The 56,116-nt window shown below is 71.5% G+C and carries 53 protein-coding genes and 3 pseudogenes (2 of these 56 only partly in view); 22 read left to right on the top strand and 34 right to left on the bottom strand.

Annotated features, from left to right (window positions below; all coding sequences use genetic code 11):
• The 6 genes in view from ABT114_RS12035 to ABT114_RS12010 are tightly spaced (at most 54 nt apart) and all read right to left on the bottom strand, a layout consistent with a single transcriptional unit that may run on beyond the window.
• Nucleotides 1-369 carry the start of a SpoIIE family protein phosphatase gene (locus ABT114_RS12035; protein WP_502988307.1) on the bottom strand. It extends 1,473 nt beyond the left edge of the window, so 369 of the gene's 1,842 nt are visible here — the first part of the coding sequence; its start codon is at nt 367-369; its stop codon lies beyond the left edge, outside the window.
• A 54-nt stretch (nt 370-423) separates the two neighbouring features.
• Complete coding sequence (locus ABT114_RS12030) at nt 424-1,104, bottom strand: class I SAM-dependent DNA methyltransferase (RefSeq protein ID WP_351141329.1); 681 nt, start codon at nt 1,102-1,104, stop codon at nt 424-426.
• A 21-nt stretch (nt 1,105-1,125) separates the two neighbouring features.
• Nucleotides 1,126-2,316 carry an XdhC family protein gene (locus ABT114_RS12025; RefSeq protein ID WP_351141327.1) on the bottom strand — a complete coding sequence of 397 codons (1,191 nt, stop codon included), beginning with the start codon at nt 2,314-2,316 and terminating at the stop codon, nt 1,126-1,128.
• Nucleotides 2,309-4,474 carry a xanthine dehydrogenase family protein molybdopterin-binding subunit gene (locus ABT114_RS12020; protein ID WP_351141325.1) on the bottom strand — a complete coding sequence of 722 codons (2,166 nt, stop codon included), beginning with the start codon at nt 4,472-4,474 and terminating at the stop codon, nt 2,309-2,311. The genes ABT114_RS12025 and ABT114_RS12020 overlap by 8 nt, the downstream gene beginning before the upstream one ends.
• Nucleotides 4,471-5,463, bottom strand: coding sequence for an FAD binding domain-containing protein (locus ABT114_RS12015; protein WP_351141323.1), 993 nt, complete (start codon nt 5,461-5,463; stop codon nt 4,471-4,473). The genes ABT114_RS12020 and ABT114_RS12015 overlap by 4 nt, the downstream gene beginning before the upstream one ends.
• Nucleotides 5,460-6,032: a (2Fe-2S)-binding protein gene (locus tag ABT114_RS12010; RefSeq protein WP_351141321.1), complete on the bottom strand. Its 573-nt coding sequence runs from the start codon at nt 6,030-6,032 to the stop codon at nt 5,460-5,462. The genes ABT114_RS12015 and ABT114_RS12010 overlap by 4 nt, the downstream gene beginning before the upstream one ends.
• Nucleotides 6,033-6,295: 263 nt before the next feature.
• Between ABT114_RS12010 and ABT114_RS12005 the strand changes: the two genes are divergently transcribed.
• A complete protein-coding gene (locus tag ABT114_RS12005) occupies nt 6,296-6,886 on the top strand; it encodes a TetR/AcrR family transcriptional regulator (RefSeq protein ID WP_351141319.1) in 591 nt (196 codons plus the stop codon).
• Nucleotides 6,887-7,032: 146 nt separating this feature from the next.
• On the opposite strand, the gene ABT114_RS12000 is transcribed toward ABT114_RS12005, so the two are convergent.
• On the bottom strand, nt 7,033-7,437 hold the full coding sequence (locus ABT114_RS12000; RefSeq protein WP_351141317.1) for a DUF5997 family protein: 405 nt from the start codon (nt 7,435-7,437) through the stop codon (nt 7,033-7,035).
• Nucleotides 7,438-7,495: 58 nt separating this feature from the next.
• On the opposite strand from ABT114_RS12000, the gene ABT114_RS11995 reads away from it, so the two are divergent.
• Nucleotides 7,496-8,296, top strand: coding sequence for a LysR substrate-binding domain-containing protein (locus tag ABT114_RS11995; RefSeq protein ID WP_351141315.1), 801 nt, complete (start codon nt 7,496-7,498; stop codon nt 8,294-8,296).
• Nucleotides 8,297-8,328: 32 nt separating this feature from the next.
• Here the strand turns inward: ABT114_RS11995 and ABT114_RS11990 are convergent, their stop codons facing one another.
• From ABT114_RS11990 to ABT114_RS11980, 3 genes are all read right to left on the bottom strand, one after another.
• A complete protein-coding gene (locus tag ABT114_RS11990; RefSeq protein WP_351141313.1) occupies nt 8,329-11,133 on the bottom strand; it encodes a beta-L-arabinofuranosidase domain-containing protein in 2,805 nt (934 codons plus the stop codon).
• Between the two features lie 106 nt (nt 11,134-11,239).
• Nucleotides 11,240-11,944, bottom strand: coding sequence for an HAD family hydrolase (locus ABT114_RS11985; RefSeq protein ID WP_351141311.1), 705 nt, complete (start codon nt 11,942-11,944; stop codon nt 11,240-11,242).
• Between the two features lie 9 nt (nt 11,945-11,953).
• Nucleotides 11,954-12,430: an Lrp/AsnC family transcriptional regulator gene (locus tag ABT114_RS11980; RefSeq protein WP_351141309.1), complete on the bottom strand. Its 477-nt coding sequence runs from the start codon at nt 12,428-12,430 to the stop codon at nt 11,954-11,956.
• Nucleotides 12,431-12,692: 262 nt separating this feature from the next.
• On the opposite strand from ABT114_RS11980, the gene ABT114_RS11975 reads away from it, so the two are divergent.
• The gene (locus tag ABT114_RS11975) at nt 12,693-14,195 is read left to right on the top strand and encodes an FUSC family protein (RefSeq protein ID WP_351141307.1); all 1,503 of its coding nucleotides are present in this window, start codon (nt 12,693-12,695) and stop codon (nt 14,193-14,195) included.
• Nucleotides 14,196-14,314: 119 nt separating this feature from the next.
• Nucleotides 14,315-15,349 carry a lactonase family protein gene (locus tag ABT114_RS11970; RefSeq protein WP_351141305.1) on the top strand — a complete coding sequence of 345 codons (1,035 nt, stop codon included), beginning with the start codon at nt 14,315-14,317 and terminating at the stop codon, nt 15,347-15,349.
• 89 nt (nt 15,350-15,438) lie between these two features.
• On the opposite strand, the gene ABT114_RS11965 is transcribed toward ABT114_RS11970, so the two are convergent.
• Nucleotides 15,439-16,362: a sirohydrochlorin chelatase gene (locus tag ABT114_RS11965; protein ID WP_351141303.1), complete on the bottom strand. Its 924-nt coding sequence runs from the start codon at nt 16,360-16,362 to the stop codon at nt 15,439-15,441.
• A gap of 95 nt (nt 16,363-16,457) precedes the next feature.
• Nucleotides 16,458-17,504, bottom strand: a complete 1,047-nt coding sequence (locus tag ABT114_RS11960; protein ID WP_351141301.1) for an N-acetylglucosamine kinase — start codon at nt 17,502-17,504, stop codon at nt 16,458-16,460.
• Nucleotides 17,505-17,661: 157 nt separating this feature from the next.
• On the opposite strand from ABT114_RS11960, the gene ABT114_RS11955 reads away from it, so the two are divergent.
• On the top strand, nt 17,662-18,339 hold the full coding sequence (locus ABT114_RS11955; RefSeq protein WP_351141378.1) for a uracil-DNA glycosylase: 678 nt from the start codon (nt 17,662-17,664) through the stop codon (nt 18,337-18,339).
• Between the two features lie 372 nt (nt 18,340-18,711).
• On the opposite strand, the pseudogene ABT114_RS11950 reads toward ABT114_RS11955, so the two are convergent.
• From ABT114_RS11950 to ABT114_RS11915, 8 genes and pseudogenes are all read right to left on the bottom strand, one after another.
• A pseudogene (locus tag ABT114_RS11950) lies at nt 18,712-20,001 on the bottom strand (phytoene desaturase family protein); the annotation flags it as partial.
• Nucleotides 20,002-20,357: 356 nt separating this feature from the next.
• Nucleotides 20,358-21,608, bottom strand: coding sequence for an MFS transporter (locus ABT114_RS11945; RefSeq protein ID WP_351141299.1), 1,251 nt, complete (start codon nt 21,606-21,608; stop codon nt 20,358-20,360).
• Between the two features lie 65 nt (nt 21,609-21,673).
• The gene (locus tag ABT114_RS11940; RefSeq protein WP_351141297.1) at nt 21,674-22,027 is read right to left on the bottom strand and encodes a hypothetical protein; all 354 of its coding nucleotides are present in this window, start codon (nt 22,025-22,027) and stop codon (nt 21,674-21,676) included.
• Nucleotides 22,024-22,716, bottom strand: a complete 693-nt coding sequence (locus ABT114_RS11935; RefSeq protein WP_351141295.1) for a QcrA and Rieske domain-containing protein — start codon at nt 22,714-22,716, stop codon at nt 22,024-22,026. Before ABT114_RS11935 ends, ABT114_RS11940 begins: the two co-directional genes overlap by 4 nt.
• Nucleotides 22,713-23,339 carry a 4Fe-4S dicluster domain-containing protein gene (locus ABT114_RS11930; RefSeq protein WP_351141293.1) on the bottom strand — a complete coding sequence of 209 codons (627 nt, stop codon included), beginning with the start codon at nt 23,337-23,339 and terminating at the stop codon, nt 22,713-22,715. Before ABT114_RS11930 ends, ABT114_RS11935 begins: the two co-directional genes overlap by 4 nt.
• 9 nt (nt 23,340-23,348) lie before the next feature.
• Entirely contained in the window at nt 23,349-25,688 is a 2,340-nt protein-coding gene (locus ABT114_RS11925) for a molybdopterin oxidoreductase family protein (RefSeq protein ID WP_351141291.1), read from the bottom strand.
• Nucleotides 25,685-26,788, bottom strand: a complete 1,104-nt coding sequence (locus tag ABT114_RS11920; RefSeq protein ID WP_502988306.1) for an MFS transporter — start codon at nt 26,786-26,788, stop codon at nt 25,685-25,687. Before ABT114_RS11920 ends, ABT114_RS11925 begins: the two co-directional genes overlap by 4 nt.
• Nucleotides 26,789-26,929: 141 nt before the next feature.
• The gene (locus tag ABT114_RS11915; protein ID WP_351141374.1) at nt 26,930-28,015 is read right to left on the bottom strand and encodes a WD40/YVTN/BNR-like repeat-containing protein; all 1,086 of its coding nucleotides are present in this window, start codon (nt 28,013-28,015) and stop codon (nt 26,930-26,932) included.
• Nucleotides 28,016-28,310: 295 nt separating this feature from the next.
• Between ABT114_RS11915 and ABT114_RS11910 the strand changes: the two genes are divergently transcribed.
• Complete coding sequence (locus tag ABT114_RS11910) at nt 28,311-28,895, top strand: Rv1733c family protein (RefSeq protein ID WP_351141289.1); 585 nt, start codon at nt 28,311-28,313, stop codon at nt 28,893-28,895.
• Between the two features lie 357 nt (nt 28,896-29,252).
• On the opposite strand, the gene ABT114_RS11905 is transcribed toward ABT114_RS11910, so the two are convergent.
• Nucleotides 29,253-30,923, bottom strand: coding sequence for an acyl-CoA dehydrogenase family protein (locus tag ABT114_RS11905; protein WP_351141287.1), 1,671 nt, complete (start codon nt 30,921-30,923; stop codon nt 29,253-29,255).
• A gap of 76 nt (nt 30,924-30,999) precedes the next feature.
• Between ABT114_RS11905 and ABT114_RS11900 the strand changes: the two genes are divergently transcribed.
• Nucleotides 31,000-31,767: a PaaX family transcriptional regulator C-terminal domain-containing protein gene (locus ABT114_RS11900; protein WP_351141372.1), complete on the top strand. Its 768-nt coding sequence runs from the start codon at nt 31,000-31,002 to the stop codon at nt 31,765-31,767.
• A gap of 61 nt (nt 31,768-31,828) precedes the next feature.
• Here the strand turns inward: ABT114_RS11900 and ABT114_RS11895 are convergent, their stop codons facing one another.
• Nucleotides 31,829-32,635: a pectate lyase gene (locus ABT114_RS11895; RefSeq protein ID WP_351141286.1), complete on the bottom strand. Its 807-nt coding sequence runs from the start codon at nt 32,633-32,635 to the stop codon at nt 31,829-31,831.
• Nucleotides 32,636-33,072: 437 nt separating this feature from the next.
• On the opposite strand from ABT114_RS11895, the gene ABT114_RS11890 reads away from it, so the two are divergent.
• The 3 genes and pseudogenes from ABT114_RS11890 to ABT114_RS11880 all read left to right on the top strand — a co-directional run.
• Nucleotides 33,073-33,255, top strand: coding sequence for a hypothetical protein (locus ABT114_RS11890; RefSeq protein WP_351141284.1), 183 nt, complete (start codon nt 33,073-33,075; stop codon nt 33,253-33,255).
• Between the two features lie 446 nt (nt 33,256-33,701).
• Nucleotides 33,702-34,007: a hypothetical protein gene (locus ABT114_RS11885; protein ID WP_351141282.1), complete on the top strand. Its 306-nt coding sequence runs from the start codon at nt 33,702-33,704 to the stop codon at nt 34,005-34,007.
• Nucleotides 33,938-34,272, top strand: a pseudogene (locus tag ABT114_RS11880) (cellulose binding domain-containing protein); the annotation flags it as partial. The gene ABT114_RS11885 and the pseudogene ABT114_RS11880, both read left to right, overlap by 70 nt.
• 168 nt (nt 34,273-34,440) lie before the next feature.
• Here the strand turns inward: ABT114_RS11880 and ABT114_RS11875 are convergent.
• The 3 genes and pseudogenes from ABT114_RS11875 to ABT114_RS11860 all read right to left on the bottom strand — a co-directional run.
• A pseudogene (locus ABT114_RS11875) lies at nt 34,441-34,689 on the bottom strand (oxidoreductase); the annotation flags it as partial.
• 78 nt (nt 34,690-34,767) lie between these two features.
• Nucleotides 34,768-36,156: a nucleobase:cation symporter-2 family protein gene (locus ABT114_RS11865; RefSeq protein ID WP_351141280.1), complete on the bottom strand. Its 1,389-nt coding sequence runs from the start codon at nt 36,154-36,156 to the stop codon at nt 34,768-34,770.
• Nucleotides 36,157-36,288: 132 nt separating this feature from the next.
• Complete coding sequence (locus tag ABT114_RS11860) at nt 36,289-37,683, bottom strand: FAD-dependent oxidoreductase (protein ID WP_351141278.1); 1,395 nt, start codon at nt 37,681-37,683, stop codon at nt 36,289-36,291.
• A 155-nt stretch (nt 37,684-37,838) separates the two neighbouring features.
• On the opposite strand from ABT114_RS11860, the gene ABT114_RS11855 reads away from it, so the two are divergent.
• Nucleotides 37,839-38,552 carry a DUF6214 family protein gene (locus ABT114_RS11855; protein ID WP_351141276.1) on the top strand — a complete coding sequence of 238 codons (714 nt, stop codon included), beginning with the start codon at nt 37,839-37,841 and terminating at the stop codon, nt 38,550-38,552.
• 8 nt (nt 38,553-38,560) lie between these two features.
• Here ABT114_RS11855 and ABT114_RS11850 read toward each other — a convergent pair whose 3' ends face one another.
• Complete coding sequence (locus ABT114_RS11850; protein ID WP_351141274.1) at nt 38,561-39,220, bottom strand: DUF305 domain-containing protein; 660 nt, start codon at nt 39,218-39,220, stop codon at nt 38,561-38,563.
• Between the two features lie 203 nt (nt 39,221-39,423).
• On the opposite strand from ABT114_RS11850, the gene ABT114_RS11845 reads away from it, so the two are divergent.
• Nucleotides 39,424-40,926 (top strand): LVIVD repeat-containing protein, encoded by a 1,503-nt coding sequence (locus tag ABT114_RS11845; RefSeq protein ID WP_351141272.1) that lies wholly within the window; start codon nt 39,424-39,426, stop codon nt 40,924-40,926.
• Here ABT114_RS11845 and ABT114_RS11840 read toward each other — a convergent pair.
• From ABT114_RS11840 to ABT114_RS11820, 5 genes are all read right to left on the bottom strand, one after another.
• Entirely contained in the window at nt 40,914-41,588 is a 675-nt protein-coding gene (locus ABT114_RS11840) for a TetR/AcrR family transcriptional regulator (RefSeq protein ID WP_351141270.1), read from the bottom strand. The genes ABT114_RS11845 and ABT114_RS11840 overlap by 13 nt on opposite strands.
• 199 nt (nt 41,589-41,787) lie before the next feature.
• On the bottom strand, nt 41,788-42,477 hold the full coding sequence (locus tag ABT114_RS11835; RefSeq protein WP_351141268.1) for an HAD family hydrolase: 690 nt from the start codon (nt 42,475-42,477) through the stop codon (nt 41,788-41,790).
• Nucleotides 42,478-42,674: 197 nt separating this feature from the next.
• The gene (locus ABT114_RS11830) at nt 42,675-43,367 is read right to left on the bottom strand and encodes a phosphatase PAP2 family protein (protein WP_351141266.1); all 693 of its coding nucleotides are present in this window, start codon (nt 43,365-43,367) and stop codon (nt 42,675-42,677) included.
• Between the two features lie 52 nt (nt 43,368-43,419).
• Complete coding sequence (locus tag ABT114_RS11825; protein ID WP_351141264.1) at nt 43,420-44,355, bottom strand: M56 family metallopeptidase; 936 nt, start codon at nt 44,353-44,355, stop codon at nt 43,420-43,422.
• A gap of 130 nt (nt 44,356-44,485) precedes the next feature.
• Entirely contained in the window at nt 44,486-45,025 is a 540-nt protein-coding gene (locus tag ABT114_RS11820) for a DUF5134 domain-containing protein (RefSeq protein ID WP_351141262.1), read from the bottom strand.
• A 181-nt stretch (nt 45,026-45,206) separates the two neighbouring features.
• Here ABT114_RS11820 and ABT114_RS11815 point away from each other — a divergent pair, with 181 nt between their 5' ends.
• Both ABT114_RS11815 and ABT114_RS11810 read left to right on the top strand, forming a co-directional pair.
• Nucleotides 45,207-46,865, top strand: a complete 1,659-nt coding sequence (locus tag ABT114_RS11815) for an FUSC family protein (protein ID WP_351141260.1) — start codon at nt 45,207-45,209, stop codon at nt 46,863-46,865.
• Nucleotides 46,866-46,881: 16 nt separating this feature from the next.
• Nucleotides 46,882-47,487: a MarR family winged helix-turn-helix transcriptional regulator gene (locus tag ABT114_RS11810; protein WP_351141258.1), complete on the top strand. Its 606-nt coding sequence runs from the start codon at nt 46,882-46,884 to the stop codon at nt 47,485-47,487.
• A 21-nt stretch (nt 47,488-47,508) separates the two neighbouring features.
• Here the strand turns inward: ABT114_RS11810 and ABT114_RS11805 are convergent, their stop codons facing one another.
• Together ABT114_RS11805 and ABT114_RS11800 are read right to left on the bottom strand one after the other, a co-directional pair.
• Nucleotides 47,509-48,273, bottom strand: coding sequence for a VOC family protein (locus ABT114_RS11805; RefSeq protein WP_351141256.1), 765 nt, complete (start codon nt 48,271-48,273; stop codon nt 47,509-47,511).
• A 92-nt stretch (nt 48,274-48,365) separates the two neighbouring features.
• Nucleotides 48,366-48,758, bottom strand: a complete 393-nt coding sequence (locus ABT114_RS11800) for a VOC family protein (RefSeq protein ID WP_351141255.1) — start codon at nt 48,756-48,758, stop codon at nt 48,366-48,368.
• 71 nt (nt 48,759-48,829) lie between these two features.
• Between ABT114_RS11800 and ABT114_RS11795 the strand changes: the two genes are divergently transcribed.
• Entirely contained in the window at nt 48,830-49,369 is a 540-nt protein-coding gene (locus ABT114_RS11795) for a GNAT family N-acetyltransferase (RefSeq protein WP_351141253.1), read from the top strand.
• A gap of 30 nt (nt 49,370-49,399) precedes the next feature.
• Here the strand turns inward: ABT114_RS11795 and ABT114_RS11790 are convergent, their stop codons facing one another.
• Nucleotides 49,400-50,083, bottom strand: coding sequence for a glycerophosphodiester phosphodiesterase (locus tag ABT114_RS11790; protein ID WP_351141251.1), 684 nt, complete (start codon nt 50,081-50,083; stop codon nt 49,400-49,402).
• 429 nt (nt 50,084-50,512) lie between these two features.
• On the opposite strand from ABT114_RS11790, the gene ABT114_RS11785 reads away from it, so the two are divergent.
• The 7 genes from ABT114_RS11785 to ABT114_RS11755 all read left to right on the top strand — a co-directional run.
• Nucleotides 50,513-51,910, top strand: a complete 1,398-nt coding sequence (locus ABT114_RS11785; RefSeq protein ID WP_351141249.1) for a DUF6421 family protein — start codon at nt 50,513-50,515, stop codon at nt 51,908-51,910.
• A gap of 41 nt (nt 51,911-51,951) precedes the next feature.
• The gene (locus ABT114_RS11780) at nt 51,952-52,701 is read left to right on the top strand and encodes an SDR family oxidoreductase (protein WP_351141247.1); all 750 of its coding nucleotides are present in this window, start codon (nt 51,952-51,954) and stop codon (nt 52,699-52,701) included.
• Complete coding sequence (locus tag ABT114_RS11775) at nt 52,698-53,768, top strand: threonine aldolase family protein (protein ID WP_351141245.1); 1,071 nt, start codon at nt 52,698-52,700, stop codon at nt 53,766-53,768. The genes ABT114_RS11780 and ABT114_RS11775 overlap by 4 nt, the downstream gene beginning before the upstream one ends.
• A 75-nt stretch (nt 53,769-53,843) precedes the next feature.
• Nucleotides 53,844-54,416 carry a transglutaminase domain-containing protein gene (locus ABT114_RS11770; protein ID WP_351141243.1) on the top strand — a complete coding sequence of 191 codons (573 nt, stop codon included), beginning with the start codon at nt 53,844-53,846 and terminating at the stop codon, nt 54,414-54,416.
• An 8-nt stretch (nt 54,417-54,424) separates the two neighbouring features.
• Nucleotides 54,425-55,120 carry a B3/B4 domain-containing protein gene (locus ABT114_RS11765; RefSeq protein WP_351141241.1) on the top strand — a complete coding sequence of 232 codons (696 nt, stop codon included), beginning with the start codon at nt 54,425-54,427 and terminating at the stop codon, nt 55,118-55,120.
• A 94-nt stretch (nt 55,121-55,214) separates the two neighbouring features.
• Nucleotides 55,215-55,487 (top strand): hypothetical protein, encoded by a 273-nt coding sequence (locus tag ABT114_RS11760; protein WP_351141239.1) that lies wholly within the window; start codon nt 55,215-55,217, stop codon nt 55,485-55,487.
• Nucleotides 55,488-55,504: 17 nt separating this feature from the next.
• On the top strand, nt 55,505-56,116 hold the 5' portion of the coding sequence (locus tag ABT114_RS11755; RefSeq protein WP_351141237.1) for an ATP-grasp domain-containing protein. 300 nt of this gene lie beyond the right edge of the window; 612 of the gene's 912 nt are visible here — the first part of the coding sequence; the start codon lies at nt 55,505-55,507; its stop codon lies off the right edge, out of view.

The following is a 56,116-nucleotide window of genomic DNA, read 5'->3' as shown; positions in this document are numbered from 1 at the left end:
GGACCGTTCGGTGTTCTTCGGCGGCTCCGGTGCCCGGTCCGTGCTGTGCAGTCGCAGAACGTCGGGGACGGCCGACTTCTCGTCCCCGACCGGCAACGGGTCATCCAGATGGATGAAGATGACGTCCGCGAACGCGGGAACGGCCGCCCGGCGCAGTTCCCGGAGAGTCTCGTCCAGGTCCATCCCGCCGGCGATCCGCCGGGTCGCCACGTCGAGATACCGAAGCCGGTCGGTCTGTGGTTCGGTGCCGACCGGCAGCGGGGCCGGGGGGTGTGCCGCCACGGCGCGCTCCTCCGTCCCGCCCAGCAGGCCGCCGGACCGCCGGCCGGCCTGGGCGGGGCCTTCATGAGAAGTGCGGTGCTTCGTCACGCGTTTCGTCCCGTTCAGGGGGTGCCGCGGTCCGTGGTGACGGCTCGTGCGTGGTCAGTCATGGCGTCGGCAGCAGAGGAACACCTGTTCCTCGGGTGGGACGTCGGTGACCGCCGGGGCATAGGTGTAGGACGACTCCTTGACGATGTCGAAGCCTCCGGTCTCGATGATCTGGTTCAGCTCCTCCCGCAGGTAACCGGAGACCCGGATCGTGTTTCCGAGGAACGGGATGGAGAAGTCGTCCACATCGGCTTCCACCATCGACAGGGCGAACAGGCCGCCCGGAACCAGCAGGTGGTGGACCGTGCGCAGCGCGAGAGGGATCTCGGCGCGCGGCAGCATCAGTAGGGAGAAGAAGGCCGCGACGGCGTCGAAGCGGCCCAGGTCGCCGGGGCCGCCCGGCCTGAGGTCGGCGAGGTCCAGTCGGTGGAACGTGGCGGCCGGGACGTTCTCCCGGGCGAGTTCCACCATGCCGGGGGACAGGTCGACGCCGACGACCTCGAAGCCGGCGTCCGTCATCTGGCGCATGGTCGGCAGCCCGGTGCCGCAGCCCAGGTCCAGCACGCGGGATCCGCTCGGCAAGGATGCGATCAGCCATTCGCCGGCGGAAACCTGGCCCTCCTTGTGCGGGAAGGCCTCGTCGTAGCGGTCGCCGATCGCGTCGAAGGCCTCGGCCTGACCTGTGCGGTCGATCCGAATGCTCTCGTAATCAGTCCCGCTTTTTCCCTTGGTCACGAAAGTAACCTTTCATCGGGCCTATCGGATTATTTCACAATCGCGAGAATGTGGGTCGCGGGTGTCCGAGAATGGATCACAGCCATCCGTGCACAGGCTGCTGCCCCGGTGGATCGGCATCGCGGAGCCCGTCAGGGGCACACCGGAGCCGCCGTGACGTGCCGCGACGATCTCGGCGGCGATGGACAGGGCAGTCTCCTCGGGCGTACGGGCGCCGAGGTCGAGGCCGATCGGAGAGCGCAGCCGGGCCACCTCCCGCTCGGTGAGGCCGGCCTCCCGCAGTCTCCGGTCGCGGTCCTCGTGGGTGCGGCGCGAGCCCATCGCGCCGACGAAGGCGACCGGCAGGCGCAGGGCCACCTCCAGCAGGGGGATATCGAACTTGGCGTCGTGGGTGAGCACGCACAGGACCGTGCGGCCGTCGGTCGCGGTCTGCCGGAGGTAGCGGTGCGGCCAGTCGACGACGATGTCGTCGGCCTCGGGGAAGCGGGCCCGGGTGGCGAAGACCGGTCGGGCGTCGCACACGGTCACGTGGTAGCCGAGGAACTTGCCCGTGCGCGCCAGCGCCGCCGCGAAGTCGACGGCACCGAAGACGATCATCCGGGGCGGCGGCACGCTCGACTCGACGAGCAGGGTCAGGCCGCCGGGGCAGTGCGATCCGTCCTCCGAGAGCCCGGTCGTGCCGCTGCGGCCGACCTCGAGCATGGCCCGGGCCTCGGCCGCCGCCGTCCGGTCCAGCTGCGCGTGGCCGCCGAGACCGCCTTCGTACGATCCGTCGGGGTGTACGAGCAGGGCGCTGCCGAGGAGTTCGACCGGGCCCCGTGCGACGCGGGCGAGGGCCACCGCCTCGCTCCGGGCGGCGGCCGACAGCACCGCCTCGAACACCTTCCTGTCCGGCGTGCTCGCAGTGACGGGCGTGACCAGGACCTCGATGACCCCGCCGCAGGTCAGCCCCACCGCGAAGGCGTCCTCGTCGCTGTAGCCGAACCGTTCGCGGACCGTCTCGCCGTCCCGCAGAGCCTGCACGCACAGGTCGTACACCGCCCCTTCCACGCAGCCGCCGGAGACCGAGCCGATGGCCGTGCCCTCGCTGTCGACGGCGAGGGCGGCGCCGGGTCCGCGCGGTGCGCTGCCGCCCACGGCCACGACAGTGGCGACGGCGAAGTCCCGGCCCTGGTCGGCCCAGCGGTTCAGCTCGTCGGCGATGTCAAGCATCGCCCCGGCCCCACTCCCGTTCGCCCTCCGCCGCGGCGCCCGCCGACAGGACCCGGTCGGGCCGGATGGGGAGGTGCCGGTGGCGTACGCCGGTCGCGTGCCAGACCGCGTTGGCGACGGCGGCAGCGCTGCCCACGACGCCGATCTCGCCGATGCCCTTGATCCCGACGGGGTCGTCCGGGTCCGGGTCGTCGACCCAGTGCGCCTCGATATCCGGTACGTCGGCGTTCGCGGCGAAGTGGTAGCCCGCGAAGTCGGCGCCGACCTGGCCGCCCGACGCCGGGTCGCGGTAGCCCTCCTCGTGCAGGGCCATGGACAGTCCCCAGATCATCCCGCCGACGAACTGGCTGCGCGCGGTCAGCGGGTTGACGATCCGGCCGGCGGCGAAGACGCCGAGCATCCGCCGTACGCGTACCTCGCCGGTGGTCACGTCCACGGCGACCTCGGCGAACTGCGCCCCGAAGGAGTGCCGTTCCTTCGCCGCGAGGGCGCTGACGGACGCGGAGGTGTCCGATCGCACGGTGATCCCCTCGGGCGGAATGCCGTCGCTCAGGGCCAGCCGCTCCCGCAGTTCGCCCGCCGCCTGCAGCACGGCCCACGCCCAGGAGCGGGTGCCCATCGAGCCGCCGGCGAACATCGCCGGGCCGAGGTCGCTGTCCCCGATGTGCACGCGGACCTGCTCCGGCGCCACCGCCAGCGCGTCCGCGGCGATCAGGGTCAGCGCGGTCCGCGCCCCGGTCCCGATGTCCGCCGCGTTGATGCGGACGGTGAAGGTGCCGTCCGCCTCGGCGGTCACCGCGCCGGTGGACGGGCCGACCCCCGCGCCGTACGTGGCCGCCGCGGTTCCCGTCCCGAGCAGCCAGCGCCCCTCGCGGCGCACACCGGGACGCGGATCCCGCTCCGCCCAGCCGAACCTGCGGGCGCCCTCCTCGAGGCAGGCGAGCACATTGCGGCTGCTGAACGGCAGCCCGGACACCGGGCCCACTTCGGGTTCGTTGCGTGCGCGCAGCGCGATCGGGTCGAGGCCGCACTTCTCGGCGAGTTCGTCGAGCGCGGACTCCAGCGCGAACGAGCCGGGCGCCTCGCCGGGCGCGCGCATCCAGGTCGGGGTCGGCACGTCGAGGCGTACCAGCCGATGGGTGGTGCGGTGCGCGGCGGCGTCGTACAGCACCCGCCCCGGCATCGCGCTCCCCTCGACGAACTCGTGCACGGTCGAGGTGACGCTCTGCGCCTGGTGGTCCAGCGCGCGCAGCCGCCCGTCGGGGTCGGCGCCCAGCCTGACCCGCTGCGCCGTGGGGCTTCGGTAGCCGACGAGCGAGAACATCTGACGGCGGGTCAGTACCACGCGGACCGGGCGGTGCAGGACGGTCGCGGCCAGCACGGCGGCCACCTGGTGCGGGCGGACCCCCTTGGAGCCGAAGCCGCCGCCGATGTGTTCGGACCGCACCCGGACCGAGGCCGGGTCGAGGGAGAACAGCTTGGCGAGCTCGTCGGCCACCCAGACGGTGCTCTGGTTGGAGTCGACGACGTCGAGTCGCCCGCCGTCCCAGTGAGCCGTCGCAGCGTGCGGCTCCAGCGGGCTGTGGTACTCCTCCGGCGTGGTGTACTCCGCGTCCACGACGAAGGCGGACGCGGCCAGTTCGGCATCCACATCGCCCTTCACCGCCTTCGCCTGTACGAAGCGGGAATCCTCCGGCGTGTACAGACCCGGGCGCCCGGCGAAGAACGCGACGTCGTGCGGCTCCTCGTCGTACTGGATCACCAGCGCCTCGGCGGCCTCCCTGGCCTGCTCGGACGTCTCGGCCACGACCAGCGCCACCGGCCAGCCCACGTACGGCACGCGGTCGTGCTGGAAGATCCCGAGGGCCGGGTCCGGACGTCCGACGACGCCCTCGTAGTCGGTGGTGATGCGGGGCGCGTTCCCATGGCGCAGCACGGCGAGGACGCCGGGCATCGCGAGGACGGGCTCGGCCTCCACCGAGCGGATGCGGCCGCGGGCAACGGTGGACGCCACCAGCCAGCCGTGGGCCAGTCCGTCGAAGGGGATCTCTCCGGCGTAGCGGGCCGCTCCGGTGACCTTGTCCCGGCCCTCCACGCGGGTGTGCGCGGTTCCGACGGCGCCCGCCGGCCGGGTGGTGGCCTGGGGCGTCGTGGTCATCGGGCGGTCTCCTCGGTGAGCTCGGTCAGTACGGCCACGACCAGGTTGCGCATCAGCGTCACCTTGTACGTGTTGTGGGGCAGCGGCCTGGCGGCCGCCAGCTCGGCGTCCGCGGCGGCCGCGAAGGACTCGGCCGTCGCCGGCCTCCCGGTGAGGGCACGCTCGGCCTCCCGGGCCCGCCACGGTCGGGACGCGACCGCCCCGAAGGCGAGGCGCACCTCTCGTACGACCCCGTCCTGGACGTCGAGCGCGGCGGCGATCGAGCCGATCGCGAACGCGTACGACGCGCGCTCGCGCACCTTCCGGTACCGCGAGACGGCGGCCACCGGCGCGGGCGGCAGAGTGATGCCGGTGATCAGCGCGCCGGGCGGCAGGGCGGTCTCCAGGTGCGGGGTGTCGCCCACCGGCAGATAGAACTCCGCGAGCGGCAACTCGCCCGGCCCGTCCGCCGTTTCGTACGAGACGACCGCGTCGAACGCGGCCAGCGCCACCGCCATGTCGGAGGGGTGGGTGGCCGCGCAATGCTCGGAGGCGCCGAGGACGGCGTGATTGTGGTGTTCGCCCGTGAGGGCGGGGCAACCGCTGCCGGGCAGCCGCTTGTTGCACGGCTTGGTGACGTCCGTGAAGTAACCGCAGCGGGTGCGCTGGAGCAGATTCCCGCCGACCGTGGCCATGTTGCGCAGCTGCCCCGAGGCACCGGCCAGCACGGCCTGCGTCAACGCCGGGTAGCGGCGCCGCACTTCGGGGTGGGCGGCGAGGTCGCTGTTGGTGACGGTCGCGCCGATGAGCAGACTGCCGTCCGCCGCCGACTCGACACGGTCCAGGGGAAGTTCACGTACGTCGACGAGCCGCGCGGGCCGTTCCACGCCGGTCTTCATCAGGTCGACGAGATTGGTGCCACCGCCGAGGAAGCGCGCGTCGGGGTCGGCGCCGAGCAGCGCGACCGCGCCGGACACGTCGAAGACGCGCTGATAGCCGAACTCCCTCATGCTGCCGCCTCCTCGGACTTGGCCGTACGAGCCTCGCCGGCCTGTGCCTCGGCCGCCCGGGCGACCGCCTGGACGATCGACACGTAGGCGCCGCACCGGCACAGGTTGCCGCTCATCCGCTCCCGGATCTCGTCGGCGCTCAGCGGTGGCGCACCCGCTTCGGGGCGCACGTCGGCGGTGACTGCGCTGGGCCAGCCCGCCGCGTGCTCCTCGATCACCCCGAGGGCCGAACAGATCTGCCCCGGTGTGCAGTAGCCGCACTGGTAGCCGTCGAGGTCGAGGAACGCCTGCTGCACGGGGTGCAGCCGGTCACCGTCCGCCACTCCCTCGATGGTGGTGATCTCGCGTCCCTCGGCGGCCACCGCGAGCTGGAGGCAGGAGACGGCCCGGCGGCCGTCGAGCAGCACCGTGCAGGCGCCGCACTGGCCCTGGTCGCAGCCCTTCTTGGAGCCGGTGAGATCGAGACGCTCGCGCAGCGCGTCGAGCAGGGTGGTGCGGTGGTCGACGGGCAGCGTGTACTTCTCGCCGTTGATGTGCAGGGTGATGACGCTGGACGTCGATGGGGCCATGATCAGCCTTCTTTCGCGTGGGTGGTGCGCGTCGAAGTCGAACGAGATGGCGCTGTACGTGGCGACGGATGGGGCTGGGAATCCTGCGGGTGTGCACGGTGCGCGACAATGCCGGTCGGCGAACGGTCGGTTCCGGCCATCCGCGCAGGCGTGTCCGGCGCTATGGTGAACCTAAACGGACAGCTGTCCGGTAGCTGTGAACCTAGCGGACAGCTGTCCGCTTAGCAAGGCGGGCCATGCCGTGATTCCCGGAAGGGGGACGGGTGCAGGACAAGAGCCAGGACAAGAAGGACGCGCCTCTGCGCTCGGACGCGCAACGGAATCGCGAGCGCATCCTGCATGTGGCGCTGGCGGAGCTGACCTGCTCGGCAGATGTTCCGCTGAGCTCGATCGCGAAGAAGGCGGGCGTCGGGCAGGGGACGTTCTACCGCAACTTCCCCAGTCGAGATGCCCTCGTCCTCGAGGTCTACCGCTACGAGATGCAACAGGTCGCCGACGCGGCGCCCCAGCTGCTGGAGACCCGCGCACCTGAGCAGGCGCTGCGGGAGTGGATGGACCGCCTGGCCCGGTTCGCCATGGCCAAGGCCGGCCTGGCCGACGCGATGCGCAGGGCGACCAGCGCGCCCGGCGGCGCGGCCAAGCCGGGGCACGGCCCGCTGAGCGAGGCCGTCGCGCTGCTGCTCAAGGCGAACGAGGAAGCCGGCACCATCCGCCCCGGGATGACCCCCGAGGACTTCATCCTCGCCATCGCCGGCCTCTGGCAGATCGACCCCGACAGCGACTGGCAGGCGCGCGCCGGACGCCTCCTGGACCTCGTCATGGACGGACTGCGCGCCGGCGCTCCGGGAAGCTGAGCGGGGCGCCCGCGTAAAGGACGTTGACGCCGGCGAGTTCGCGAGGAGTGGCAGGGACCGCGCGTCCGGCTTCGAGCCGGACGGCAACTACTGGACGAACGTCACGGTTGAGAACGTCGTCGGGGGCGAGCCACACTCAACTCCGTTCAGGAACGAGGTCCCTGCTCCTGCTCGGCGCGTTCCGCGTTCCGCTTCTTGAGGCGGGCCGTCTCCTTGCGGACCTCGGCCTGGGTGGAGCGCTCCTTCTCCAGCCACTCCGGCCGGCTGTCCTTGAGCGCGTCGATCTGCTCGGTGGTGAGGGCCTCCGTGACCCCGCCGCGCGCGAGGCCCGCGATGGACACGCCCAGCTTCGCCGCGACCACCGGACGGGGGTGCGGGCCGTTGCGCCGCAGTTCCTGGAGCCACTCGGGCGGGTTGGTCTGGAGCTCGCTCAGCTCGGCGCGCGTGACGACACCCTCCTGGAACGCGGCGGGGGTGGCGGGGAGGTACACACCCAGCTTCTTCGCCGCCGTGGCGGGCTTCATCGTCTGGGTGGTCTGGTGCGACTTCATACTGTCCAGACTATCGGCCCGGGACGAGACATCCGACCACAGCCGGTAGCCTGGCGGGGTGACAGGCACGGAAGAATCCCCATCGTTCCGGCTCGCGTACGTCCCCGGGGTGACACCCGCCAAGTGGGTGCGGATCTGGAACGAGCGCCTGCCCGACATCCCCCTGGTCCTCCTCCAGGTACCGGCCGCCGAGGCATCCGATGTGTTGCGCGGCGGCGACGCCGACGCGGGCGTCGTGCGGCTCCCGGTCGACCGTACGGTGTTCAGCGCGATCCCCCTCTACACCGAGGCGACCGTGGTCGTGGTCCCCAAGGACCACCTCCTCACGGCGGCGGACGAGGTGACCTTGGAGGACCTCGCGGACGAGGTCGTCTTCCACCCCCTCGACGACGTCCTCGGCTGGGAGCGGCCACCGGGACAGCCCGCCTTCGAGCGCCCCGCGACCACGGAGGACGCCGTGGAGCTGGTGGCGGCGGGCGTGGGCGTCCTGGTCGTGCCACAGTCGCTGGCTCGCCTCCACCACCGCCGGGACCTCACCTTCCGGCCGGTGGCCGACGCTCCTCAGTCGAGTGTCGTCCTGTCCTGGCCGGAGGACACCACCACCGAGCTCGTCGAGGACTTCATCGGCATCGTCCGCGGCCGGACGGTCAACAGCACCCGCGGCCGCACCCAGCCACCGCCGGAGCCGAAGCGCGAGCGCGGCGAGACGGGCGGCGCACGGCGCAAGCCGACGACGGGGAAGTCGACCGGCGGCACCGGTAAGAAGACCGGCGGCAGCGCGCGCGGCAGCCGCTCCGGCAGCCCGAAGGCCGGCGGCAGCGGCGGCGCCAAGCGGGGCCGGCCCCGCCGCCGGTCGTAGCCCCGGCCTCGTCCTCGGCCCGAGCCCGGACGTCAGTGCGCGTACGACGCCGTCCGCGCCGTACGCACCACCGTCTCCCCGTCGGCCTGCCCGAGCAGGCCGGCGGACACCCACGCGTCCACCGTCGACCGCACCCGCGCCACCAGCGCACCCTTGCCGTGGAACGGCGCCCCGGCCCAGATCTCGTCCAGCAGGCTCGTGCCGTCGGCCTTCACGGGGTTCGCGACGCCGGAGTCGGCGGTGCCGAAGACCACGCGTGGTTCCGAGCGCCGGAAGTACGCATGGGTCGGATCCTCGGTCCCCTCGAAGAAGGGGGCGAACTCGGTGCCGTCGAGCGTGAAGTGGAGCGGGGCGCCGGTCACGGGGGTGAGTGAGGGCAGCAGGTCGCCCGAGAGGGCGGCGTTGCCGTACAGGCCGAACTCCAGGTAGCCGGTGGCCGGGTCGCGGGCGACCAGGTTGACCGGGCCGTAGAACAGGGTCTGCAGGGACGGGTCGTCCAGGGCCTTTTCGACCCGCAGCCGGAAGGGCAGGGACACGCGCACGGTGTCGCCGTCGCGCCACGTCCGGGACACCGTGAAGTAGCTCCCGGGCGTCGGAGTGCCGTCGACGGTACGGCCGTTGACCGTCACCCGGAATCCGGCCGTCGCCCAGGACGGCACCCGCAGCCGCAGCTCGAAGGCGGCGGTACGGCCCTTCACGGTGAGCTTGCTGCCCTGCTCCCGGGGGAAGCCGGTCGTCTGCGTGACGGTGACGCCCTTCTCCGCCCAGGTCAGCGTGGACGGGCTGTAGAGGTTGACGTACAGGGCGCTGTCGTCGGCCTTCTTGAAGTACACGGAGTCCTGGTACTTGGTGGCGCTCTCCATGCCCGTGCCCTCGCAGCAGGTGGTGCCCTGCTTGGGCGTGTAGTCGCGGACATGGCCGGGCGTGAGGCCGATGAAGTACGTGACGAGCGGCTTCTCCGCGTCCGCCCTGTCCTGCTTCGAGCCGAGCACCTGGTTGAACAGGGCCCGCTCGTAGTAGTCCATGTACGCCGGGTCCTGCTCGTGGAAGAACAGCATCCGGCTCAGCTTGAGCATGTTGTACGCGCAGCACGTCTCGGCAGTGGTGGTGCTGATCGTCCCCGCGATGACGTCCCGTGCCTTCCAGAACTCACCGGTGCTGGTGCCGCCGATGCCGTACGTCCGGTGCGGTACGACCATGGCCCAGAAGTTCTTCGCCGCGGTGAGGTAGCGCGCCTCGCCCGTCGCGTCGTACAGCCGGACGAGTCCGGTGAAGATCGGGATGTGCTGGTTGGCGTGCAGTCCGCCGAGCGTGTCGGTGTCGGCGGCGCAGGCGTCGATGAGCCGGTCGAGGTCGAACAGCCGGGCCAGCGTGAGGTGTTCGGGCCGGCCGGTGAGGGCGTGCAGATCGCAGATCGCCTCGACGATGCCGCCGAACTCGCCGCTGGAGAAGAGGCCCCACATCCGCTGGAGCGTGGCCTCGGGCAGCCTGGACAGCCGTGCGTACATCCAGTCGCCCATGCCGGACGCCAGGTCGAGCGCGCGCTCGTCGTCGGTGGCGAGGTAGGCGTCCAGCAGTCCTCTGAGGATCTTGTGCGCGGTGTAGTACGGCGCCCACACCCTCGTGTAGTCGCTGCCGGTCATCGACTCCAGCAGGATGAACTGCGTCTCCGGGTACGCGGCGAGGAACCCGGGGTGACTGGGCCCGCCCCAGGTGCGGCGCAGGGTGGCGGCGAGGTCCCGGCCGGAGGAGTCCGCGAAGGTGCCACCCGTGGTCTCGTCGAAGTCGTACGACGCCAGGTCACCGCGCCCCGCAGCCGTCTCGGCGGCCCGCGCGTCCTGCAACTCCGTGATCTCGGCGGCGGTCAGGGCGCGTGACCAGGCGTTGAACTCGTCGTAGGCGCCCGCGAAGACGGGGTCGGCGGAGTAGTTCGAGCGGCCGAGCCAGTTGTTGGTGAGGGTGCCGAGGGCGGCCGGGGTGAGGGTCATCGCCGTGTTGCGGGCCACGGCGGTGCCGTTGACGTAGAGGGTGCCGGTGCCGTCCGCGATCGTCACCGCGAGATGGCTCCACTCGTTCAGCGGCAGCGCGGCGGTGCCGTTGAGCCCCTGCTCGCCGCCCGCTCCGCCGGTCGTGATGGCGAAGCGCGGCACACCGCTGCCGTTGCGTGCGGCCAGGTACAGATACCGGGTGGTGTCGTTGCCGAAGTCGAAGACCCGGCCCCAGGCGCCGTCGTGTGTGGGCTTCACCCAGGCGGACAGGGTGATCGACGGGGCGCCGCCGAGTACGGTGGCGGGCAGGTCGACGTACTGGTAGGAGCCGCGCACGTGCTCCGCGCCCGTCCCGAACCTCCCGGCCACGCTCAGCACGGCCGGGTCGCGGCGCAGCGCCTCGCGCACCTCGGTCAGCGCCCCCACCATCGACCGTATCTTCTCCGTGAACACCTGCTCCCCGGTGCCCGCCGACGCCTGCGCCAGCATGGTCAGGAAGTGGCCGGTGTAGTGACCGCGAAGGTTGCCGTTGGCCTCACCGTCCAGGCCCTCCCAGCCCCCGGGCGCCACCGCGCCGAGCGTGGAGAGGCCGGCGTTGGCGCGGAAGACCTGGAGCAGCCGGTTCACGTCGTAGCCGCGGGCGTGATCGAGCATCAGCTCCCGCTTGTCGGTGAAGATGCCGGGGCCGAGTGCCACGTCCTCGAGCGCGAAGGGCTGGAGCGCCCACGAGGACGGTGCGGGGAGCGTGGCCGCCGATGCCTGGGCGGCCGCGGTGGCGGTGACGCCGGGTACGGCGGCGGCGAGCACCGCGCTTTGGAGCAGGGTTCGTCTGGAGAGGGGCGGTGCCATGTGTGCTCCTCCATGAATCCGTATCGTTCGATATTACGAACGCCGTTCGGGTGTCCGCCCGAGACGATAGGTACGGGGCGGGGGAGCGTCAACGGGGCTGACGAGTTCAGAAAGTGTCGGAACTCGCTGCCGACCGCACCAGCCAGTCGTACGCCCCCCGAGCCGTGAACTCTCCCTGCCCACCCCGCACGAGCAGGTCCGCCGCGGCGAACCCGGGGTCGTCGGCCTGGGCGGCGATGTACGGGACAGCGATGCAGCGCATCCCGGCCGCGTGCGCGGCGGCGGCGCCGGGGGCGGCGTCCTCCACGACCACGCAGTCGGCCGGGGCCGCGCCCAGGCGGCGGACCGCCTCCAGGAAGACGTCGGGGGCGGGCTTGCCGTGCGCGACCTCGTCGGCCGACACCACGGTGTGGAGAAAGGCGTCCAGGCCGGTCCCCGCGAGGATCGCCTCGATGGCCTCCGGCGAGGAGCCCGAGGCCACGGCCAGCGGGACGCGGTCGGCGGCGAGCAGTTCGACGAACGCGCGCATCTGCGGGTACGCGGGAGTGGAGGCGCGGGCGAGTTCGAGGTAGCGGCGGTTCGTGGCGGCGAGGAGCGCGTCGACCGGGGCCGTCAGGTCGTACCGCTCCTGCCAGAGGGCGACCGTCTCCCGCGTGCTGATGCCGACGTACCGCTCGTGGTCCGCCCAGGTGAAGTCCCGGATGCCGTGTTCTGCCAGGGTCCGCCGGCTCGCCTCGTAGTAGTTCGGCTCGCTGTCCACGAGCGTTCCGTCGAGGTCGAAGACGACGGCGATGGTGTCGAGTCCGCTCATGGCGTGGCGTCACCTCCTGGCCGTGCGGCCGATCGACTCCACCAACGGCAGCAACCGGTGCGGCACGCGCTCGCGCAGCGCTACCTCCGTGCGGGTGCGGACGACACCGGGCAGGCTGATCAGCTTCTGGATCACGTCCTCCAGGTGGGCGTTGTCGCGTGCCACGACCCGGGTGATGAGGTCTCCGCCGCCCGTGATCGAGAAGGCTTCGACGATCTCCGGTACGGCTGCAAGGGCCTCGCCGACGTCGTTCAGATGGCCCTGGGTGACCTCGATGTGCACGAACGCGAGGACCGGGTGGCCCAGTGCGGCGGGGGAGAGTGCCGGGGCCGTGCCGGTGATCACGCCGTCGCGTTCCAGCCGGTCGAGGCGGGCCTGGAGCGTGCCACGTGCGACCCCGAGGATGCGGGCGTACTCGCGCACACTGGTGCGCGGCTGTTCGAGCAGCAGCCGCAGGATGCGGGTGTCGAGCTCGTCCACGGCCATGACGCCCGGCCTCCTCGTCCGTATTCGTTGATCATCACCGACTGTACCAATGGCCCAGAAAGACGCAGCTGGGGTGGACCGGATGACATGGTCCGTTGGCTCTGCCGGGGACCGGCCGCGGCTGCTGTGACTGCACCAATGGCCCAGTCGAACAGAGGTCGCTTGAGCCAGTGGCGGCAGCGATGCTGTTATGGACACGTCGATGGCGCTGCGGATCCCGCGGCGCCTTTTTCATGCCGATGTCCGACGGGGCGGGGAAACAGTGCTGAAGAAGGTGTTCACGGCTCCGGACCCGGGGCGGGTGCGGCTGCGCTTCGCCGCGCGGGCGGTCCTCGGCATCGGTCTCGCGGTCGTCGGCTGCGGACTGGCCGGGCACTCCCTCGCGGGTACCGTCACCGGGGGGCTCGCCGCGCTCCTCGCCCTGTTCACCGTCGCGGACGCGACGGTCCGCGGACAGGCGGTCACCACCGCGCTGCTGCCCGCCGTCGGCCTGCCCGTCCTGGCCGCGGCGGCCGTCCTGCACGACCATCCCGTGGCCCGCGACCTCACTTTCCTCGCCGTGGTCGGCGCGGGCGTGTACGCGCGCCGCTGGGGGCCGCGCGGTCACAGCCTGGGCGTGTTCGCGTTCATGACCTTCTTCATCGCCCAGTTCCTGCACGCGACCACCGGACAGCTGCCCCGGCTGTACGCCGCCGTCGTCCTGTCCGTCCTCGTCGCGGCCGCGGTGCGCTTCGGACTCTGGTGCTATGAGCGCCGCCTCCCGGCGGCCGCCGTGCCGGCCCCGCCCGGCGGCACCGGGCTGGCCCGCGTCACCACGCGCCAGGCGATCCAGGCCACCGCCGGCGCGGGCTTCGCGCTGGTCGTGGGCCAGCTGGTGTCCGGGCAGCGCTGGTACTGGGCCGTCGGCGCCACCTGGTGGATCTTCGTCAACACCGCCTCGCGCGGCGAGACGCTGGTACGCGGCTTCCGGCGCGTCCTCGGCACGGTGATCGGCATCGGCCTCGGCCTGCTCGTCGCCGTCCCGGTGAGCGGGGCCGCGGTGCCCACGGCCGCACTCGTCGCCGTCTGCGTCTTCGGCGTCTTCTACACGGCCGCCGTCTCCTACACCTGGATGATGCTCTGGGTCACGCTCCTCGCCGAGCTGCTCTACGGGCTGCTCGGCGTACTCACCCCCGGCCTGCTCGCGCTGCGGCTCGCGGAGACCGGCGTCGGCGCACTCGGTGCCGTCCTGGCCGTGCTCTTCGTCCTGCCCGTCACCACCCACACCGTCACCGACGCCTGGATCCAGCGCGCCCTGCGCTGCGTCCACGCGTGCACCGCGGAAGCCGCCGCCCGTCTCTCCGGTGCCGACCACGCCGACCCGGGCCGGCGCGTCGCCGAACTGGACCAGCTGCTCGGCCGGGTACGGCTCTCGGTGGCCCCGCTCGTGCACCCGCTGAACCCGATGCTCGGCCGCAAGCGGCGCGCCCGCCAGGTGCTCGCCCTGCTCGACGAGTGCGCCCGCGAGACACGCGGCCTGGTCGCCGTCGCCGCCGACCCGGAGGCCTCCCACGACGCCCGACTGGCTGCCGCGTGCTGGCGCGTGGAGGCCGCGGTGGAGGCGCTCACACAGCGCGGCGCCGACGACGCGGAGCCGCTCTCCGCCACCGCCCACCCGCCCGTTGCAGAGCCCGCGCTGGCCCACCTGCACGGCTTGGAACGCGCCCTCGCCGAACTCGCCGCGCCCTTGCGCGCGCCGTCGGGCTCGCCGCTGGTCGGGGCCTGAGAGGCCCGCCTCGATCTCCCCGCGCCCAGCCGCGACATGACCGGCGTTCTGGTCTAGACCGCTGGTGATCGACTGCTACCGTCGCGTCCGACAGGTGCGCGCGACGAGAGGGGACAGCGGTGGCAGACGGCGGCAGGCGGCAGCGGCGGGCGTTCATCGGGTCGTTCACGGCGGCCGGAGGCCGCGGGCTCGTGACAGCGGCCGTGGACGCGGACAGCGGCGCGCTGACGGTCCTGAGCAGCGTGGACGGCGTACCCGACCCCTCCTACCTGGCCCTGTCGCACGACGGGGCCACCCTGTACGCGGTCAGCGAGACGGCCGAGGGCGCGGTGGCCGCGTACCGCGTGGACGGTGACAAGGTGACGCAGACCGGGCCGCCGGTCCTGGTCGGCGGCAGCGGCCCCACGCACCTCAGCGTCTTCGACGGACACGTCCTGACCGCCAACTACGGCTCGGGCAGTATCACCGCCGTACCCGTCAGTCCCGACGGAACCCTCGCCTCCGCCGCGTCCGGGGTCCTGCAGCACACCGGTTCCGGTCCGCACACGCGCCGCCAGCAGGGCCCGCACGCGCATCAGGTGCAGCCCGACCCGAGCGGGCGGTGGGCCGTCAGCGTCGACCTCGGCACGGACTCGGTGCGAGTGTGCACGCTGACCGACGGCGCGCCCGTACTGCACCGGGAGACCGCGCTGCGCCCCGGCTCCGGACCGAGGCACCTCGCCTTCCACCCGGACGGCTCGTACGCCTACGTACTCAACGAACTCACGCCGACCGTCACCGTCTGCCAGTGGGACGCCGCGAGCGGCGTGCTGAAGCCGCTGGCCGAGACCCCGGTGCTGCCCGGCGCCCCGGTCGGGGACGCCTACCCGTCAGGCATCGCCGTCTCGCCCGACGGCCGTTTCGTGTGGACCGCCACGCGCGGTGAGGACGTACTCTCCGTGCTCGCCGTCGAGGGGGAGGGGATGCGGCTGGTCGGCACGGTTCCCTGCGGCGGGCACTGGCCCCGCGCCATCGCGGCGTCGGACGGCTTCCTGTACGCGGCGAACGAGCGCTCCGGCGACGTCACCTGGTTCGCCGTCGACCCGGGGACGGGGCTGCCGCGGCGCGGCGGCGCCATCGAGGTGCCGGCGGCGTCCTGCGTGGTCCTCGGCTGAGTTTCGGAGGGGCACCCCGCATACGCCGAGAGGGCCTGCTCCGGCGTGCGGAGCGGGCCCTCTCGGCGTATCGCCGTCCTGTGTCCGTCTCAGCGGACCGGCGTGCCCTGCGGCTGCTGCGGGGCGATGCCCAGGGCCGTCGTGTACTTGGCCAGGGCCAGCTTGCCGATGGCCGGGTAGGGGCCGAGCGCCTCGGCGGCGGAGCAGTCCGCCTCCCTGGCCGCGTCCTCGACCAGGGAGGCGTCGATCTCCGGACCGATCAGGTACGGCGCCAGCGCCAGCTGCTGCGAGCCCGAGGAGCGCAGCTGCTCGGCGACGGACGCGATCGAACCCTCCTGGTCCAGGGCCGCCGCCATCACGGGCACGGCCAGACGCGCGGCGAGCAGCATGCCGGTGATCCCGGCCGCCTGCACGGCCTCCTCGCCACCGACCGAGGCCAGGATGATGCCGTCCGCGGCGGTCGCCACGGTGAACAGGCGGGCGCGGTCCGCGCGGGCCAGACCCGCCTCGGACAGGCGTACGTGCAGCGCCTCCGCGAGCAGCGGGTGCGGGCCGAGGACGTCGGTCAGTTCGGCCGCGACCCGGCTTTCCATCACGGCCTGGCGGACCTGGCGCAGCAGGGCGCTGTCCGGACCGGCCAGCAGCGGCACGACCACGGCCACCGGGCCGTCGGGCTCCTTGACCTCAAGGCCGGCGGCGAGGGCCTGCTCATAGCGGGCGGTGCGCTCGTCGGCGGCGCGCGCGAGCACGGACTGCAGGGTCGGGAACTCCGCGTCGTCCCCGTCGAGATACCCGATCCGGGCGTCGAGGCCGGGGAGCTCGGAGCGGGCGATGCTCACGACCTCCTCGGCGAGGCCGCGCGTGGCGGTGCCGGGCGTGCCCGGCACCGCCAGGACAAGCGCGGGCGCGCCCTCGGGGGCCGCCAACGGCTCGGGTCGGCGGTGCCGCCCGGGCTGGCGGGGGCGCGGCATTCGTACAGGCAGGCCGGACGCGGGCCCAGTGGGGGAGCTCATGGCGCCGCATGTTACTGGCTTACTGGGCTCCCTTGTTCGGGGAGGGTGCAGGTGAGCGGTTTCCGTCCGCTTTTGTCTGATGAGTTACGTACGCATCAGAAGTGATCAGCGTGTTTTCCGGGCGACTTGTCCTCGAACGGAGTAATCCCCTTTTTGGTGACCACGTACAGCATTGTCCCGTCACTCGGCAGGGTGAGCGCGTCTGTTGCCAGGTCAATGGCCATACGGACCGAGCCGTGCAGTGGATCGCCGTCGGCCGGCACCCGCCGTGCGTGCGGCAGCTTTTGTGCCAGTTCGTTCTCCAGGGGTACGAGGAGGGGGTCGCCCATCTTGAACAGGCCGCCGGTGAGGGCGACTCGGGGCTTGCCCGAAGCCGGGCACACGGCGGCCGCGGACTCGGCCATGTGCCGAGCGGCCGCGCGCAGAATGTCCACGGCGACGGGGTCGCCGTCGTGCGCGCAGGCGGCCACCCGGGGTGTGAAGGACGCCAGGACGGCGGCCCGGTCGGTGCGCGGATAGAGCTTGCCCGGCAGTCCAGGTAGCGGCCCGAACTCCTCCTCGGCACGGGCCAGCAGTCGCGCCGATCCGCCCGGCCGGCCGTCGTGCGCGCGCAGCGCGGCCTCCAGGCCGGCCCGCCCGATCCAGGCGCCGCCGCCGCAGTCGCCCAGCAGGTGTCCCCAGCCGTCCGCGCGACGCCAGCCCGTGAGATCCGTGCCGACCGCGATCAGCCCCGTCCCGGCGGCGATCACGGCGCCCGGCCGCGGCCCGAGCGCGCCGACGTAGGCGGTGATGGCGTCGGCGGCCAGGGCGACCTTGCGCACCCCGAACTCCCGCGCCAGCGCACCCGGGAGCTCGGCCCGCAGCGCATCGCCCAGCGTGCTCAGCCCGGCCGCCCCGACGACGGCCGCGCCCAGCCCCGTGACGCCGGTCTCGGCAGTCAACGCCCGCACCATGGGCACCAGTTGCTCCATCAGGTGCTCCGGGTCGATGCCCCGTGCGCCGGTGCGCACCGGCTCCGCGGACGCCCGCTGGGCCAGGGCGCCCCGCGCCACGGTCCCGACGGCCACGCGCAGCCCGGAACCCCCGGAGTCCACGGCGAGCAGGCCGGGCGAGGCGCCCCCCGGCGTGACCACTGGACGCAACGGGTTCCCCTCCTGTCCGGTGGCCGGCTGTGCGAGCTGCCTGACCGTCTCGAGAAACTTCGACGAGGAGGGAGACTAGCGCCGGGCGCGGCGTCCATACGTGGGGACCCCCTCTGTTTGTGTCGGGGGTTGGCCCGTACCAGTAGAGTGACGTGCCGTGGCACCAAGACCGTTGCATGAACTTGTCGAAGCAGGCTGGGCGAAGGCTCTCGAACCTGTGGCCGAACGCGTTGCTTCCATGGGGGACTTCCTCCGAGCCGAGATAGCGGCCGGCCGGACCTACCTTCCGGCCGGGGCGAACGTCCTACGAGCCTTCCAGCAGCCGTTCGACGACGTTCGGGTCCTGATCGTCGGCCAAGATCCTTACCCGACGCCGGGGATGGCCGTCGGATTGAGTTTCGCGGTCTCGCCCGAGGTGCGTTCCCTGCCGGGCAGTCTGGAGAACATCTTCCGTGAGATGCACTCCGACCTGGGGCTGTCCAGGCCGTCGAACGGGGATCTGACGCCGTGGACGGAGCAGGGTGTGCTGTTGCTCAACAGGGCGTTGACGACGGCCCCGCGCAAACCGGGTGCGCACCGGGGCAAGGGGTGGGAGGAGGTCACGGAGCAGGCCATCCGGGCGTTGGCCGCGCGCGGCAAGCCGCTGGTGTCGGTCCTTTGGGGGCGTGACGCACGCAATCTGCGGCCGTTGCTCGGTGATCTTCCGGCGATCGAGTCCGCGCATCCCTCTCCGATGTCGGCGGACCGTGGTTTCTTCGGCTCCCGTCCGTTCAGCCGGGCCAACGACCTGCTCGTGCAGCAGGGTGCCCAGCCGGTGGCCTGGGGCCTGCCGTAGCAGGTTCGAATCCTGCGGGGGTACCAGGCAAAGCCCCGGACCGATCAGGGACGGGGCAGTCAGCGGCGGCGGCCGCTCCGGCGCCTGGCACGGATGAGCTGTTGCGCCACGATGTGGCCCGAGCCGCCACCGAGACCAGGGCCGGGATGTGTTGAGGCGCCGATGTGCCACAGACCTCGCACCGGTGTGGCGTGCCGGGGGGGCGCCGGGCAGCGGACGCCACAGCAGATTCTGGTCGAGTTCCGCGGAACCCCCATAAGGGTCGCCGTTCACCGCGTTGGGATTGTAGGAAGCCAGGTCGGTCGGGGTCACGGCGTCCCAGCCGAGCACCTTGCCCGACAGATCGGGGGCGTGCCGGGCCACGCGGGCAAGGATCCGGCGGACGTAGCCTTCGGTCAGCTCTCTCGTCCAGCCTTCCGCGACGTTCAGTTCGCCTGCCGCGTCGCCGACGGGCACGTAGGGCAGTTCCTGCAGTTGCAGCCAGAGCGCGGCGGCGCCTTCGGGCACCCGCGTCCGGTCGAGAACGTATTGCTGCCCCACGACGACCGTGGGCCTGCGTGGCAGTAGGCCCGCCTCGGCCTCCGCGCATGCGATGGCGGTACTTGCCGACCCGTCGCTGAGGTGCAGCAGCGGTACGGCTGCCAAGCGTCCGTCCTCCCACGTGAGCGGGGCGGAGAGAGCGACGTGGATCTGCATCGCGGCGCGCCCGTACCGGAATCGCCGTGCCTGGTCGCGGACTGCGGGTGGGACCGGGGCCTCCGGCGGCAGCAGTTCCCCGTACAGCGCGCTCGGGGTCACCGAGGCGAGGACAGCGTGGCCGGCCCGGACGGTCTCGCCGCCGCAGACGACACCCGTGACCTTCCCGTCCGTCAGGAGGAGCCGCTCCACCGGTTGCCCCGTGCGGATGTCAACGCCCAGTTCCCTCAGCAGTTCCTCGAAGGCCCGGACGAAGTTCACGGCGCCGCCTGCCACCACGGGCAGGCCGAAGCCATGAATCGTGGCGGCGAGGATGGGCAGCATCAACCCGCCCGAGGCGTGGTCAGGCGAGAGCCCGGCGTGCAGCAGCCACGGTGCCCACAACAGGTCCGGCTCGTCGCCGCGGAACTGGCTACGGCAGTGCGACCGGGCACTGGTGACCGTGGCCCGTAGCCACGCTTCCGTGCCCGTCAGTCGTTCCCGGCGCAGCAGTTGTCCGACGTACTTCAGCGTCCGGGCCGAGCGTGGGTCGCCGCCCAGGAAACCGCCGATGGTGTCGGCGTTGTCGAGGAATCGCTGCAGCATGGCGAGGTAGCTGTCGCGATCCGAGGCGTGGGTGAAGCCTTCCACCGTCGTACGTGCGTCACGGTGGGCGAGGACCGCACGGCCGGCGTCGGTGACGGTGCCGGTGACGAAGCCGTCGGTGTTGCGATACTCCAGGCCGTGGCGGTGCAGGGCTTCACCGAGGGTGGCATAGGCGCCGCCGGACACGAACAGCGGATGCCACGACGAATAGGTGTCGTGCAGATATCCGGGCAGGGTCCGCTGCTCGGTGGCAATGAACCCGCCCAACCGTTCGTTGCGTTCGACCAGGGCCACCGACCAGCCTTCCGCGGCCAGTTCGGCTGCGGCGACCAGGCCGTTGACACCGGACCCGACGACGATGGCGTCCACCGAACGTGACATGGGTGCTCCTCGGGGAGATCGGTCGTGGACCACGACTCCATCAGATCGACCGGGCAAAGGCCCTCAGCGCCGCGCTGAGCTGCGACATGATGCGGCCGGCTCGCGGTGAGGGGGGAGCTGCCCCGGTGACCAGGCGGTGCGGCCGGGCGCGTGGGGGTCAGGCCCGGTGGCCACCGCGGGGCTCAGACGGCCGTCGCTTTGCTGGAGGAGCCCCCGGGCGGCGATCTGTGGGCCCTGCGCCCTGCGGCAGAGCAACTGGACTCCATCGCGGGCTGACCAGTACACCGCCAAGGGCACCTGACGGGCAGTTGTCCTGGTCAGGCGCCCTTTCTCCGGCGCGTCCTGCTGAGCCGTGGTCAGCTGCCGAAGGCGTTGGGGCTGTCCCTGCGGTCGCGGCCCAGGAGCCTGGCGACGCAGTAGACCAGGGCGGCGAAGGCGCAGTCGGAGAGAAGCATCAGCCCGATGGAGTAGGAGCCGGTGCCGCCGTAGACGGAGCCCATGACCAGGGGCGGGAAGTAGCCGCCGAGGCCGCCGGCGGCGCCGACCAGGCCGGTGACCGTGCCGACCTTGGCCTTCGGGGTGACGACGGCGACCAGCTGGAACACCCCGCCGCAGCCCATACCCACGCACGCTGCCATGACCAGGAAGGCGATGGTCGACCAGGGGCTGAGGGCAGGCTGGAAGGCCTGCCACACCGCCATGACGCCCAGCGTGCCGAACGAGAAGATGAGGACCTTGGCCGCGCCGATCCGGTCCGAGAGGGTTCCGCCGAGGGGGCGGAAGAGGACCGCGACCACGGTGAAGCCGGCTGCCCTGGTGGAGGCGCCGTCCTGGGTCAGGTGGTAGGCCTCCTTGAGGTAGGTCGGCAGGTAGACGCCCATGGCGACGAAGGCGCCGAAGGCCACGGCGTAGAGCAGTGACAGCGGAAGGGTTGCCGGGTGCTTGAGTGCTTCGAGGAACCGGCTGCCGAAGAGCTGCTCGGGGATCTGACGTCCTGGCGCGTCCCTGGCCACCAGCACAACGATCACGCCGTAGACCGCCAGGACCGCCGCGACCAGATAGAACATGGTGTTGGTGTTGTCGTACCAGCGCAGGAAGCGCGCGGTGAAGAAGGCCGCGATCGCGGTGCCGCCCGTGCCGATGCCGAAGATGCCGATGGCCATGCCGCGGTGCTCGGGCGGGAACCAGGCGTTCACCCAGGGAACTCCCGCGGCGAAGAAGGTGCCGCCGATGCCGAGGAAGAAGCCGACCACCACCAGCAGCCAGTAGCTGTGCACCACGCTCAGTGCCAGCACCGGCAGGATCGTGAGGAAGCTGATGGTGGGGACCATCACCCGGGCGCCGTACTTGTCGGTCAGCGCGCCGACCGGGATCCTGCCCAGCGCGCCGACCAGCACCGGGACAGCGACCAGGAGGGACTGCTGGAAGGAGCTGAGGTCGAGGTGCTGCTTGTAGGTCGGGCCCAGTGGGCTGATCAGGCCCCATGCCCAGAAGTTGACGGCGATGCCCACGGTGGCGAGAACGAGGTTGATCCAGGCCGTGGCCCCCGGGCCGGTGGCCCCCGGGCCTGCGTCCCGCGTGGGGAGTGTGGTGCTGCGGTCCGTCATGGTGTTTCTCCCGGCGGATGGTCAGCGGGACGGTGGGCTGGAACAGCGAGTGGGCAGGACGTGGGTCAGCGGTCGCGTCGGCCGAAGGACCAGGCTCCGAGGGCGATCAGGAAGGACAGCGCCTCGAATCCGGTGCACCACCAGGCGGCGCCGGTGTGGCCCTGCATCCAGGAGTCGACGCCGACGCCCAGCGCCCAGAGCTGCCCGGCGACCACGCTGAGGACGATCAGCAGGCGCGCCGTGAGGACGGCCGACCGCTCGGGCTCCTGCTCGGTGCCCGCCCCGGGCCCCGGGCCGCTGTGGACCACACGAGGATCGGCGTAGCCGCTGGTGGAACGGATCTGCGCATAGCGCTCCGGGACGGGCCTGTTCAGCCGCGGTTCGGCGCTGCCGGGGCGGTACTCAGGGGGGAAGGTCATGGTGTGCTACCCGGGTTGCGGTCGCAGAGCGCCCCGGCCACGCCGGGGCGTACGGAGCTGAGCTGCCGGCAGGCGGCGTCGCGTACGGGCTCGTCGGAGTAGGCGGTGCCGACCGCCCAGACGCTCCCGTCGGCACGTTCGGCCATGAGTACCTTGGGCAGGCCGCGCGGGGGCGGTCCGCCGGTCACAGCCCCGGTGCGAACGTCGAAGGAACCCTCGTGACAGGGGCAGTACAGCTCGCCCTCCTCGCCGCGCTCCGCGCGCCACAGCACCCCGCAGGCCAGATGGGTGCAGACGGTGGAGTAGCCGACCACGCTGCCGTCGGCGAGTTTCACCGCCATGGCCTGGTCGTGCTCACCGGGGTAGTTGAAGGTGACTGCCTGGCCCCGCGCGAGCCGGCCCGCAACGCGCAGTTCGGGGAGCGCGGCCGCCTCCGCGTCGCCGTGCCGGTGCAGCACGCCGGCCGAGACCGCGATGCTGCCGACGACCAGGCCGCCGGAGACGGTCGTCATCACCCGCAGGTAGTCCCGGCGGGAGGTGAGCGAGTCGGCGCTGAGCCGGTCGCGGAGGGCCTGCTGCGATTCGGGGATCTTGGACACGGCTCCGGGGTGCTCCGGCTCGGGGCGCTCCGGCCCGGGGCGGTCCGGACGGGGTTCGGGGTGGTCCATCGGGTCCGAAGGGTCGTTCACGGCCGTCCTCCGTCGTTGCTGACATCGCGGCCGTTGACCGCTACCAAAGGCAGCACCGGCATTCCTCCAGGCACCGGCTTTTCGCGCTTGTCGGCCGGCACGACCATGGCCACCCCCGTGGTGATCTGGACATCACCGAACTCGAACCAGTTGGAGACGTCCACACCCGGGCGTTCGGCCTGCAGTTCCTCCACGGTCCCGTAGAACAGGGCCCCGGTCGGGCAGACCGTCGCGCACATCGGTGCGAGTCCGATCGAGGTGCGGTCGTAGCAGAGGTTGCACTTCATCTGCAGCTTGGCTTCGAGGTCGATCTTCGGCACGCCGAAGGGGCAGGCGTTGACGCAGTTGCTGCACCCGATGCAGCGGGTCGGATCGGCCTGCTGGACCACGCCGTCAGCGGTGATCAGGATGGCCTCGGCGGGGCAGACCTCGGCGCAGGGGGCGACGGGGTCCTCGCAGTGCATGCAGACCGTGGGGAGCGAGGCCACCGAGCTGCCCTCGTCCGGGTAGTCGAGATGGATCATGGACCTGCCGCGGTGCGAATCGCACTCGCGGCAGCCGGACACGCAGGCCTGGCAGCCGATGCAGCGTCCGGGGTCGATGAACAGCGTCCGCCCCATCATGGTGTTCCGTCACCACCCTTCGCCGGTGCCGCGCCCCTGCGGGGAGCTGGGCGGCAGCGGATCGTTGCGCGAGGCCTGCGCCTCCGGATAGGCCTGGCGGCCCGGGGGCATCGGTGGCGCGGGGACCTCGTCGACCGTCGGGGCCGGGTCGATACGGCAGGCGCAGACCTTGTACTCGGGGATCTTGGATCGCGGGTCCAGCGCGTCGATGGTGAGCGCGTTCGCCGCGGTGGGGAACGGCCAGTGGTAGGGGACGAAGACATGGTCAGGACGGATCGCCTCGGTGACCAGGGCGGGCAGCACCTCGGTGCCGCGCCGGGTGGTGACCCTGACCGGATCGCCGTTGCGGTAGCCGTGGGTGGGATGGACCTCGACCCAGGGGCGCGGGGTCTGCTCGACCAGCGCGCCCAGACGCCGGGTCTGGTTTCCGGAGAGGTAGTGCGCCACGGTGCGCCCGGTGGTCAGCCGCAGCGGGTACTGCCCGTCGAAGGGGTCGGCCGGCGGGTGCCATTCCACGGTCTGCATATGGATCTTGCGGTCGGCGTGGTAGGTCAGGCCGTCCTCGAAGAGCCTGGGGGTGCCGGGGTGGTCCAGGGTGGGGCAGGGCCAGGCGATGCCGCCGGTCTGCTCCAGGCGCTCGTAGGTGATGCCGTAGTAGTCGTTGACCGACCCTGACGAGGCGGCGCGCAGCTCGTCGAAGACCTGGCGCGAGCCGTCGGGAAAGTCGAACTTGTCGCCCGCGCCGAGCCGCTTGGCGAGCTCGCACATCACCCAGGTGTCGGTGCGCACTCCGGGCGGTGGCTCCTGGGCCTTGTTGTGCTTGATCACCCTGGCCTCGGCGTTGGCCATCACGCCCTCGTCCTCGGCCCAGGTGGTGACCGGGAAGACGACATGGGCGTTGGCGGCGGTCTCGGAGAGGAAGAAGTCGAACTGGGCGTGGAACTCCAGGGTGTCGTAGCCGTCCTTGACGACCGCGTAGTTGGGCAGGGAGACAAAGGGGTTGTTGCAGATGCCGATCAGTCCGCGGATCTCCTGGCGCTTCATCTGCCAGACCATCTCCATCATGGAGGTGCCGGCCTGGGGCAGTTCGGCCTCGTCGATGCCCCAGAAGTCGGAGATGAACCGGCGGGCCTCGGGATCGTTGATGGAGCGTCCGCCGGGCAGCAGGTCGGACTTCTGGCCGTGCTCGCGGCCGCCTTGGCCGTTGCCCTGGCCGGTGAGGGTGCCGTAGCCGGCGCCCGGCCTGCCCAGGTTGCCGGTGGCGGTGCACAGGTTGATGACGGCCAGGCAGTTCTCGACGCCCTGGGTGTGGTGCTCGATGCCGCGGGCGTGCCAGGCCATGGCCTTGTCGGCGCCGGCGAACATCCGGGCGACCTGCTCGACCTGGGAGGCGGGAATGCCGCAGATCTCCGCCGCGCGCTCGGGCGGATAGGCGGCGACGGCCTGCTTGACCTCCCTCCAGCCGGTGGTGTGCTCGGCCAGGAACGCCTCGTCGGCGAGTCCTTCGCGGATCACCACGTGCAGCACGGCGTTGAAGAACGCGGAGTCGGTGCCGGAACGCAGCGCGACATGTACGTCGGCGGTGCGGGCGATGGCGGTCTCCCTGGGGTCGACCACGATCAGCGAGGCGCCTCGGTCCCTGGCGCCCCACAGGTACTGGGTCAGCACCGGGAAGCACTCACCGACGTTGGCGCCGGCGATCAGCAGGCAGTCGGTCTGCAGGATGTCGGCGAAGGGGTTGCCGGCGCGGTCGATGCCGAAGGCGAGCTTGTTGGCCCCGGCGGCGCTGACCATGCACAATCGCCCGTTGTAGTCGACATGACGGGTCTTCAGCGCCACCCGGGCGAACTTGCCGACCAGGTAGGTCTTCTCGGTGAACAGGCTGGCACCGCCGAGCAGACCGAAGGCGTCCCGCCCGTGGGCCGCCTGGATCCGGCGGACCTCGGCAGCGGTGTGGTCCAGCGCCTCCTCCCAGCCGACCACGCGGAAGGGCTCGTCCCGGCTGCGGCGCAGCAGCGGCGCGGTCAGCCGATCGGGGTGGTTGACCTGCTGGTAGGCGTTGATGCCCTTGGGACACAGCCTGCTGCGGTTGATGTCGTGGTTGCGCGGCTCGACACCGAAGACCTTGCCTTCTTCGTTGACCCGCAGATACATCCCGCACTGCACGCCGCAGAAGCAGCAGTGGGTGGGCACCAGGGTCTGCTTGGTCTGGGTGGCCTGCCACTGGTCGGCCGGGATGCCGCCGGCGTCGCGGAAGTTGCGGGAGCCCGGCGGGGCCACGGACGGGTCGAGGGGGACCGGGACCGGGCCGGGACGGCCGGATGCGCTGCGGCCCTGGGGATGGCTCACCGGAAGCCCCGCTTCACATTCTGGAGGTAGGCGCCGCCGCGCAGGACGCGCTTGCAGCGCGGGCAGTACTCGGCCCACTGGTCGAAGTCGAGCTTCAGGTCGCGCATGGTGGCGCGCAGGTTCTCGACGTACGGCGCGGTGTCGATCGGTTCGCCGCAGCGGCGGCAGGCGAACAGCTCCTCGCCCTCGGCCCGGCTGCTGTACTTGAACAGCTGCATACCGACAGCTGCGGGACGCTGCACGATGTGGAAGAACTTGCCGAAGGGCAGGTAGACCAGGGTGAACACCACGGAGATCATGTGGGCCACGGCGAGGAACTCGTAGCCGGCGCCGTGCAGGCTGATCTCGGAGAAGGTGAGCAGCAGGCCGGTGACGGAGACGGTCAGCAGTGCCAGCAGGGGAAGGAAGTCGTAGCCGAAGCGCTGCCCGGTGGTTGTGGCCCGGTCCCGGGTGCGCCGCCAGAGGAAGTAGCCCACCCCGCCGATGACCAGGACCGCCGCCAGGTCGAGCCCGTGGAACATGGCCCAGCCGAAGGGGCTGCTGGAGGAGAAGCCGAGGATCTTGAAGCCCCAGATCCGCATCACGTAGCCGGGGCCGGTGGCGCTGTCGGCTGTGAAGGTGAACCAGCCCCAGGTCAGCGGGAACGTGATGACCACGGCCAGCAGGCAGCCCCAGAAAATGGCCTGATGGGCGACCCAACGGGCGTGGGACCGGGCGCCCAGGAAGCGCTGGAAGCCCAGATAGGTCGCGCCCATCCGGAGCAGGGCGGTGGGGGTGCGGCGGAAGTTCTGCCAGGAGAAGGCGGTCCCCAGTCCCCGACGGAACAGTCGCTCGGCGGCCGGGGCCGAGATCCAGACGACATAGCGGTAGGCAACACCCCAGGCCAGGAACACCGTGGCCACGGCGTAGGGGATCAGCGCCGAGTCGAAGTCCCTGAGCCCCCGGCTGCCGAGCACGATGGCCACGACAAGCAGCAGTGAGAGTGCCGTGGCGATCAGTACGGCTCTGTTGCGAACTCTGCGGGCCGCAGCGCCGACGTCCGGCTCGCCTTCGGCGGGTGCCGGCGTCGGTAGAGGTTCCGCAGCGGCTTCATTGTTCACAAATGGAATATAACGGACAATCTACTGTTGTGAACTCCCTATCATCGGCCATTGGTCCGAATGGGATTCGGGACCCCACCGCCCCTGTTCGGGGTGAGTCCGCCAAGTCTGCGGAACCTACGGAGCTCCGAAACTTCTTCGTCAGGCGACGACCGCCGCCCGGACGCAGAGCACGTCCGGCAGGTGGGACGCCAGTTGTCGCCAGCTGTCACCGTCGTCGGCGGACGCGTACACCTCGCCGTTGCGGTTGCCGAAGTACACGCCCGCGGTGTCCGCGTCGTCCGTGCAGAGGGCGTCACGCAACACCGTGCCGTAGTGGTCCTCCTGGGGCAGGCCCGCCGACAGCGGCTCCCAGGTCCTGCCCGCGTCCGCCGTGCGGAAGACCCGGCACCGCCGGTCGGCGGGCACCCGGTCCGCGTCGGCGTTGATCGGGAAGACGTACGCCGTGTCGCCCCGGTGGGGATGCGCGGCCGCGGCGAACCCGAACGTGGACGGCAGGCCCTCGCCGATGTCGGTCCAGTGGGCGCCCGCGTCGTCGCTTCGGTAAACACCCCAGTGGTTCTGGAGGTACAGACGGTCCGGGATCGCCGCGTCCTGGGCGATCTTGTGCACGCACTGGCCGAACTCGGGGTTCGGATCCGGGAGGAACACCGCGGAGACACCGGAGTTGGAAGGCGCCCAGCTCGCGCCGCCGTCGGTCGTGCGGAACACCCCCGCCGTGGAGACGGCCACCGTCACGGCCCGGGGGTCCCGCTTGTCGGTGAGCACCGTGTGCAGGCCCTCACCGCCACCGCCCGGCACCCACTGCGAGCGCGTGGGGTGTTCCCAGAGGGGACGGACGAGTTCGAAACTCTCGCCGCGGTCCTCGGAGCGGTACAGCGCGGCCGGTTCCGTGCCCGCGTACACCACGTCCGGCTCGGCCGCCGCCGGGTGCAACTGCCACACCCGCTCCAGCGAAGCCCCCGTGTCCTTGGGGAACTTGACCGCCGGGCGGGCCGGTTCGGTCCACGTCCGCCCCAGGTCCTCGGAGTGGAACACGGACGGGCCCCAGTGCGAGCTGTCGCCGCCGGCCAGCAGCCGCGGGGTGTCGCCCCTGGTGTCGACAGCCACCGAATACACCGCCTGAGCGTTGAAATAGGGGCTCTCGTCGAACTCCCATGCGCCACCGCGCCGACGCCCGATGAACAGGCCTTTGCGCGTGCCCACGGCGAGCAGTACCTCGGTCATGCCGAACACCTCCGCGACATCGTCGTCCCAGACATCGGCCAGTCTGCACCTCGCCACTGACAGTCACCCCTGGAGACAGCATTTGCGCAGGTCACAGGGCGCGGTGGCGGTCGGGCGCCGCCAGTCTGCGGCGTTTCGCGGACACCTTCCGGGCACTTTCGGACAGACGCCTGCGCGGGTGGAGGGGCCCGTGGGACCGTCGAGCCGGAGGACTCGCCCTGAGCATCGCGGCCGGATCTCCCGTATGGGAGGGCGGTCGGGGGATGTTCGTGCGCTCACGAGGAGGAAGCCTTCGATGGCGTTCCGTGGTCCGAAGGTGTGGCTGTGGCGTTGGCGGCGCAATCCGCTCAGGCGCCGCGCCGACGCGGTGGAGGCCTGGGTCGTGCTCGGTGCCTGGGTGCTCACCGTCCTCGCCGGGGTGCTCGCCGGTCTGACGGCGGCCCGGAGCGTCGAGGACGGACTGGCCCGGGAGCGCGAGGAGTGGCGTCCCGCGGTGGCACGCCTCACCGAGAAGGCGCCCGGAACGGCCACCGCGCACAGTGGCACCGCCAGCGGAGACCGGGTGTGGGGGAAGGCGAGCTGGACCGCGGTCGACGGCACCGCGCACTCCGGGCTGGTCCGGGTCCGGCCCGGCAGCACCGCCGGGACACCGGTCGTGCTCTGGACGGACCGCCAGGGCCGCCTGGTGACCCGGCCCGCCGGCCCCTCCGAGGCCCAACTGCGGTCCTCCCTGGTCGGCGGCCTGGCCGGCGCGAGCACCGCGGCCGTCCCCTTCATCGCCGGCCGGGCCCTGCGCGCCCGCCTGGAACGCGGGCGCATGGACCGGTGGGACGCCGACTGGGCACAGTTCGACCCACTCTGGGGACGCAAAACGGGCTGAGGCCCGCGGAAGCGCGGGCCCACGGTCACGAGGCGGCGGCCCTTGGAGCCGCCTGCCCGCTGACAGCCGGCCCGGCAGCGGGCTCTGGGGCGCGGGACGGGTTGAGGTCCGCGGACGCGCGGGCCCTCGAGACGGTCAGGCCGGCCGCGGCGCGGCCGCGAACCGCGGTCCTGGCGCCGCCTGCCCGCCCGCTCCCCGCCCGGCGGCGGGCTCTGGGGCGCGGGACGGGCTGAGGCCCGCGGACGCGCCGGCCCTCGAGACGGTCAGGCCGGCCGCGGCGCGGCCGCGGACCGGCGGCTCCTGGCGCTGCCTGCCTGCCTGCCCGCCCGCTCCCCGCCCGGCCCCGCCCGGCCCCGCTCACTCCCCGTCCGGCAGTGCCCGCTCCAGGATCCCGTCGACGTCCGCCGTGTCGGGCAGCGTGCCGAAGGCGTACCCCCAGTCGCCGCCGAGCCGGGTCGCGCAGAAGGCGTCGGCGATGGCGGGCGGGGCGTGCCGTACCAGCAGGGAGGCCTGGAGGGTGAGGGCCATCAGCTCCACCAGCCGGCGGGCACCGGACGGTGACGCGTCGGCCAGTCGGCCCTTGAGCCGGGTGACGGCCGCGTCCAGCCGGGCGTCCGCCCCCTCGGCCAGGGCGAGCTCGGCGAACAGGGCGTCCGCGGCACCGGGCTCACGGCCGAGCGCCCGCAGCACGTCGAGGGCGTTGACGTTCCCCGAGCCCTCCCAGATCGACAGCAGGGGTGCCTCGCGGTAGTGCCGGGGCATGCCCGACTCCTCCACATAGCCGTTGCCGCCCAGGCACTCCAGCGCCTCCGCCGTGAAGGCCGGGCCCCGCTTGGTGACCCAGTACTTGCCGATGGCCGTGGCGATCCGGCGGAACGTCCGCTCACCGGCGTCCCCGCGCACCGCCCGGTCGGCCGCGCCCGCCAGCCGCAGGGTGAGCGTCGTAGCGGCCTCCGACTCGAGCGCGAGGTCGGCCAGGACGTTGCGCATCAACGGCTGGTCCACCAGCCGCGCACCGAACGCGCTGCGGTGCCGCACATGGTGCCCCGCCTCGACGAGCGTCTTGCGCATCAGCGTCGCCGACATCATCACGCAGTCCAGCCGGGTGCAGTTGACCATCTCGATGATGGTCTTGACGCCCTGCCCCTCGGGTCCGACCAGCCAGGCCACCGTCCCGTCGAACTCAGGCTCGGAGGACGCGTTGGACCGGTTGCCCAGCTTGTCCTTCAGTCGCTGGATGCGGAACGGGTTGCGGCTGCCGTCGGGCAGGACACGCGGGACCAGGAAACAGGACAGGCCGTCCGGGGCCTGCGCCAGCACCAGGAACACGTCGCACATCGGCGCCGACGTGAACCACTTGTGCCCGCGCAGGGTGTACACGCCCGGTTCGGCGGTCGGCGTGGCCGCGGTCGTGTTCGTACGGACGTCCGAGCCGCCCTGCTTCTCGGTCATCCCCATGCCGGCGAGCAGCCCGCGCTTCTCCGTCGGCACCCGGAGCCCGGGCTCGTACTCCCTGCTGGTCAGCAGGGGTTCGTAGACCTTCGCGAGCTCAGGCTGGCGGCGCAGCGCCGGGACGGCGGCGTATGTCATCGACGTGGGACAGCCGTGCCCGGCCTCGGTGTGCCCCCACACCAGTCCGCCCGCCGTACGGGCCACGTGGGCGCCGGGCCGGTCGTCCGCCCAGGGCGCGCCCGCCAGGCCCTCGGCGACCGCGGCCCGCATCAGGTGGTGCCAGCTGGGGTGGAAGTCGACCTCGTCGACGCGGTTGCCGTAGCGGTCGTGGGTGCGCAGCTCCGGCTCGTGGCGGTTGGCCTGCTCGCCCCACTCCTGCGCCTCGGCGCCGCCGGCCCGCAGGCCGAGTCGCCGGACGCCGTCCTCGGCCCATCCGGCGCCCTCCCGGCGCAGCCCTTCCAGCAGGGCGGTGTCGTCGGAGGCGTCGTACGGGGCCAGGGGAGGGGCCTGGTTGGTGACGTCATGCGTGACGTCGTCCATACCGTTCGGCTGCGCGTGCGCGAGTATCGAGACCATGCCCTCATGTTGCACTCTTTCTACGGTCGCAGCAATGATGCAACAAGAAAGCGCACGTACAGTACGTGCCGTGTCCATGCGGATGAACGTGTCAGAGCAGCCCGGCGAGGTCGACCTGCGGCCACTGTCCGCGCGGTCGGTCGTGCTGAGCCTGCTGCTCGGCGCCCACCCACCCGAGTTGCCGGTACGGGACCTCGTCCATGCCGTCGAGCCCTTCGGCGTCGGCGGGTCCACCCTCCGTGCCGCACTGAGTCGGATGGTGGCCGCTGGAGATCTGCGGCGCACGGACGCCGTCTACGGCCTCAGCGACCGGCTGCTGTCCCGCCAGCGCCGCCAGGACGACGCCGTGCATCCCCGCACGCGCGCGTGGAGCGGTGACTGGGAGATGGTGGTGATCACGGCGACCGGGCGCGGCCCCGCCGAACGCGCCGATCTGCGCGCCCGGCTGACCGCGCTCCGCCTGGCCGAACTCCGCGAGGGCGTCTGGCTCCGGCCCGCCAATCTGCGGCGATCCCTGCCGGGTGACCTCGAACAGGTGGCCCAGCACTACACCGCGCGCCCCGACCGGCCCGCGACCGAGTTGGCCGCGAGCCTGTGGCCGCTGGACGCCTGGGCCGCCACGGCCCGGTCCCTGCTCGCCCATGTGGCCCGCACCGACCGCCCGGCCGACCGTCTCACCGCCTTCGCGGCCGTCGTCCGCCACCTGCTCGCCGACCCCGTCCTGCCGCCCGAACTCCTTCCGGACGACTGGCCGGGCGCGGCCCTGCGGTCCGCGTACACGGACTACCAGGGGGAGTTGGCGGACACGGTGCCGCAGCACGGCCGCCAGGAAGGCCGGGGATGAGACGCGGCGGCCGCGCGACGCCCGGTGAGTCCGGTGTCGTACGGCCGCCGCCGGCGGAAGGTCACTTGTAGGTGATGTCCGAGGTCGCGTACTTGCAGTAGGTGCTGTCGGGGCCGGTGCCGTTCGTGGTCGGCTCCGCGCCGGTGTTGTTGCCGATGTACTTCTGGCAGGGAATGATCTTCTTGCTGCTGTCCCCGACGATCGTGATGCCCTTCAGGGTCGCGCTGTCGCCGTAGTTGGTGTTGATGCCGACGAGCTTGCTGCCCTTGTAGGTCGCCTCGATGGTGTTGAGGTTGATCGTCCGCTTGTACTGCGTCTTGCAGTTGCCGCAACTGCGGACGAAGGTGCCGAAGGTCTGCACCGCGAAGTTCGAGACGTTCAGCGTTCCGGCGCCGTTGAACTGGAACACCTTGTCGCTGGCCTCCTTCGCGCCGCCGCCGGAGACGGTGTACACGTTGGACGACGAGGAGCCCAGGAACGTCGCCGCGTCCTCGCCGACGTCCTCCCACCAGACGTTCTGCAGCGTGCAGCTGCCCAGGCAGTGGATGCCGTCGGCGGCGGGTGCGCCGATGATGACGTTCTTCAAAACGGTGCCGGCGGCCAGTTCCAGGATCGGTCCCTGGTCCTCGTCCTGGCTGTCGCTGCCCAGGTCGCCGGTGCCGTAGAGGCGCGTCATCCCGTAGTCCTTGGTGCCGGAGACCGGGATGGTGGCGGAGACGGCCTGGCTGCCGTTGGCAGTGGGCCAGGTGGCGGCGCTCGCGGGCGTGAGGGCGCCATTCGTCATGATCAGGCCTATCGCCAGGCCGAGGGCGGCCAGGGAGCCGCTGACGGCGCGTCGGCGGCCGCGCGGACGTGCTGGTGAAGTCATGTCCCGATGCCTTCTTCCAGATGGGGGGTGATCAGAGCTTTCCGGTGCCCGAGCCGGACGTCACGGAGGCGACGACGGTGGCGGCCCCTGCGGGCAGTACGGATCTTTGCGCGTGTGTACGTGGGGGGCGAGTACGCATGCGGGTGCGTCCCTTCGGGAAAGCTTGGTCGGACGTATACGTGAATGACGTACGCCATGCAGAACGCTGCGTGCGGTCGGTGTGGCCGTACTGGGCCTGAAGTCCGACGGCTCGGTCACGCTTCTGAACGGAACGTAGGGGGCAAGCGCTTTCTAGTCAACGCTTCGCGCAGAACGCGTTCCGTGCGTCCCGGTCGCCGGCGGGACTGTCCCGATCAAGGCGTGGGAGCGCTTCCATGGCCGTCGTGTCCATGCCACTATGCGGTGCGGACGCTTCCCTTTCGAGAGAGGGCGAGTCGATGCCGACTCCGCGCACGCGCACGTTCGTCAGCGGGCTGGTCCTGCTTCTGGTGGCCGTCGCCGGCCTGGCTCTCGCGCCGGGCCCGGCGGTCGCCGGAGGCGCGGGACCCGGCCGGGCGGGCTCGCTCCCCGAGTCGTTCAGCTGGACCTCGAGCGGCCCGCTGATTCCGCCCCGCAGGTGAGATCACGGAGTGGACGAACGTGCTCGGCGTGAGCCAGATCCCGGCCGCCACCGACTCGCCCCGGTCTGGCTGGACCAGTACCCGCTACGGCGGCACCGGTGACCAGGGTCTTCAACTGTTACGGGTTTGGCTTAAGCAGGCCGGTTGATGCTGCTTCGCGTCATCGGGACGGTTCCTTGGACTCTGCCACCCGTTTCCGCCTTCCTGGTAATGGGTTCCGCTGTTTTTGCGAGTGGGGGTGTTGCTCCTTCGCTGCGTCGTGGGATGTCGGCGGTCGTGGTTTCCCGTGCGTTGCGGTGCCGCTCGGGGTTGGGGGGCTCGGGCGGATCGATGGGACACGGCGAGGCCGTGCCCTTGTGTGATGGTCGTTCGTCAGTCCGATCAAAGCGCCGGGGGCGGCCGCTCCGGGGGACTGACCGGGATCGTGCGGAAAAGGAAGGGGGGTGATGGGTGTGGCCAGGTTGATGGCGACGGCCACCTGCACCGCCTTTGGTGGTGTCGTCGAGAGCAGTGGTGAGCGGGTCGGGCAGGGTGTGTTGTTCGAACGGGTGGGGTTTCTGGCCGAGTTGAGCCGGGAGTTGACCGGTGCTCTGGTGGCTTCCCGGTGGGATGACGCCTCGCTGGACGTGCTGGCCGCCGGGGTGGATGAGCGGGGCGAAGTCCTGCCGTCCAAGGGGTGGATGGCGATGCGCCGCCTCGACTGGCCGCAGGACGTCACACGGCGACCGTCAACGCGTGGAACACCGGCCTGACCGCCGCCGTGATGATCGCCAACACCGGCACGACCGCGGTCAGCGGCTGGCAGCTGGGCTTCACCCTGCCCGCCGGCCAGACCATCCCCAACGGCTGGGGCGCCACGTACGCACCGGCCTCCGATGCGGTGACGGCCACCAACGCCTCGTACAACGGCACGATCGCGCCCGGCGCGAGCGTCTCGATCGACTATCAGGCGAACCACACCGGCAACAGCGCGGCCCGGCCGCCTTCACGCTCAACGGAACGGCCTGCACCGTCGGCTGCCCACTCCCGGCACCGTCCCGGTGGCCGGTGGCCGGTGGCCGGTGGCCGGTGGCCGGAGGCACGGCACCTCCGGCCACCTTGCGTGCGGGGCCGGCCGCCGGCCCTCAGGCCTCCCTCACCGGGTTGGGACGGCCGGTGCGCGGTGGCGTGGGTGCGGTTCGTTGCTCAGACGGACCGGTGGTACTGCTCCGGCACGTGCACCCGGCCGCCCGGCTCGCGCGCCGCACGCCGATCCCACGAAGGATCGCGCAGCAGCTCGCGGCCGAGCAGCACTGCGTCCGCCTCGCCGTCGGCCACGATCTTCTCCGCCTGCCCGGCGTCGGTGATCAGCCCTACGGCGGCGACCGGCATCGGCGTCTCGGACTTCACCCAGGCGGCGAAGGGGACCTGGTAGCCGGGTGCGGCTGCGGATCGTGCGAGAGCTCGCCGCCGACGGCGACGAGCTCTCGTGACCGGGGCACGGCCAAGCTGAACGGCCTGCGCAGGGCCGACCTAGACGACCTCTTCCCTGGCCTTCTCGACGGGCTCCTCGGTGCCGCCGCCCGTCAGGCCGTCCGGCTCGGCGACGGCTGACCCCGCCTTCCCCGGAAGGTGGTTGAACAGCAGGTTCAGTACGACCGCCGTAAGGCAGCCCGCGCTGATGCCGCTGTTCATCACCGTCTGGAACCAGTCCGGGAACTTCTCGTAGACCGTCGGCACGCCGACCGGCAGTACGCCCACGGCCACCGAGACCGCCACGACCGTCAGGTTGTGGTTGTCCTTGAAGTCGACCCCGGCCAGGGTCCGCAGCCCACTCGCGGCGACCGTCCCGAACATCACCAGGCCCGCGCCGCCCAGCACCGGCGCCGGTATCGCCGCGACCACCGCGCCCAGCTTGGGCAGCAGGCCGAGCAGTACGAGGATGCCGCCCGCGGCCGCCACGACCCAGCGGCTGCGCACCCGGGTCATGCCCACCAGGCCCACGTTCTGCGCGTACGCCGTGTAGGGGAAGGTGTTGAAGACACCGCCGAGCACGGTCGACAGGCCGTCGGCGCGCAGGCCGTCCGAGAGGGAGCGCGGCTCGACCTTGCGCCCGGTCATCTCGCCGACCGCGATCAGATCGCCGGTCGTCTCCGTCATCGTCACCAGCGCCACGACCAGCATCGAGATGATCGCCGAGGCCTCGAAGGTGGGCGCACCGAAGTGGAACGGCGTGCTGATCCCGACCCAGTCGGAGTCACCGACCCCGCCGAAGTCCGTGAAGCCGAAGGGCACCGCGACCGCGAGCCCCACCGCGATGCCGATCAGCACCGCGATCCGGCTCAGGAAGGCCGGCGCGAACCGCTGCACGCCCAGCACCACCGCCAGTACGAAGCCGGCGAGCGCCAGGTTCTTCGGCTCCCCGAAGTCCTTCGAACCGGCGCCGCCCGCGGCCCAGTTGCCCGCGACCGGGAGCAGCGAGATGCCGATGATCAGGATGACGGTGCCGGTGACGAGCGGCGGGAAGAAGCGCAGTAGCTTCCCGAAGACCGGCGCCAGCAGCACGATCGCGAGTCCCGCGACGATCACCGAGCCGTAGATCGCGGGCAGTCCGCCGCCCGTCGTGCCGATGAGCACCATCGGCGACACCGCGGCGAACGTACAGCCCTGCATGATCGGCAGCCGCACACCGAAGCGCCAGAAGCCCACGCACTGGATGAGCGTGGCGATACCGCACACCAGCAGGTCGGCGGTGATCAGATACGCCAGGTCGGCCGGCGACAGCTTCATCGCGCCGCCCACGATCAGCGGCACCGCCACCGCGCCCGCGTACATCGCGAGCACGTGCTGGAGCCCGAAGGCGGCCAGTTGGCGTATGGGTGGGACCTCGTCTACGGGATGCGCGGGGGCGGTGGGGGACATGGGCACTCCAGAGCGGCGGGGAGGGGGGCGGCAACATCCGGACAGCACGAGACCGTAGGGGGCTTAAACAGATTGTTGATTTCCGGGTTGTTTCCACCGTGTGTCATGCCCACCTGGGCGCGCCCCACCCTGCTAGGGGTGGCCTTGCCGAACGGCTGACCCCGCCGCCGTCAGCAGTGATTCCCAGTCCGGCAGCTTGACGACACCCCGCCCGAACGAGGCCCCGAGCTCCGCCTCGGCGCGTTCGATGGCCTGCCAGCCCGCCCACTCGACCGGCTCGATCCCCTCGGTGCGCAGCACCGCGAGGGGGTCCTCGGGCAGGTCCCTGCCGACGAGCGCGGGGGCGTCCGCGAGCAGCGACGTCACCGTCTCCTTCGCGCACGGCCGGTTGGTGCCGATGACGCCCGTCGGGCCGCGCTTGATCCAGCCCGCCACGTACTCGCCGGGCGCGACGGCGCCCCCACGTAGGACGCGTCCCGCCAGATTGGGCACCGTGCCGTGTTCCGCGTCGAACGGCAGCCCCTCCAGCGGCACCCCGCGATAGCCCACCGACCGCAGCACCAACTGCGCCTCGACGTCCTCGTACCGTCCGGTGCCCGTCACACCGCCGTGCCCGTCGGGCTCCGTACGCTCGAAGCGCACCGCGCCCACGCGCCCGCCGTCGGCGAGTACTTCCACCGGACGCAGGAAGAAACGCAACCCGATCCGGCGCGAGGCCTCCTTGGGCGGCAGTGACGCCCAGCCGCGCAGCACCTCCACGTTGCGGCGCTGTGCGGCCGGCAGAGCCGAAGGGTCGGCGTACGCCGGATCCGCGGCCAGCTCCTCGGGGTCGACGGTGACTTCGGTGTCCGGCAGGGACCCCAGCTCGCGCAGCTCCTTGGTGGTGAAGCGGGCCTGGGAAGGGCCGCGTCGGCCCACCATCCGGATGTCGGTCACCCGGCTCGCGGCCAGGGCGGTCAGCGCGGCCTGCGGCATGTCCGTGGGGCTCAGCTCCGCCGCGCCCCTGGCCAGCATCCGGGCGACGTCGACGGCGACGTTCCCCATGCCGATGACCACGGCCGAGCGGGCGCCGGCCACGAAAGCGCCGGCCGCGGAGTCCGGGCGGGCGCCGGCCACGAATGTGTCGGCCGCGGAGTCCGGGTGGGCGCTGTACCAGGACACGAACTCCGTCGCCGACCAGCTGCCCGGCAGGTCCTCGCCCGGGATCCCCAGGTGCCGGTCGGTGGCGGCACCCACGCAGTACACGACCGCGTGGTACAGCTCCCGCAGCCGGGCGGCCGCGACACCGTCGGCGCCGACCCGCACCCCGCCGAGGAAGCGCACCCGTTCGTGCTCCAGGACCGTCCGCAGATTGTTCTGGAGCGACTTGATCTTCTCGTGGTCCGGTGCCACCCCGTAGCGCACCAGGCCGTACGGGCACGGCAGCCGGTCCAGGACGTCGACATGCGCCCCGGAGTCCGCCTGGACGAGGCTCTGGGCGGTGTAGCACCCGCTCGGCCCGGAGCCGACGACGGCGACACGCAGCACGGCGGAACTCCTTGTCGGAGGGTCGCGAGGGATCGGAGGAGATCGCCCACGGCTCCAGAATGGCACTGGAAGGGGTCCGCTGACAGGGTGCCGTGCCGGTCGGACGCGCGCGTGTTCCTTCGTACTGGATGTGATCATGCGGTTACGTTGCGCGTGTGCTGGAAGCATCCTTTCTCAACCTTTCTGACCGCTCCGCCGCGGACGGCGCGGTGTCCGTGTGGCCCGCGTGGAAGGTGCAGGAGGGGGAGAGCGTGACCTCGTGGTTCAACGTCCGCCTGGCCTTCGCCGACGGCGCCCGGGTCGACGCGCTCGCCGTGCTGTCCGAGGGCTGCGTCTCCATCGAGGACGTCCGGGCTCAGCCGGCGCTCTCCCTCGGCGATCTGACGGTGCTCGCGGAGTGGCTCGCGGGACCGCTGTCCGAGGCGTGCGGGCTCGACACCGAACCGGCCGAGGACACGGCCGAGGACACGGCCGCGGAACTGGCCCAGGGACCGGCCCAGGGACCGGCCCAGGGACCGGCCCGGGAATCGGCCGAGGGGCCGGGCCAGGAACAGGCCCAGGAACAGGCCCAGGGACAGGCCCGGGAATCGGCCGAGGAACCGGTCGAAGAGCCGGCCGACAGCTGCGAGGTCGCCTCTGGGTCCGAGGAGGTGGATCCTGCGGGCCCGCGCCGTGGCCGACCCGCGTGGCCGCGCGGCATCGAGGGGCGTCGGCTGGTCGCCCGGGAGTACCGCGCGGCCCAGAAAGAGGGCGTCGACCCCGTCCTCGCGGTGATGTGCGCGACCGGGCGCAGCCGCCGCAGGTCCCTGCGTCTGATCGCGCAGGCACGCGACGCCGGGTTCCTGGCGCCGCGCCACGCACGGCGCTGACCGGGGCGTTACTGCATCTCGCGCATCCGCGTGATCTCGCTGGTCTGCTGGGCGATCACGTCGTCGGCCATCTCCTCGATCTGGACGTTGTTGCCCTCTGCCTTCACGTCCGTGGCCATGGTGATCGCCCCCTCGTGGTGGGTGATCATCAGGGTGAGGAACAGCTCGTCGAAGGCCTTGCCCTTGGCCGCGCGCAGCTTCGTCAGCTGGGTCTCGGACGCCATGCCGGGCATCGCGGTGTGTTCGTGCCGGCCGGTCTCGTCGTCCTTGGCGTAGGTCTTCAGCCAGCTCTCCATGGCGGTGATCTCCGGTCCCTGCGCGGCCGAGATCCGCGCGGCGAGCCGCTTGACGCCGGTCGACTCCGCGCGGTCGGGGACGAGGTCGGTCATCTCCAGGGCCTGGGTGTGATGTTCGATCATCATGCGCGCGTACGTGAGGTCCGCCGCGTTGGGCGTGTCGTCGTCGGCGCGCTGCTGTGCCGCTTCCTCGGCGGACAGGGTCCGGTTGGCCTCACCGGGCTCGCCGGGCACGAGCACCGAAGGCCCGCTCGCTCCGGCCGACTTGGGCTCGGAGCCGGAGCCCGAGTCGCAGCCCCCGAGCGCGAGTACGGCCAGGGCGGCCAGTGAGGCCGTGGCGAGGGACGTACGGGACGCGCGACGGAAGAGCACAACGACCTCCTGTGGCAGGCGTGTTGAAGGGACCTCGTGGGTCGACGCGGGTGCCGGCGACGGTTTCCGGCGTGTTCGCGCACGTTACGGAACAGGACGCGTCATGACGATTGCATGGCCCTCTGTTGATATGTGCATGGTGAAGACGATACTTCGGGGGAGCATGAACCGTTTCCGTGTGAACGGCAACTAGGGAGGATGCAGTGACCCTGTTGAACCATTCCCGAACACGGCGCAGACGACTCGGAGTTGTCGCGGTCGCGACCGGACTCCTGGCCGCGCTGCTCTCCGCCGTGCCCGCGGCCGCCACCCCCGACCCGGGGGACGGTGCGGCGGCGCAGAAGGCGGTGTCCCAGAGCGCACAGGCCCAGGCGACGGAGGCGATCGCCGACGGCGAGATACCCGGCCAGGACGAGATCGTCCACTCCGCCAACATCGAGCACCTCGCCAACATCCCCAAGGAGGCCTTCACCGGCCTCAACTCGGACCTGGCCTTCCAGGGCAAGTACGCCTTCGCCGGCAACTACGACGGCTTCCGCATCTTCGACATCAGCAACCCGAAGGCGCCGAAGACGGTCGCCCAGGTGCTGTGCCCCGGCTCGCAGAACGACGTCTCCGTCTCCGGCAACCTGCTGTTCCTGTCCACCGACTCCTCACGCAGCGACAGCAGTTGCAACAGCACCACGCAGCCCGTGACCGAGAAGTCGTCGTGGGAGGGCATGAAGGTCTTCGACATCAGCGACAAGGCGAACCCGAAGTACGTCGCCGCCGTCGAGACCGCCTGCGGCTCGCACACCCACTCGCTGGTGCCGGAGCGCAAGAACGTCTACATCTACGTCTCCTCGTACTCGCCGAACGCCGCCTACCCCGACTGCCAGCCGCCGCACGACGGCATCTCGGTCATCAAGGTGCCGCGCGACGCCCCCGAGGAGGCGGCGGTGGTCGGCTTCCCCGTCCTCTTCCCCGGTGAGGGGCCGGACGGCGGCGGCAACCCGGGCTCGCCCACCAACCCCGGTGTCTCCAAGACGACCGGATGCCACGACATCACGGTGCTCCCGGAGAAGGACCTGGCCGCGGGCGCGTGCATGGGCGACGGCATCCTGTTCTCCATCAAGGACCCCGAGCACCCGAAGGTCATCGACCAGGTCGAGGACAACGTCAACTTCGCCTTCTGGCACTCGGCGACCTTCAATCAGAAGGCGAACAAGGTCGTGTTCACCGACGAGCTGGGCGGCGGCGGTGCGGCCACCTGCAACGCGGCGACCGGACCGAACCGCGGCGCCGACGGCATCTATGACATCGTCGGCAAGGGCGACCAACGCAAGCTCGTCTTCCGCAGCTACTACAAGATCCCCCGCTACCAGGCGGACACCGAGAACTGCGTGGCGCACAACGGCTCGCTGATCCCCGTCAAGGGCAAGGACATCATGGTCCAGGCCTGGTACCAGGGCGGCGTCTCGGTCTGGGACTTCACCGACTCCGCCAACCCCAAGGAGATCGCCTACTTCGAGCGCGGCCCGCTGTCCACCACCACGCTCTCCATCGGCGGCTCGTGGTCGGCGTACTACTACAACGGCTACATCTACTCGAACGACATCGCCAAGGGCTTCGACGTCCTGAAGCTGAGCGACCGGCGCACGGATCCGGCGAAGCGGGTCCACCTGGGTGAGCTCAACGTCCAGACCCAGCCGGACTACTTCGACTGATCGACCGGCCGTTGGTCCGTCGCGAAGAAACGTGACAGATCCGTCTCACCCGTCCCGCCGGGCGCCTCGGTGTCCGGCGGGACTCCCATGTCCCAGTCCAGCCGGTAGCGCTCGAACAGCTCGGCGCGCAGGGTCGTGATCGGCATGGGCACGTTCGGCAGGACCATCGCGTAGACGGCGCCCATGAGCAGGGAGCGCAGCATCGGGTAGTCGGCGTCGACGTGCTGCGAGCCGTGCCGGGCCATGGTGTCCCGGAGCAGCTCGGCCAGCCGCTGCTGCTCCGGGCACTGCACGAAGCCCTCGGCCTGCAACAGCCCCGCCATGTGCTGGCGCATCAGCACCGCCTGTTCCCGGGCCAGTCCCAGGATCGCGTCGACGGCCCGCGCCATCCGCTCCCGGCCGTCCTCGGTGCGCGGCTCGCGCTCCAGCGCCTCCTCCAGCGTGCGGTGCATCAGCCGGTGCACGGCCGACTGCACGAGCTGGCGCTTGCCGGGGAAGTAGTACGACACCAAGCCCCGCGCGGAGCCCGCGCGGTCCGCGATGTCGGCGAGCGTCGTCGCCTCGTACCCGTGCTCCCGGATGAGCTCGACCGCCGCCTGCAGCAGCCGTTCCCGGGAACGCCGCCGCAATTCTTCATTGACCGAGGCGCTGCGCGGGGACATTCTGGAACTCCTGCGTTGACTGGCTGCCAGCCAACTATACTCAACGCGTCCTGGCCGACCCCTGTGCGGGGCCGGCCGGCTGTTGTCCGCCTCGGGCGACGCGGGGGATCGCCCGAGGCGGGCGCTTTCTCGCACTGATAGTTGCCTGAGGCGATGTCTGCTCTGTTCTGATCTGTATGGCCTGGGTGACCGCTGGAGATCAGCCCACCAGGTCCAGTACCGGACGCAGGCCGTCCGGGCGCTCGGTCACCGGCAGGTGATCCACGAAGTGGACACCAATGCCGAGGGCAGCCGCTCCGCCGTCCGCGCGCCGGTCGTCGCCAACCATGAGCGCGTCCCGCGGATCGGTGCCGAGCGCTTCGCAAGCGGCGGCGAACAGCCGGGCATCGGGCTTCTGGATGCCGTGTTCGTACGACAGAACGTACGCGTCCACGTACGGGTCGAGGTCGTGCTCGCGGAACACCGGACGCAGATCCCAGCCGATGTTGCTCACCACTCCCACGGCGATTCCGCGCTCGCGCAGCGAACGCAGCACCTCCACGGCGTCCGGATACGGCGCCCACGCGGCCGGAGTCCTGTGCCGGTCGTACAACACGTCGTGCAATCCCGGGTCGGGCAGCGGCACTTGGCGGGAGAGGCCGGTGTACGCGGCCCGGTGCAGCTCGGCGCTCGAATCCCTGGTCGCCCACACCTCGGCGAGGTGCTCCGGGACGTGCGTGGGAGGGCTCCCGCCGGGCAGCGCTCCGGCCGCGTCCAGCGCCTGGACCGCCTTGGCCAATTCCGGTTCGGAGAGGGCGAGATCCGCCTCGGCCAGGACCGCGCGCAGCCAGGATTCGGTGGACTCGATACGGAAGAGGGTTCCGGAGAAGTCGAAGAGAACGGCAGTCATGTACGGGACCTTACCGGGGCCTTCGTCCGGTGCGGGCGGCCGCTCGGGGGGCGTCGGTTCTGCGGTGTGGGCTTCGGTGTCCCGTAGGAGGAGATGGCAGGCCAGCGGTGCGGGACGAGCAACTCGTCGAGCGCGGGATCGTATGGATGAGTGCCGGTCGGGAGGCGCTGAAACGCACCGGACTTCGTCAAGGCTGCTCAGTGAGGGTGTGCGCGACCGTTCCGCCGCCACTCGTACGCCCAGACCGCCAGCGCCACCACGAGCGCCCCGAGCAGCCAGCCGCCGACGACGTCCGAGGCCCAGTGGACGCCGAGCCACACCCGGGTCAGACCGACGCCGACCACGGAGAGCAGGGCCAGTGTGAGGGCCGTACGCCACCGGGCGCGGCCGGCGCCGTGGCCGTGGAGCAGCCACAGGAGGAGGCCGCAGACCACCGTGGCGGTCATGGCGTGACCGGACGGGAAGGCCGCGTAGTGGGCCGAGTCGACGGGGTCGCGCCAGACCGGCCGGGGCCGGTCCACCGCCGCCTTCAGAGCCTGCTGCACCAACGTGCCCACCGCGCACGTGAGCACCAGCCACGCTGCCGTCCACCACGCCGAGCGCCGCCACACCAGCCACACCGCCACGGCCGCGGCCAGCACACGCATCGTCAACGGGTCCCAGACCCAGTCCGTCAGGATGCGGAACGCATGCGTGAGGCCGGGTTCGTCGACCGCCCAGCGGTGGGTGGTGCGGGCGATGTCGCCGTCGAGGCCGAGCAGCGGCTGCCATTGCGTCGCCACCAGTGTGAGCAGCAGCGCCGAGCAAAAGGCCAGGATCAGCGCGGTCCGGGCGGGGGTGGGGCGGTGGTCCGGCGGGCGGGGCGGGGAGGGCGCGTGCGGGTTGTGCATGGAGTGATCCTCGCCGACCCGTGGGGCGTGGGGCCAACCAACTCCGGGGCCCCTACCCCAGCACCCGCAGTGCCGGTACGAACGCCACCAGCAGCGGGACCACCGCCACCAGCGCGGCCGCCGCCGTCAGTCGCAGCCGGCGGGCCGCGGTGAGCCGGTCCGGGGGAGCGAGGAGTCGGTGGACGCGCTGCTGGACGTGGGCCTGCGGTGCCGGTGAGGGGCCGAACACGCCGCGGTCCTCGTTGAGTTCGACGAGGGCGAGGGCGGTCGTCAGGCGGCCGAAGCGGCGGGAGGCCATGTCGTCGGCGGCCAGTTCGACCAGGTGGTGCATCTCGGCACGGAACGCGGCGAATACCGGCACCCGCGGAAACCCGTTGGCCAGCGCGGCCGAACAGTGCAGCAGCCAGTCGTGCCGGGCCTGTGCGTGGCCCTCCTCATGGGCGAGGACGGCGTCCAGCCGATGCCCCTTGAGGCGGCGCAACGCGGCCGTGGTGACGACGAGTCGGGGGGCGGCGCCGGGCAGCCACCACGCGTCGGGGCGCTCGCCCTCCAGCACCACGAGCTGCCCGCCGGTGGGCTCCTCTCCCGGCAACAGCGGGGCCCGTACGAGGAGTTCGGTCCAACGGCGGCGGCGCCGGAAGTGGGCCCGGGAGACCTCTCGGACCAGCATCGCCGCGCTCCACAGCCCGCCGCACGCGAGTGCCACCGCGGTCGCCGCCGCCCATGGGCCCGCCGCGCCGAGCGCATAGGCCTCCACCACCGCCCGGGGCGCGGACCCGAAGACATGGCCGCGCACGGCCTGCCAGGCCGCCGCGGCACTGAGCGTCATCGACAGCGCACAGCACAGGAGGACGGCCGCCACCACGCACTGCCACACCCACAGCGCGACCACCGGTTCTCGGTCCGCCCAGTCCGCGCGGGCGAGCAGCCGGGGGGCGAGGACGGCGGTCAGGGCGCCGAGCAGCAACAGTGCCGCGGGGACCATCATGGGAGCACCCTATGAGCGCCGTACGGCGCAGGGGTATGGCTTGCCTCGGCAAAGTGACGCAAGCAACGATTTCGTGCGGTGCGGGTGCCTGTTGCGTCAGCGCGGATGTGCGGTGCGGGCGCCGGTGACGTCAGAGCGTCAGCAGCATCGCCACCATCCCGATCCCCATCGACAGCCGGCACGCCCGCGCCAGCTCCGGCCGGTCGCCCCACCCCCCGGCCACGGTGCCGGCTCCGGCGGGCAGCAGCCGGACCCCGGACAGCAGTACGTATCCCGCGAAGTAGAGCAGCAACGCCCCCGTCACCGCCGGGAGTCCGGCCCCGCCATGTCCCTGATGGTGTCCGGGGGAGGCGGCCATCACGACCGCCATGTAGACCATGGCCGACGTCCCCACCAGGTGGTGCAGATGGTGGGCGTCGGTCCGTGCCGCCCACAGGGCGCGCAGTGCCGCCGCGCCGAAGACCACCGCGTAGGCGGGCCAGGCCCACGACGGCGGGGTGAACACCGCCGCCGGTACGGCCATCGCGGCCATGCCGAAGCCCATGAGCGCCTCGCCGCCCGCGGCGTGGCGCTGCTCCTCGACGGTGCTGCGCATCCGCAGCAGGCAGTAGGCCCCGGTTGCCGCGCACAGCGCGACCAGCAACCAGCCGGGCGAAGCCGGTCCGTGCACGGGAGCCTCCCCGCTCGACGCTTGCGGACCGCCGGTCGGCAGTCGGTCAAGGGATGCCCGGATCACGCGGCGCGCATGCGAGCGCAAAGGTGTACACGGAGAGCATGCGACGGAGCACGGCAGGTGAGCGTGCCCTCAGCGGATTTCTTTTACTAGTAAAACACCTGCTAAACTTGTTCCCATGAGCAGCACGAGCCCTAACTCCCGACCCCCGCTGGTCCGACGCCTTCCCCTCGCCGGCGTGCTGCGCGTGGGTCGGCCCTCCGGCATTTGGTTCAAGCCCGCGCTGAGCTCCGTCGCCTCGGTCGGCCCGCCCAACCTGGCCCTGCTGGCGCTCGGCCGGCTCGACCTGGCGATCTACACGATGGCCGGGTCGATGTGTGCGTTGTACGCCCACAACCGCCCCTACGCCACGCGGGCCCGCGCCCTGGTCTGGGTGGTGCTCGGCATGGTCGGCGGCCTCGCCATCGCCCTGGTCTCCGCGTCGCTCACCACGAACGCCGTCGTGCTGGTCACCATCGGCGCCCTCATGGCGGCTGTCCAGAAGGTGCTGTGCGAGGCCACCCGCATCGGCCCGCCCGGCAACGTGGTCCTCACCTTCATCAGCTCGGCCTCCCTGTTCGCGCCGCAGACGCTGGGGCAGGTCCCCGGGCATGTGGGACTGGCCCTCGCGGCGGGTGCCTGGGCCTGGATCGTGGGCATGGCACCCGGACTGATCCGCCCGCACGGCCCGGAGCGCCGCGCCACCGCGCAGGCCCTGAGCACGGCCGCCGCCCACGCCGCCACGCGCGGCACCGCCGACGGCCACGCCCGGACCCGCGCCGCCGCGGCCGCCGCCGTGCAGGCCGCCTGGCAGTGCCTGCTGGCCTCCGGCGCCCGCCCGGCGACCCGCCGCGCCCTCGAACGTCTCGTCATTCGCGCCGAGGTCGCGCTCACCGCGCCCGCCGACACCGACCCGGAGCGGCTGCGGCTCTGGGCGCGCGAGCTCTGCGGCGCCGGGCGGATTCCGCGGGCCGACCACCCGGAGACCGCCCTCGACGAGCTCCTCGGGGTGGACGCCGAACTCGCCGCTCCGGCACCGTCGCTGTGGCGGCGCCTGGGCCCGCTGGCCCCGATCGCCGTGCGCACCGCCATCGGCTGCGCCCTGGCCGGCTATGTCTCGCTCGCCCTCGGTGTCGGCCGCCCGTACTGGGCCCTGGTCACCGCGGCCTCCCTCTACCAGGCCAACATCACCCTCACCTGGAGCCGCTCCATCCAGCGCGTCGTCGGCAACATCGTCGGCGTGCTCGTCTTCGCCGCCATCGCCCCGCTCGCCCAAGCCAGCCAGGTCGCCCTCGTCCTGCTCTGCCTCGCCTGCGGCTTCGGTGCGGAGGCGCTGATCAGCCGCAACTACTGGCTCGGCACCGTGTGCGTGACCCCGATGGCGCTGCTCATCACCGAGTTCACCGGTTACCACCAGGCGGGCGAACTCATCACCGACCGGTTCCTGGACACCATCGTCGGCGCGCTCGTCGGCTTCGTCGCCGCGATCGCCGTCACCAACCGGCGTGCGGGCAACCGCCTCGAACACGCGCTGACCGCCGTCGACCGGGCCCGCGAACTCGCCGCCCGTCTCGTCGCCCAGCCGCACCCGGACGCCGCGGCCCTCGAGTCGGCCCGGCGCGGCCTCGCCGCCGCCCTGGTCGACCTGCGTGCCACCGCCGACGCCGCGGCCGGCGAGTGGTGGCAGCGCGCGCTGCCCGAGGAGCGGGTGGTTCTCGCCGAGCAGTCCGCACACCGTACGCTCGCGGCAGTGGCACGTCGCCAGGGACTGCACAAACCGGCGGCCACGCAGGACTGACCATGGAGGTACGGCAATGGTGCTGACGAACGGACGGCCGGCGGGCGGCCGCGCGACGCGTGCCAGGGAAAGCGGCGCCGACGCGCGGCCGGCGGGTGGCAGCGCGACCGGTGCGCAGCGGGACGACACCGTCGCCGTGGTCGTGCGGCAGTGGCGGGCCGTCCACCCCGATCTCGACACTGATCCCATGGAAGTCATAGGCCGCATCAACCGCTGCGCGGCCCTCCTCCAGCAGGCCGAGGACGCCCCGCTGCGCCGGGCCGGGCTCAGCCGTCCCGAGTTCGATCTGCTCGGCGCGCTGCGCCGCACAGGGCACGAGCTGACCCCGAGCGAGCTTGCCCGCGAGACGTTCTCCTCGGGTGCCGCCGTGACCAAACGCCTCAAGCAGCTGACCGAGCGCGGCCTGGTGGAACGCCGCGGCGACACCAGGGACCGCCGCGTCGCCCACGTCCGCCTCACGGACGTCGGCCGTGACCTCGTCGACGCGATCATGCCCGAGCAACTCGCCTACGAGACGGCCGTGCTGGAGGTGCTGGACCCGCCGAGCCAGGGTGAGCTCTCGGAACTTCTCGCGGAGCTGCTGGGCCGGCTGGAAGGCCGCATGGGGGCGCTGCGCGCCTGACGGCGGGCTCCCGCCCGCGCCTCAGCCCTCCTGGCCCGCCACGTACACGCCGAACACCGCCCCCTGCGGATCCCGCAGTACCGCGATCCGCGGCCCGTCGGGCACAGAGGTGGGCTCCATCAGGACGGTACCGCCTGCCTTCGCCGCCGCGGCCGTGGTGACGGCCACGTCCTCCACCGCGAAGTACGGCAGCCAGTGCGGCGGGACCTCGGGCGGGAACTTGTCGTCCATCGTGATCATTCCGCCGAAGTCGGCGCCGTCGATGCCCCACTGCGTGTAGTGCTCGGAGGGGTTCACGGTCCAGCCGAACACCGTGGTGTAGAAGGTCTCGGCCCGCTCGGGAGAGCGGGTCAGCAGCTCCACCCAGCCGAGAGTGCCGGGCTCGTTGAACAGCCCCGCACCCGGGAACGCCCGCGCCTGCCAGAGCTGGAAGGCCGCGCCGCCCGGATCGAGAGCCACCGCGAAGCGGCCCACGTCGAACACGTCCATCGGGCCGACCAGGACCTTCCCGCCGGCCTCCACCACCAGCCGCGCGGCGACGTCCGCGTCCGTCACGGCGAACGAGACGTTCCACGCGTCGGGCTGCGACTGCTGGTAAAGGGGCGACAGCGCGGCGACCGCCGCGTCACCGAGGTGCGCGATCGTGTACCCGCCCGCCTCCTGCCGCGGATCCGTCTCCGGACGCCAGCCGAACAGCTCCGCGTAGAACTGCTTCGCGCCCTCCAGGTCGCTGGTCCCCAGTTCGGTCCAGCAGGGCCCGCCGGGCACCGGCTTGTCGAGCTTCATGGCGTTCCTTCCGAAGGGAGACCCCCTCCAGCACGCTAGCCCCGGCCCCGGACGGCGGCCATCCGGAAACCGGCCCTGGTCCTGGTCCTGTCCTAGATGCCCGGCCGGTACCGCAGCGGATGCTCGGTCGGCACCTCCACCAGCACGATCTCCGTGCCGTCCGGGTCCGCGATCCACATCTCGACCAGTCCCCACGGCTCCTTCACCGGCGGCCGTACGATCTCGACGCCCTTCGCCAGCAGCTCGTCGTGCGCCGCGCTCACGTCCGCGACCTGCAACCACAGCCGCGGCGGCGGGGACGGCGGGGTGTCGGACCGACCGGAGACCTCCAGGAAGCCGCCGCCGAGGAAGTAGACGGTGCCGCGCTCCGGGCCCGTGCCGAACTCGCGGTAGACGGCGAGGCCCAGCTGCTCGCCGTAGAAGGCGCGCGAGCGTTCGGGGTCGGCGGGGCGCAGGAGCGTCCGGCTGCTGAGTACATGCACCATGCACCCGGAGCCTACTTGCAGCGCTACCCTCGTCCCTGCTGAGCCGCGCCACAGATCGGAGACACCCACCCATGGACACCGCCGCTACCGGACTGACCTTCCGCGACGCCACCGACGCCGACGTGGACGCGCTGGTCGCGCTCGTCGAGTCGGCGTACCGAGGGGACGCCAGCCGGGGCGGCTGGACCACCGAGGCGGACATCCTCGAAGGGCAGCGGACCGATCCGGAGGAAGTGCTGGAGGTCATCAAGTCGTCCGACAGCCGGCTGCTGACGGTGGAGCGCGACGACCAGGTGATCGCCTGCTGCCAGCTCGAGCACCGCGGCGACCACGCCTACTTCGGCATGTTCGCGGTCAGCCCCGCACAGCAGGGAGGTGGCCTCGGCAAGGTGGTCATCGCGGAGGCGGAGCGACTGGCCCGCGAGACCTGGGGTGTCGCGGAGATGCACATGACCGTCATCTCCGTACGCGAGGACCTCATCGCCTGGTACGAGCGCCGCGGCTACCGCCGTACGGGAAAGATGAGCCCGTTCCCGTACGGCGACGAGCGCTTCGGTGTCCCGCAGCGCGACGACCTGGAGTTCGAACTGCTGGTCAAGAAGTTCGCCTAATCGTCCCCGCCTGTCAGGCTGTGCAGCCCGTCAGGCCGTGAAGCGGCCCGTGCGCTTGATGTCCGGGTGGTCGGTGGTCGCGCCGTCCAGCCCCAGGGCGCGTACGAGCCGCAGGTGGTCCTGGGTGTTCACCACCCAGCCGATGATCCGCAGGTTCGCCTCCCGCGCCTGCTCGACGATCTCCAGGGTGAGCCGGCGGATGTTGAGGCAGACGGTCGCGGCCCCGGCGTCGACGGCCCGCCGCACGATGTCGGTGCCGTAGCGGCTGCCGATGAGCGCGGTCCGTACGCCGGGGACCAGCCGGGCGATCTCCACGATCGCCTCGTCGTGGAACGAGGAGACCTCCACTCGTCCCAGCAGGTCCCGCCCGGTCATGACCTGGGCCAGCGCCCGCGCCGCGGCCACGTCCTTGATCTCGGCCTGGAGGGGCGAGCGCACCGCGTCCAGGACCTCCTCGAAGACCGGGACCCGCTCACCGCGGCCCGCGTCCAGGGTGCGCAGTTCGGCGAGGGTCTTCTCGGCGATCGGGCCGCAGCCGTCGGTCGTGCGGTCCACGTCGGCGTCGTGCATGACGACGAGGGCGCCGTCCTTGCTCAGATGCAGATCGAGTTCGATGACATCGAGGCCGGCCTGCTGGGCGGCGACGAAGGAACGGAGGGTGTTCTCGGGCTCGACACCCATGACCCCGCGGTGACCGATGGTAAGGAAGTTCAAGGTTCAACTCGCTTCCGTCGACGGCGGCTCGGCGCACGCGTGGACCAGGGGCCGGACCGGAGCGGACGGCACTGTCCACACGGCAGAGCCGCAGCCTAATGGCCCGGCCCCGTGATGTACCCGCTCGTACGCAGGGCATTGGTGTGGCGCGCGTGTCGGACCTGGCACGTGCCGCCCGGGTCGGTCACCCGCGCGTGGGCGAGTCCTGCGGATATTGACCCCGGTGCGTGGCCGGATCCGGCCGTTCGGTGTGCGGGCGTGCGCCGCCCGGACGCAGGTAGCGGAAGTGCGCGCCGGTCGCATGCCCGGCAGGAAAAAGTGCGGTGACATGTGGGGAGCACAGCATAATTTCCCGACGATCCACTTGCTGGGAGAAACCTCGTATGTATACGGTCTTCGTACGCGAGGTTCTCCCGTGGAGGATGGGTAATGACGGAAATTCTTGTGCAGGTGGGTACGGAGGAGCGGGTTCCTCCCGCGACCAGGGTGATCGAGCACCCGGCGTGGCCCGTGCTCAAGGATGCCGTGGAGCAGATCCGGCCATGGCAGTCGAAGGACGGATCGATCGACTTCGACGCCGAGGGGGCCCCTGACCCGGCTGACGCCGAACTCGCCGTACGGCGTGTCGGCGACGCGGTCGAGGAGCTCTCCCCGCTGCTCCCGCACGACGCCGCGTACCACCAGGCCCTCGTCAAGGACCTGCGCCGCTGGGCCGACGGCGGCTTCCAGGTGCCCGACTTCCTCGACTCGCTGCTGGCCTTCCAGCCCGCCGCGCACCGCGAGGACGGCCTCCAGCACCTGGTCGTCTTCCCGATGTACACCCAGAACGGCAACCCCGACCGCAACCTCGAGGCCGTCGTGCTGCGCATGGTCTGGCCCGACTGGCTGGCCGAGCTGGAGCGCACCCGCTACGACAACCCGCTGTTCTGCGGCATCAAGTTCGAGGACTTCACGGCCGGATACGACACCAACTCCGCCGTCCTCTTCCCCGAGACGATCGCCGTGCGCGAGGCTCCCGAGCGCTTCAGCTGGGGCGGCATCTTCTGCGACCGCGAGGCCGCCCGCTTCCGCCGGGTCACCGATGCCGCCGTCGACATCCTCGGCCTCGACCTGCCCGCGGACATCGCCGCCATGGTCCACGACCAGAAGCGCTGCGAGGAGGCCTTCGTGCTGTGGGACATGGTCCACGACCGCACCCACAGCCACGGCGACCTGCCCTTCGACCCGTTCATGATCAAGCAGCGCCAGCCGTTCTGGATGTACGGCCTGGAGGAGCTGCGCTGTGACCTCACCGCCTTCAAGGAGGCCGTGAAACTGGAGGCCGACGGCGTCCCGCAGGCCCGTGACGTGCAGTACGCGGTGCTGTTCGACCGCATGTTCCGCTTCCCGGTCACCGGCGAGCGCGAGCGCAACTACGACGGCCTCGGCGGCCAGCTGCTCTTCGCCTACCTGCACAAGCATGATGTCGTCCGCTGGACCGACAACAAGCTGCACATCGACTGGCAGCGCGCCCCGCAGGTCACCAACCAGCTGTGCGCCGACATCGAGCAGCTGTACCGCGACGGCATCGACCGCCCGAAGCTGGTGCACTGGTTCGCCGGCTACGAGCTGGTCTCCGGCTACCTCGCCCCGCACCCGGGCTCCAAGTGGGCCAAGGGCCCGGACGCCCTGGACCTGACCCAGCCGCCGCGCAAGCTCGTGGACGACGTGCTTCCGGACGAGTTTCCGCTGAGCATGTTCTATGAGGCACTGTCCAAGAAGCTGAAGAACGTGATCGCCGCCACCAGGGGCATCACGGCGGACAGCGCCGAGCGAGTCGCCGCGTGAGCGACCGCGATACCCGGAACGCTGCTCAGGAGGCGAGGAACATGGTGGGGAACGGTGTTCTCAGCGGTGCTGTGATCGCGGTGGCAGGCGCGGGCGGACCCGCCGGGCGCGCGGCGATGATCCGGCTCGCCGACGCGGGGGCGACCGTCGTCGGCGCGGACAACGACCCCGAGCGCCTGGCGGAGGCCGTGGACGCGGCCCGCTACGGGCACGGCGGGGCCAGCGTCGTCGGCGAGACGGTCGACCTGCTGAACCTGGACTCGACCCGTGACTGGGCCACCCATGTCGAGAAGGACTTCGGCCGGGTCGACGGTGTGGTCCACCTCGTCGGCGGCTGGCGCGGCAGCGAGACCTTCATCAAGACCAGCCTCGACGACTGGGACTTTCTGGAGCTGCTGCTCGTCCGCACGGTGCAGCACACCTCCCTCGCCTTCTCCGAGGCGCTGCAGCGCAGCGAGCGCGGCCGGTACGTCCTGATCAGCGCGGCGGGCGCGACCAAGCCGACCGCCGGCAACGCCGCCTACGCCGCCGCCAAGGCCGCCGCCGAGGCGTGGACGCTGGCCCTGGCCGACTACTTCCGCAAGGCGGGGGGCGAGAGCGGGCCGACGTCCGCCGCTGCCATCCTGGTCGTGAAGGCGCTGGTGCACGACGCGATGCGCGCCGAGCGACCCAACGCGAAGTTCGCGGGCTTCACGGACGTCAAGGACCTGGCCGAGGCCATCCTCGACATCTGGAGCAAGCCCGCCGCCGAAGTGAACGGACAACGTCTGTGGCTGACCGAGAAGCCGTGAACCCTCCGAAGACCGACGCACGTCGCCATCACGACCCGGGGGTCCGCGGTTTCGCCAGTGACAACTACGCCGGAGCCCATCCGGAGGTGCTGGCGGCCTTGGCCCTGGCCAACGGCGGTCACCAGGTCGCGTACGGCGAGGACGTCTACACCGAGAACCTCCAGCGGATCGTCCGCAGTCACTTCGGGGCCTCGGCGGAGGCGTTCCCCGTCTTCAACGGCACCGGCGCGAACGTCGTCGCGCTCCAGGCGGTCACCGACCGCTGGGGCGCGGTGATCTGCGCCGAGAGCGCGCACATCAACGTCGACGAGGGCGGCGCCCCCGAGCGGATGGGCGGCCTGAAGCTGCTCACCGTGCCGACGCCGGACGGCAAGCTCACGCCCGAGCTGATCGACCGGCAGGCGTACGGCTGGGACGACGAGCACCGTGCGATGCCGCAGGTCGTCTCGATCACCCAGAGCACCGAACTGGGCACCCTCTACACGCCCGACGAGATCCGCGCGATCTGCGACCACGCCCACGCGCACGGCATGAAGGTCCACCTGGACGGCTCCCGGATAGCCAACGCCGCCGCGTCGCTGGACGTGCCCATGCGGACGTTCACCAACGCGGTCGGCGTCGACATCCTCTCCCTGGGCGGGACCAAGAACGGCGCCCTGTTCGGCGAGGCGGTCGTCGTCATCAACCAGGACGCCGTCAGTCACATGAAGCACCTGCGCAAGCTGTCCATGCAGCTCGCGTCCAAGATGCGCTTCGTGTCGGTGCAGTTGGAGGCCCTGCTCGCCAAGGACCTGTGGCTGCGCAACGCCCGCCACTCCAACGAGATGGCGCAGCGGCTGGCCGAGGGTGTTCGCGCGGTGCACGGAGTGGAGATCCTCTACCCGGTGCAGGCCAACGCCGTCTTCGCCCGGCTGCCGCACGACGTGAGCGAGCGCCTGCAGAAGCGCTTCCGCTTCTACTTCTGGGACGAGGCCGCCGGCGTCGTGCGCTGGATGTGCGCGTTCGACACGACCGAGGAGGACGTGGACGCGTTCGTCGCGGCCCTCAAGGAGGAGACGGCCCACTAGCCAGCGATGCATAGGTATGCGGTCACCTGAAAAGTCATTGACTCTCGGGTGGTCGCATTCCTATGCTCTGCGGTCATGGAGCTGATCCAGAAAACCCCTGACCTGTCCGCCTACTTGGCCGCAGACGACGTAGTCGACCATCACCATCCGCTGGTGCGGGAGACGGCCGCCCGCCTCGCCAAGGGAGCGGCCGACTCGTATGCCTATGCGCGGGCGGCGTTCGAGTTCGTCCGCGACACCATTCCGCACTCCCAGGACTCCGGCGATCTGCGCGTCACCTGGCGCGCCTCCGACGTCCTGGAGCAGGGCACCGGCATCTGCTACGCCAAGGCACACGCGCTGGCCGCGCTGCTGCGGGCCGAAGACATCCCCACGGCGCTCTGTTACCAGAAGTTCGATGTGGTGCACGGTCTCGTCGCCGTTCGGTTCAACGGTGCCTGGCACCGGCAGGACCCGCGCGGCAACAAGCCGGGTGTGGACGCTCAGTTCTCCCTCGACGGCGAGTGCCTGGCCTTCGTTCCCGATCCGGAGTCCAACGAGCTGGACTATCCGGTCCTGTACTCTGAACCGCACCCGGTCGTGCTGAGCGTCCTCAAGGCGGCCCCCGATCGGCCGTACCTCTGGAAGACCCTCCCCGACGCACTCTGAGGCAGGCGATGACCCTCTCCCTGACAGTGGCCGACGAAGTGCGCGCCCTCGCACCCGGTTTCAGCCATCTCGCCGTCGAGGCGCACGGACTCGTCAACGGACCCAGCACGGACGGCAGTGCGGCACTCCTCGACGACGCGGCCCATCGGCTCGCCGCCCGGCTGGACGGACGCGCCCCGCACGAGGACCCGCACATGGCCGCCTGGCGCGAGGTGTACACGGCGTTCGGGTCGAAGCCGTCGCGCACGCGCAACTCGGCGGAGGCGCTGGCCAAGAGGGCGCTGTCGGGGGCGGGGCTGCCGCGCATCAACCTGCTCGTCGACCTCTACAACGCCATCAGCGTCGCCCATCTCATCCCCGTCGGGGGAGAGGACATGGATCTCATCCAGGGCGGAATGCGCCTCGTGCGCGCCACCGGCGACGAGGACTTCGTGACCGTCGCCGGCGGCGAGGAGGCCGTGGAACACCCCGATGCCGGCGAGGTGGTGTGGCGCGACGAGGAGGGCGTGACGTGCCGCCGCTGGAACTGGCGCCAGGGCCCGCGCACCCGGCTCACCGAGGCGACGACCTCGGGCGTCTTCCTGCTGGAGGGCATGGCCCCGATGCCGGTCCCCGACGTCGAGGCGGCCTCGGCCGAACTCGCCGAGCTGCTCGAGAAGTTCAGCCCGGGAGCGCGGATCACGATCCGCCCGCACGGAAGTTGAACCCGCAGGTGACCCCGGATGCGGAGACCGGTCCGCCGTGCTGTGATGGGGAGAGAGCAATCGGCGAACCAGGCAATCCGCGGAGATGGTCGCGATGGCCGCATTCAAGCTCGGAGAACCCGTGGGAGAAGAGCACGGGAGAGGGCTGACGAAGATCTCGTCCCCGGCGACGGCGCCTCCAGTCGTCCTCCGTGTCCAGCCGGAGTCCTACATCCGCCTGGAGACCCCGGAAGAACTGCGGACTTGGGAAGAGGCGGTCCGCGCCACCACGGGCCTGAGGATCGATGCCAGTCACATGGCCGGCTCGGCGTCCGAGTCCTGCTCGTGCGGTTGCAGCGACGACTGCTGCGTGGACTGCCCCGAGTAATGATCCTCACGGTGTCCGTGGCGGACGACCTCCACGCCCTCGCCGTCGCGGACGCCGCCGCCCGCCGCCGGTACGGCGCGTTTCACGTCGTGGAGTGCGACCGGATCGGCGGTCGGCGCAGCCTGGCATGGAGCTCCCACGCCGATTCGCCCGCCACGGTCCTGACGTCCGAGGGGCTCGCACTGCCCCTTGAAGACGTCGCGGTGCTGTGGTGGCGGAGGATGCGAGCGAACCAGCAGGTCTCCACCCGGGCCGCGAGCGACCATGAGCGACGGCTGGTGAACAACGACTGCCGTGGTGCTCTCGGAGGTGTCCTCGCGGCCGCCTTCAAAGGCCGGTGGATATCGTCCCCGGAAGCCACCGACCGGGCGGCGGACAAGCTGTACCAGCTCGCCGTGGCACGCGAAGAGGGATTCCGGGTACCGCGCACCCTCGTCTCGCAGTCACGCCAGGACGTGGTCGAGTTCGCCCGGCAGGCCGGACGGATCATCGTCAAGCCGGTGGTGGGCGCGACCGGCCCGCTGATGTTCACTCAGTACGTCGACGACCCGTCGTCGATTCCCGAGGAGTCCTTCACGGTGTGCCCCGCCGTCTATCAGGAGTACGTTCCCGGGCGGCACCACATCAGA

Source organism: Streptomyces sp. NPDC002088 (assembly GCF_040296605.1).
Classification (GTDB): Bacteria; Actinomycetota; Actinomycetes; order Streptomycetales; family Streptomycetaceae; genus Streptomyces.
Note: the sequence above shows the minus strand (reverse complement) of the source record. Positions and strands in the feature narration are given on the sequence as shown.

Coding starts and splice junctions, on each gene's coding strand:
- ABT114_RS12025 (WP_351141327.1), bottom strand. CDS start 2,316: ATGCTTGACATCGCCGACGAGCTGAACCGCTGGGCCGACCAGGGCCGG.
- ABT114_RS12020 (WP_351141325.1), bottom strand. CDS start 4,474: ATGACCACGACGCCCCAGGCCACCACCCGGCCGGCGGGCGCCGTCGGA.
- ABT114_RS12015 (WP_351141323.1), bottom strand. CDS start 5,463: ATGAGGGAGTTCGGCTATCAGCGCGTCTTCGACGTGTCCGGCGCGGTC.
- ABT114_RS12010 (WP_351141321.1), bottom strand. CDS start 6,032: ATGGCCCCATCGACGTCCAGCGTCATCACCCTGCACATCAACGGCGAG.
- ABT114_RS12000 (WP_351141317.1), bottom strand. CDS start 7,437: ATGAAGTCGCACCAGACCACCCAGACGATGAAGCCCGCCACGGCGGCG.
- ABT114_RS11990 (WP_351141313.1), bottom strand. CDS start 11,133: ATGGCACCGCCCCTCTCCAGACGAACCCTGCTCCAAAGCGCGGTGCTC.
- ABT114_RS11985 (WP_351141311.1), bottom strand. CDS start 11,944: ATGAGCGGACTCGACACCATCGCCGTCGTCTTCGACCTCGACGGAACG.
- ABT114_RS11980 (WP_351141309.1), bottom strand. CDS start 12,430: ATGGCCGTGGACGAGCTCGACACCCGCATCCTGCGGCTGCTGCTCGAA.
- ABT114_RS11965 (WP_351141303.1), bottom strand. CDS start 16,362: ATGAGCTCCCCCACTGGGCCCGCGTCCGGCCTGCCTGTACGAATGCCG.
- ABT114_RS11945 (WP_351141299.1), bottom strand. CDS start 21,608: ATGACGGACCGCAGCACCACACTCCCCACGCGGGACGCAGGCCCGGGG.
- ABT114_RS11940 (WP_351141297.1), bottom strand. CDS start 22,027: ATGACCTTCCCCCCTGAGTACCGCCCCGGCAGCGCCGAACCGCGGCTG.
- ABT114_RS11930 (WP_351141293.1), bottom strand. CDS start 23,339: ATGATGGGGCGGACGCTGTTCATCGACCCCGGACGCTGCATCGGCTGC.
- ABT114_RS11915 (WP_351141374.1), bottom strand. CDS start 28,015: ATGACCGAGGTACTGCTCGCCGTGGGCACGCGCAAAGGCCTGTTCATC.
- ABT114_RS11910 (WP_351141289.1), top strand. CDS start 28,311: ATGGCGTTCCGTGGTCCGAAGGTGTGGCTGTGGCGTTGGCGGCGCAAT.
- ABT114_RS11905 (WP_351141287.1), bottom strand. CDS start 30,923: ATGGTCTCGATACTCGCGCACGCGCAGCCGAACGGTATGGACGACGTC.
- ABT114_RS11900 (WP_351141372.1), top strand. CDS start 31,000: ATGCGGATGAACGTGTCAGAGCAGCCCGGCGAGGTCGACCTGCGGCCA.
- ABT114_RS11895 (WP_351141286.1), bottom strand. CDS start 32,635: ATGACTTCACCAGCACGTCCGCGCGGCCGCCGACGCGCCGTCAGCGGC.
- ABT114_RS11890 (WP_351141284.1), top strand. CDS start 33,073: ATGCCGACTCCGCGCACGCGCACGTTCGTCAGCGGGCTGGTCCTGCTT.
- ABT114_RS11885 (WP_351141282.1), top strand. CDS start 33,702: ATGGGTGTGGCCAGGTTGATGGCGACGGCCACCTGCACCGCCTTTGGT.
- ABT114_RS11865 (WP_351141280.1), bottom strand. CDS start 36,156: ATGTCCCCCACCGCCCCCGCGCATCCCGTAGACGAGGTCCCACCCATA.
- ABT114_RS11840 (WP_351141270.1), bottom strand. CDS start 41,588: ATGTCCCCGCGCAGCGCCTCGGTCAATGAAGAATTGCGGCGGCGTTCC.
- ABT114_RS11835 (WP_351141268.1), bottom strand. CDS start 42,477: ATGACTGCCGTTCTCTTCGACTTCTCCGGAACCCTCTTCCGTATCGAG.
- ABT114_RS11830 (WP_351141266.1), bottom strand. CDS start 43,367: ATGCACAACCCGCACGCGCCCTCCCCGCCCCGCCCGCCGGACCACCGC.
- ABT114_RS11825 (WP_351141264.1), bottom strand. CDS start 44,355: ATGATGGTCCCCGCGGCACTGTTGCTGCTCGGCGCCCTGACCGCCGTC.
- ABT114_RS11815 (WP_351141260.1), top strand. CDS start 45,207: ATGAGCAGCACGAGCCCTAACTCCCGACCCCCGCTGGTCCGACGCCTT.
- ABT114_RS11810 (WP_351141258.1), top strand. CDS start 46,882: ATGGTGCTGACGAACGGACGGCCGGCGGGCGGCCGCGCGACGCGTGCC.
- ABT114_RS11805 (WP_351141256.1), bottom strand. CDS start 48,273: ATGAAGCTCGACAAGCCGGTGCCCGGCGGGCCCTGCTGGACCGAACTG.
- ABT114_RS11800 (WP_351141255.1), bottom strand. CDS start 48,758: ATGGTGCATGTACTCAGCAGCCGGACGCTCCTGCGCCCCGCCGACCCC.
- ABT114_RS11795 (WP_351141253.1), top strand. CDS start 48,830: ATGGACACCGCCGCTACCGGACTGACCTTCCGCGACGCCACCGACGCC.
- ABT114_RS11785 (WP_351141249.1), top strand. CDS start 50,513: ATGACGGAAATTCTTGTGCAGGTGGGTACGGAGGAGCGGGTTCCTCCC.
- ABT114_RS11780 (WP_351141247.1), top strand. CDS start 51,952: ATGGTGGGGAACGGTGTTCTCAGCGGTGCTGTGATCGCGGTGGCAGGC.
- ABT114_RS11770 (WP_351141243.1), top strand. CDS start 53,844: ATGGAGCTGATCCAGAAAACCCCTGACCTGTCCGCCTACTTGGCCGCA.
- ABT114_RS11765 (WP_351141241.1), top strand. CDS start 54,425: ATGACCCTCTCCCTGACAGTGGCCGACGAAGTGCGCGCCCTCGCACCC.
- ABT114_RS11760 (WP_351141239.1), top strand. CDS start 55,215: ATGGCCGCATTCAAGCTCGGAGAACCCGTGGGAGAAGAGCACGGGAGA.